Below are 55,260 nucleotides of genomic sequence, written 5' to 3'. Positions count from 1 at the left end.
ACGCCGGACCCCACGCCCGCGCCCACCGCGGTGGTTCTGGTGGCGCCTGAGCTGACCGAGCAGCGGTTCAGCCAGGAATTTACCGCCGAGGACGGCACGGTGGTGCTGACGGTGGACTACGCGCTCCCCCATGTGGTAAACTATCCGGACTCCGCGGCCCTGCTGGCCATTGACGACCGGTATACCCAGATGGGCGCCGCTCTCCTGGACAACGCCGCCTCCACCGCCCAGGACGCCGTCAGCGACTATGAGGTGTCGCTTCAGGCGGGACTGCCCTTCCAGCCCACCATCGAGGAGATGTCCTATGAGGTCACCTTTTTGAGTGAACGGGTGCTGTCGGTCTCCCGGACCTTCTACGCCGCGGCGGCGGGGGCGGCCCATCCCACGGTGCTGCTCCTGGGGGACAGCTTTGACCTGCGTGACGGCCGGCGGCTCACCTTCGGGGACCTCTGTACCGACGTGGAGAGCGCCACCCAGGCGGCGCTGGAGGCGGTCTGTCAGTCGGAGGCGCTGGCCGGTCTGGAGCGCCAGGCGGAGGAGGCCTTTCAGCCGGATCAGTTTTACCTGACGGACACCGGGTTTACCTTCTGGTTTCAGCCCGGGGAACTGGGGGCGTCCAACAGCCCCATTGAAGTGGAAGTGCCCTATGAGGCACTGGAAGGCTATCTTGTGGAGTGGTTGCGATGAAAAAGAAACAGCAGGAGCGGGGCCCGCTGGTGACCCTGACGATAGACGGATACAGCAGCGACGGCGCGGGCGTGGCCCGGCTGGACGGCCAGGTGGTTTTTGTGACCGGCGGCATCCGGGGGGAGACCTGTAAAGTCCGGCTGGACAAGATTGGCCGCAGCGCGATTTGGGGCCATGCAGAGCAAGTGACGGACCCCTCTTCCCAGCGGCTGACGCCGGATTGTCCCTACTATCAGCAGTGCGGCGGCTGCCGGTTCCGCCACATGGCCTACGCCGAGGAGCTGGCGGCCAAGCGCAGCCGGGTAGAGGAGAATATTAGGCGGATCGGCGGTCTGGACCTGCCGGTGGAGGAGATTTTGGGCGCGGCCCAGCCGGAGCGCTATCGCAATAAGGCCCAGTTTCCGGTGTCGACCGGTCCGAAGATCGGCTTTTACCGGGCACGGAGCCACCAGGTGATCGACGTGGCCGACTGCCTGCTGCAAAGCGAGGCGGCGGCCCGGCTGCGCACGGCGGCCAAGGCGTGGATGGCGGCCCATCAGATTACGGCCTATGACGAGCGGACGGGGACGGGCCTGGTGCGCCACGTCTACGTCCGCACCAACCGGCAGGGGGAATCCCTGTTCTGTCTGCTGGTCAACGGCAAGGGGGTCCCGCAGGAGGCGGCGCTGGTGGACTGCCTGCGCCGGGCGGAGCCCGGTCTGGTGGGTGTGGTGCTGGGGGTCAACGAGAAGAAAAACAACGTCATTCTGGGCGACCGCTACCGCACCCTCTGGGGGCAGGGCTTTTTGATGGACACCCTGTGCGGGCTCTCCTTCCGGCTGTCGGTGCCGTCCTTTTATCAGATCAACCCCGACCAAACCGAGATTCTCTACCGCAAGGCGGCGGAATACGCGGAGCTCACCGGCGGGGAGACGGTGCTGGATCTGTACTGCGGCATCGGCACCATCGGGCTGACCATGGCCCGGCAGGCCGGCGCGGTAATCGGGGCGGAGGTGGTCCCGGAGGCGGTGGAGGACGCGAAAGAGAATGCAAAACGAAACGGCATTCTCAATGCTCGGTTTTTCTGCGGCGACGCGGGAGAGGCGGCGCGGCGTCTGGCGGCGGAGGGGCTGCGGCCCGACGTGATCTGTGTGGACCCGCCCCGCAAGGGTCTGGCGCCCGACGTGGTGGAGACGGTGGCGGCCATGGGACCCAAGCGCATTGTGTACGTCTCCTGCGACCCAGCCACCCTGGCCCGGGATCTGGTGCGGTTTGACGCTCTGGGCTATCACCCCCAACAGGCCACGGCGGTAGACCTCTTCCCGAGAACTGCGCACGTGGAGACGGTTGTCTTGCTTTCCAAGGGGGAAATCGACTCCAAAAAGGTTCGGGTAGAGTTCTCACTGGAGGATATGGATATGTCCGGATTCCAGAAAGATGCCACATACGGTCAAATTAAAGAACGTGTGTTGCAGCAGACCGGGTTGAAAGTTTCTTCCCTCTATATTGCCCAAGTCAAGCAGAAATATGGCATTATTGAGCGTGAGAACTATAACAAACCAAAGTCTGAAAATGCCAGACAACCGAAATGCCCGCCGGAAAAGGAAGCAGCAATTACAGAAGCATTGAAGTTCTTTGGGATGATTTAACGCACAATATAAGTCATCCCATATTGTGCTAACATAAAATAGGTATTTAAAGAATTCGAAATTGCTAATATATCTGAACGAAGCAACATCGCCCACCGATCCTCAGTGATTGGTGGGCGATGTTTTACTTTACTTATTTGGCTTGAGAATACTCTGCTGTTTCTACCATCCTAATTTCATCTGCCGTTAATCCAACCAGATTATAAATATAGGCATCAAACTCGTTATCACTCATAGATTGAAAATCTGTTTGCTCTGATGGTAAGAGAATTGGCATAGTTTTTAAGAAAGCGTTTTTGTATATTGAATAGCCATTTGCTTTAGGAACCGATATTTTTTTATATACATACGTGGCGAGCTTGCTATTTAGATAACGATATATAAAAGTTTCATATTGCTTGTACTCATCTTTGAGTTCGGCTCCACAGCAACTATCGGTATAGAAGCACTCATCTGCTAATACAAAATCGTTTATCAAACCAATTTCAGAAAACACAAATTTTCTTCGGTAAAAATGCTGCATTTTTCGGGGATTCCATAATTCAAACCACGCTTTACTACTTTTCACAAAATAATCGCGACTGAGTAGTATTTCCTTCTTACTCAGCAAATAATCATAAATATTCGGTGCATTAGTTTGCAGTTCATCTTCCGGAATACATACAGTTTTACCCTTTTCATTAACTCGGTATGGGTAAAAAACCTTATATCCGCCATTATGCAACTTTCTGTTTCCTACATCTTTCCCCTTATATGCGCGATGCAAATACGTTTCTTCAAGCTGCAGTTTTTCAATCACCTCATCATCAATCAAATAGACATCATTGTTACCTGTCACAATACCTTGAGAAATAGACTCTGTAATCTGTCCAAAAGTATGAGACGATTTAGACTGAACTTTTTCAAAGATAATATTCGTGTCTGCTTTTTCGAGAATCCAAGTGGGCTCACCCAGCGAACTTTGAGCAATTTCGTATGCATTACTGATACTTAACGTTTTATTCAGAACACGAATTTTATTATCAGGATTTACAATCTTACTTGCACCAAAGATACAGGTATATGTTAAAGCTGTATCAAAGATCTGGTAATCTGAAAAGTCTGCAATATATCGGATAGAGGTACTCTGCAATAAAAGCTCCCTTGTACGTTTCCCGTAGTTTCTTTTATAGAAGTATGATGGGCAAATATAGGACGCGAAACCACGAGGTGAAGCAAGTTGTATTGCTCGTTCGATAAAGAGAACATAAAAATCATATTTACCATCAGCGGTTTTGAAATGACTCTTATTATATTCTTTGTTTGGAACTTTATGAAATCCGATATAAGGTGGATTTCCAATAACAATATCAAACCCTCCTTTTTCACGGAAAACACGAGCAAAATCAAGTTGCCAAAGAACATATGGTTTTGATGCCATATGGGTGGTGGCATGGAACCTTTCAATCTTATCAGCAGGACATCCTTCAAGCTGAGAAAGGATGATCATATTCCGCAAGTCTTCGATTTCCTGTTTCAGCTGCTGCTTCTTTTCAGTATCATCACATCGGAAGAGCTCGTCCTGTTTTTCAATGAGTTTGCGGATTATTGCATCGAATCGCCCAGAACCAAGATCCATTTGGTAAATAGTGTTGCCGAGCAAATCACTTTCTTTAATAAGGCGGGTTCCTTCAAACTCATCTATCAAACTATTACCGCAAAGAATATTACTTTCCAGGTTGGGAAGCGGCAGGGGATTTTTATGCCCATCCAAAGGTGTTTGAGCATTGGGGTTTATCTCATCATCAATCACCAGTGCAAGCCAAAGACGCAACTGGGCAATATCAACGGCGGAAGGCTCAATGTCTGCTGCAAAAATACAATTTCTAATTGTTTCATACTTCAAAGTATGGGGTGAACGTTCCAACTGATACATCATGCGGATGTCATAGGGTTTCATGGTGATTGCAAAGTAGGCAGAGATGTTTTGACGTGCCCTAACAATCTCATTCAACATTCCCAGAGGGAAAGCACCGGAACCAACAGCAGGATCAGCCACCCGAACATTTTTAAGTGCTTCATCAATATCAATCAGTTTGTTTACAACAACTTTTCCGTCGCTATCAATCTTGTAGAGCTTTTCGGAGATATACATTTCTCCATTACCTTGGCGCTTTTCCTTTGTTGTATCTTCATCCTTCATGAAGTCACCATAAAGGATAAAATCACGGATGTCGGTTTCTTCAACATCGGTTACAGCACTTGCAAGATAGTTAATCAAGCTCTCTTGGCACATATAATGTACAATTTCACGTGGGGTATAGAATGCGCCCTTTGATTTACGGTCGTTCACTTCCAGGAGATTCTCGAATACTTTACCCAGCATTTCGGGATCGATGGCTACCTCCCGCTCCATCGGCTCATCTTCGCACATGGTAAAGTTATAACGGTCAAAAACATCGAGAATACCATCCGCTTCTCTTCCCTTAATATCAACATTGGAGAATACTTCATTGGGGATAGAAAAATCATTATGCTCCCAGTCATAACCGTCAATCGGCTCAAACAGTCCACCGGATAAAAAAGGAATACGACAATGAAGCGCAGGACAGTAACCTTGTTCTCCCCGATTGCGATTCAGTGCATCATAAAACAGCGGCTCTAATACATCATTGTAGAAGTTACTATTTTTTGTACAGCAAAGTTAAACAGCCTACGCATAAAATCATGCGGACCGCTACCCCAAGGTTTTCCTTTTACACACTGTGCCAGGATAGCTTCATCTTCATCACTGATTTGCTTCAGACCAGCACTGGAAACATGATATGTCCCATCACCAACAGGACGGTATACAACAGGAATCAATTCTCTGGACTTTGCACCACGAGCGTAAAAGGCATTCTTGTATTCCTTTTCATTCAGAGTATTGGGCCAAGCACCGACACCAAGCCAGCCTTTCTTTTGGAGAAAATAAAGGAATACAATCTGTCCCATCAGTTTCTTTGCAAACTGTGCAGAAGTGAAGTTATGCTGTTCAGCTTCAATACAGAAGTCCTCAATAGATTCAAGTTGTTCACGCAACTGGTGGAATTTCTCACAATACAAATTGAAAAACTCATCTGTTACTTTTTCCACACTAAATGCTTCTTCCAGATCATCCAGCGTCGGATGCTCAGGATTTGCAGTGCTGTCAGTGATTAAACGCTGAAAACGGCTGATTGCCGTATGGCAAGGCTCATTTTGACCAACAAGATAGGAATATCGTTTTGCTGGAGTAATATTCTCAGCAGTTTTCAATCGTCCATTCTCGATTTTCATTTCATAATCGAGACGAACCAGAGAAAGCCTCCATTTGGGCTCACCTTCGGTATAAAAGGCAATAAAAGCAGCATCGGCATTACCATTCTCGATCAGCTTTTTGGCATAGCTTCGTTGGGTACTTCTGGAGTTCTCTACATATCCAGCTTTCTTCAATTGTACCGCCATAATGATGATTTTTTTGTTGTCTGGTGTCTGAAAGTTCCCAATGTGAATTGAACCTTCAATATGAGAAGAGAAGTTTGTGTATTCCCTATTAAACTTATCTGGGGAGACAAGATGAACATTAGGGAATATTTCTCTCACAAGATCAACAAATTTTACGGTGTTATATTCACTATGTAAAATGGATTCTATTTTACTTACAACAGCATTCATTTCGATTTTCCTCCTTTTTCCAGATAACAGGAGAGGATAATTTGTTTCTCGCCATCAACTTGTTCGTGCCCACTTTTCTTTTCCTCAAAATAGGTTGGAGGAATAAGTTTTAAAATTTCATAGTAGAGTTCCACAATGTCAGTGACAATAGTACTCTTCTTAATAATATCTTTTGAAACCTTTGCGGGAATTTCGCCGTTTTCCCAAAACTTAATCATTTTATCTATGGTTTCTTCCTGATCATCCGTGAGACGAGGCTCTCTCTTTATAGCTTTCAACAAACGGATAATTTTGGCGTCGTTGCCAGTAACCATCACTTTCTCTGTGGTAACTTCTTCTTCGGCAACCAGCATTTCATCAAAGGCAATATTGTTTTGAGAAAAATGGTTGTAGTATTCACTGGAAACACTTACCTTTTTATCGTCCGGCTCAGCATGAATCAACTCAATCGCTTGCATAAAAGTGAGCTGTTGCGCTTTATCTCCACTGCTCAAGAAGAATGTCTTTAATGCCCCCTTGCGTATGAAGGTGACCGTCGAACTGTCTTCGACCTTGCAGGACATTTTACCTGCTTTCGCTTTTTTCGGAAGACGTTTGATTGTTGCAAAAAGCTTCGGATCGTTATCTCTAATTTGGCGAATAATGCCGAGGTATGCAAGTTCAGGATTGGTGCTTTGCTCCTCACCATCCAAATCTGAAGTTAGGTCAGAGAACAATTTCTTTGAAGATACTTCTTCTTCGTCAGACAAATATTTAAAATCCTCGCCAAGAGTGTCATGGAAGGATTGCAGTTTTTCCAAAATGCGTTCTTCCAAAGGCATTTGCTTTTTGCTTTGCGCAGTCGGAAAGAAGTTAAAAACATAGATTCTATCATGCTCTGTGCCAACACGATTAATACGACCAACGCGCTGCATAATACGGGTTGGATTCCAAGGAAGATCATAGTTTACAAGGACATTTGCGCGATGGAGATTGATTCCTTCAGCAAGAACATCTGTTGTGATGAGCAGATCATACTTATCATTATTTTTACTCTTGAATTTTGGATTGAAGCTGTCTTCAATCTCAACTTTTAATGCAGGACTGCTTTGACCACTATAATAGATAATTCTATCACCGTAAATACTACTGAGCTGAGCAAAAAGATACTCCGCTGTTTCCATCGATTCTGTAAAGACAATCACTTTCTTTCCCTTCATAAGTGGATTGGTTGTAATATTGTGTTTAAACTCTTCCAGCTTTGGATCGTCCTTAATTAGTGACCAAATAAACTGCAATGACTTGAGTTGTGCGAGATCAGCTTCAAGATCACGAATGAACTGAGATGAAAACTCTTTTGTCTCAAACTCCATAACATCCTGTTGTTCTAAAAGATACATCAGCTTTTGTGTATCCCCGCTATCTAATAGGTCATAAACATTGACCTTTTTGCTAATGTAAACTTTACCGCTCTTTGCCATAGCGATGAATTTAGTGTAAGATTCGGCAAAGCGGTCAAGTGTTTTGGAGAAAGCATAGAAACTACTCTCAAGGCGTTTAACAAGAATGCCCTTCATGAAGCCGCCCATGTTGCGCTGCGCAGTGAGCATTTGGGCATATTTCTTTTTATCCTTCAAGTAGAGCAAAGGAGTATATCGAGCATATTTGAAATCTTTAATTATACTGATAGTCTGATTAAACGCATCATCTGTTTCTTCATCAAATTCATAGACAATTTTTTCAGGACTTCCCGCTTTTGGAAAAACCAACCCCTGTTTTGCAAGATCATCCGCATAGTATTCTTGAATTTCACTTCTTGTCCGGCGAATCATTACTTCTCGTATCAAACGATCACGAATAACTTCGGAGTTCTCTCTAAGCTGCGCCATGTATGCATTAGAGCCTTTGGGAAGTTTTGCAAGTTTGGAATTAAGACCGCGGAAGAACCCCTCAATGTTTTTTATGCCGTTAATCGTGCCACTTTGCTTCGCTTGAAAAAGGTAGAGCTGGTTTTCAATATCACTTGTGTAATTGTTAATAGGCGTTGCAGAAATTAGTATCACTTTCTTGCCACGACAAATTTGATGAAGGTCAGTAAATGCTTCTGTCCCACTATTACGAAAACGATGCGCTTCATCCACAAAAACATAGGAATACTTGTCGGCGCCTTTTGCAATGATTTTGTCTAGTTTACCAAGGGATTCGACATCGCAGCGTGAAACATCAAACTCCTGCAAAACACTTCTCCAATAGTCCACCAAAACGGGGGGACAGATAAAAAGCTTATACGTGTTTCGATTAAAGCTATTTGCCAACATAGCGCAAATGTAAGTTTTACCAAGACCTACAACATCAGAGATAAACACACCATTATAGGCATCGAGTTTTTGTCTTGCCTGAGTAACCGCGTCAATTTGATATTGAAGCCGCATATAGCCATCAGGAAGTAATGTTTCAAAATTCTCTTTATCTGCATTAATTTCTTCTTTAAAAAATTCATACAAAGTTTTGAGATAAAGCTGATATGGGGTAATATCACTTCGCATCCAAGTGTTCTGCTCAACCGCTTCAATGTAAGTTTCTTTGATATCAACGCCTTGATTCCAAAGCTCTTCAAACTTATCGAGTGCGAATTTGACATCAGCGTAATCTTTCAGTTCCACATTAAATTCAAGGTTGTTTATAAGTCCTGCCTCAGAAAAATTACTTGAGCCTGTAATAACACTGCCAAAAGTATCTGGTACTTTTTCTTGATCCTTGCGCATAATATACACTTTAGCGTGAATAGGTGCTTGGGTATACATTCTCATTTCGAGTTTTCCAGATTTGAGCCAATCCATAAAAACACGAACGCCCTTTTCTACTACGGCAGAGCTGACAGCTGTTTCAAATTCCTTTTCAATTTCATCGGCAATTATTTCTTTTCCATCCGCAGCAGATAAGGAAGAAACATTTACTTCATTGGTAACTCGGTCGATGATTTTTACAGTAAACTTGTCGACATTCAATCCAATCAAAATTCTTATCTTTTCAACACTCTCCAAGGCCTCATACATTTTAAAGAAACCACTTGCTCTAAAATAGCCAACCAGAATATCAAAGAATTGAGTGTTGCTTTTCAATATTGCAGCGAAACGGCTATAAAGATCTCGTTCCGGCTCATTTGTGAAAAATTTTAAATCTGTATGGGACATCGTCTAACCTCCATAGTCAGTATATAACACAAGGATGTTCATGCATTTGATCGTTTGTAAATCCAAATATTCTCGGAAGCATTGAGAAGAGAATATTTGGATTTTATATTTTTGACAGGAATAAACCAAATCACTTTAGTGGCTTGGTACTATTCCTATCAAAAATAATAGGGTATCCAAAGGGGAATATCCCCTTGGCTCTGGGTTTCCAATAGGGGCGAGCAGCATCCCTGTTGGCACACGATTTTCCGTAGGAAAGTCTAGTGTGTTATACCTTTGCTTCCGGCTAACGCTGGAAAGGGGCTGGACTCGCCATCTGCTGGGTGGGCAGATAGCGGGTGACAGTCACTTTTCGGCGGCAGTAGGACAAGCGGATTTTGTACGGACAAGGACGAAATCAAGATTTGCACAGCGGGCAGAATCCGACTGACCGGAAAAGGAAGTAAAGGTATATCATCCCTCGTCTCGCCGCAGCGACAACGCACTAATACCACCACGGCAGTTCCAGCCAGAGATTGTCCAGCGCCAATGCTTCAGTTGACCTTGCACGGCTCTCACTAAGATGGAAATGCAGAGCTGTTCCTACAAGAGGATGCTCCATATCGTCCTCAAAGCCAAAACGGTACAGCAGATAAACCCGCTCCCGTTCTGATATGCGCCGCAGCCCTTCATATAGTTCTTTCCGGTTTTCCGCTTCCTCCATAATCTTTTCCGGCTCTGACGCATAGGGGTCAGCAACCAGGTTGGAACGCTGCATAGAATCTTCGCCGGGAAGCAAATCATCCAAGCAGATTCTCTCCACGGGGATACCATCTTTGTCAGATTGCATCCGCTGTTCAAAGGTCGCAAAAGCAGCCGAGATTAAATCCATCATGGCGTTACGGATGGCAGGCCCCGCATAGGTCAAAAACTTTATTTTTTTGCCGGGATCATACAGGGCGATTGCCCGAAGCAAGGCGATACTCCCCTCCTGAATCAGGTCATCGTGGTCAATACCCAGTTCACTGTTCCCAAGGCCAACGCTGATGTACAATTCATTTGCAGTTTTTCGGATATACCCCAGATTGTTCTGCACCAGTTGCTCCTGCGCCCGTGTATCCCCTCGCTGTGCCAGAGTACAAAGCCGCTCATTAGTCATCGTTCTCATCGCTTTGCTTAGGCTGCATACTTTCCATCATGTGAAGCAGCGCCTGCTGTAATTCCGCCAGTGATTCATCTTCTGCCAGTCCCATCTGGGATATGGGCTGCACGACCATGGCTGCAAGCTGCTCTGGGGAAACTGATGGATGATGAAGATCCTGCCCTTTGGTCAGTTCTGAGAACATCTGCTCGGTAAGCTCTTTTGTCATGTTCTGGGAAATCCCCTCCCCAGAAGTCATTTCCTTTTTGATCTCTCGAAGAACGGCCATGAATTGATTCTGAATATTGCTCAGATCGGCTTGAAAAACCGGAACCTTGTTAAGAGAGACTGCCTGTGCCGCTTGTTGCGATGCTTTCCGAACGTCTGGCTGTTCTTTGCCAGTCATTAACAACATGGAACTTAACGATTGCAGGATTTGGTTCTGTGCGGCAAATCCGGAAGCCATCGTTTCATCAAAATACAGGGCAATCATACTGGTCAGCTGGGCAAAGCGGCGGTTTTCCAGCAGGCGGCTCACCACTTCCGGATTCACTCGCCCCGTATAGAGATTGCGTGCTGCTTCGGCAGAAAGGCCAAGCTCAGAGATGTCATAATTTTTCTTATCCGGCACATTGGTCAGACAAAGCAGAAAATCCGAGGATACATTAAAAATTCGGGCAATACTGATGATCTGCTCAATAGTCAGTTTGTTCTTTGTTCCATTTAGGAAACGGCTGATGGAACTTTCCGCGACGCCAATTTTGGAAGCAAGCTCTGCCTGCGTAATTTTATACTCCTTCATCAAATCTTGTAATCTCTGCTGTGGAGTATCACCAGGGAGATATTCCTGTTCCATAGGCAGATCACCTCGTTTCTTTTCTGTATTTCCCGCTTTTAATGCGGGCATCGGTTGGCTTTTCTGCATCCTCCGGAATGATCCAGCGGCTTCCTGCTCTTTGTGCGCCGGGAATCCGGTCTTGGTTGCAGAGGATGCCGACCCGCCGGGGAGAAATCCCCCATTTCTCTGCAATTTCAAACGTAGAAAGATATTTCATAACCAGCCCTCATTGTTTACAATTCTACTTTTTATTATATTCCATAACAGGAATAATCTCAATCCATATTTTAAGAATCCAGCCGCCTTCTATCTTGCAATTCTGCAAGTTTTGGAGGCGGTATTTTATTTTCTTGCAAGACTGACGGATTTTTTGAGCCATGCCCTTTTTCTCCGTACATTGAGGTGACAGGAGAAACCTGTACAAAGATGAAGGAGGAACATGAGATGGATATTTTTACGACTGTAAAGGCAGCAGTTACCGTGAGGCAAGCCGCTGAACACTATGGGCTGCAAGTCAGTCGAAACGGCATGACTTTCTGTCCCTTTCACGATGACCGGCACCCCAGCATGAAGCTGAACGAACGGTATTTTTATTGCTTCAGCTGCGGAGCAACCGGTGATGTGATCGACCTTGTGGCGAGGTTATTTGACCTTAGCAGTTACGAGGCAGCGCAGAAGCTGGCTTATGACTTCGGGATTGACCCGGACAAACCACCGGCAGCAATCGCTCTGCCCAAACCGGAACGTCCTCTGCTGAAAGCATACCGGCAGGAAGAAGTGCGCTGTCTGCGGGTATTGTGCGATTATCTGCATCTTCTGGAAAGCTGGAAGGTGCGGTACGCACCCAAGACACCGGAAGATGTTCTGGATGACCGGTTTGTGGAAGCCTGCCAGATGCTGGACTATGTGGAGTATCTGGCAGATTTGCTCATTGCCGCTGAGCTGGAACAGCGGGTGAAAATCGTGGAGATGCTGAACAAGAATGGCCTGATCGCCAGTTTGGAGGAACGGTTGGACAGGCTGAAAAAGGAGGATAACGCCCATGAAAAACAAAGCGCAGCCTGATGGGATGCCCGTCTGGTTCGATGGAAAAAGCATCAACGAAGCCCTGTTTTGTGATGAGTTCTTGCAGGCACACAAGATCATCTTCACAAACGGGGCTTTTTTTACGCCGAAGGTCGGGTGACTGACGAACTACCCCTGCGGGGAGAAATTTTTGAGGAGCTGAAATACTGTGCGGTCAGCAACATTCCCCGCAAAATCAGCAACATTGTGGAACTGATGAAACTGGCGGCGCTGGAGGAGGATTTTCCTCCGGAACCGGACCGGATTCATCTTTCCAACGGGACACTCTTTCTGGATGGGACCTTTGTGGAGGGAAAGCCGAAAATCGTCCGCAACCGTTTCCCCGTGGCCTACAACCCCAACGCTCCGAAACCTATCCTCTGGCTGAAATTTCTGGATAGCCTGCTCTACCCGGAGGACATTCCCACCTTGCAGGAATATATCGGTTACTGCCTGATTCCCAGTAATAAGGGACAGCGGATGATGGTGATTAAAGGCAACGGCGGCGAGGGCAAGAGCCAGATTGGTGCCGTGCTGGGGCATTTGTTCGGTGTGAATATGAAGGATGGCAGCATTGGGAAAATATCGGAGAACCGCTTTGCCCGTGCGGATTTGGAACATATCCTCCTGTGCGTGGATGACGATATGCGGATGGAAGCCCTGCGTCAGACCAACTATGTAAAGTCCATCGTCACTGCCCAGGGCAAGATGGATTTGGAGCGCAAGGGCAAGCAGAGCTATCAGGGATGGATGTGCGCCCGACTGCTGGCTTTTTCCAACGGGGATTTGCAGGCACTGTTTGACCGGAGCGACGGATTTTACCGCCGCCAGCTGGTGCTGACCACGAAAGAAAAACCGGCTGGCCGTGTGGATGATCCTGACCTTGCCGAGAAGATGAAAGCCGAGGTGGAGGGCATTCTACTGTGGGCTTTTGAGGGATTGCAGCGGCTGGCCACCAACAATTTCAAGTTTACCGAGAGCCAGCGCACAAAAGACAATCGGGAGGCTGTCAAACGAGATAACAACAATATCTTTGATTTTCTGGATTCAGACGGGTATATTCGCCGGAAAGCCGATATATCTGCCAGCTCCAAAGAGCTATATGAGGCATATCAGATTTACTGCACCGAAAATAATCTGCCCGCCCTAAAACCCCGCAGTTTCAGCGAAGCCCTGATTGCCTGCCAGAGCCGCTACAATCTGGAATACTGCAACAATGTGACCAATGCTGCCGGACGGCGAGTGCGTGGCTTTCTGGGAATCGAGGTACTGGTGAGAAACAATATGTCGGTGTTTTCCGGTGATTCGATGCGTACGTACGTACCGGAAGATGTGCCGGAAGAATGGCGGCGCTAACACTGGGAATCGGACGCTGTACGTACGTACACTTTGATTGACCGTTGTTCTCTCTTTTATAGCAATTCAGCGGTTGTATATCAAAAATCACTGGCAAAATCGGAGGTGCAAATCAAGGCTAGTGAGAATCGAAAAGTATTTGACAATTGGCAGAAATTATTTTACGAAACCGTGCTTCTCGAACCAGCGAACCGGGTGCATGGAATCATGGGAAAACGCACGGTTTCGAGCCAAGTCACACGGAACGGGAAAGTCGGAAGGTGCGGATGATGGACAGGACATCGCACCGGCAATTCTGAACGGATTTGGTAACAAGAGAAGTTTTCACGACACAGCGAAGCGGCTACGCCTGAGGGCGTACCAGCTTCGCTTTTTTATCAAGTAAATTTAGGAGGATTTTTGATTATGACGGTACGTAACGAGATTAAGGCGCAGATCATCCGGGCAGGATACACCATGCAAGAGGTAGTTGACCTGCTCCATGAGAAATACGACTGGTCGGACAGTGTTTCCAACCTGTCGGCCAAGCTCCAGCGGGAATCTATTCGCTACAAGGAGGTCGTGGAGCTGGCCGACGTGCTGGGCTATGACCTGATCTGGCAGAAAAGGAGGGACAGAGTATGAGCAAGCCGCAGTATGCCATTCTCCGCTTTGCCAAGTACAAAGGACCAGAGATCGGGAACATTGAAGCCCACAACGAGCGCACCAAAGAGAAATACGCCAGCAATCCCGATGTGGACATCAGCAGGAGCAAATATAATTTCCATCTTATCGAGCCGGAACGAAAATATCGTGTGGAGGCAGAGCGGCAAATCGAAGAAGCCGGTTGCCGTACCAGGTCAGATAGTGTTCGAGTCGTGGAAGCCCTGGTAACTGCCACACCGGAGTTCTTTCAGGGAAAGAAAAAATCTGAGATCAGAGCCTATTTTCAAGAGGCGCTGACCTTTCTCCAGCAAAACCAAGCCTCCAAAACAATCATATCTGCTGTGGTGCATATGGACGAGAAAACGCCCCATATGCACCTTTCTTTTGTCCCGCTGACTGCGGATGGCAGGCTCAGTGCCAAGGAGATCGTGGGAAACAAGAAAAAGCTGACCCAGTGGCAGGACAAGTTCTGGGAACATATGGTGCGGAAATATCCCGATCTGGAGCGTGGGGAAAGCGCCAGCCAGACCGGACGTGACCATATCCCGCCCAGAGTGTTCAAGGAGATGACCCGCCTGACCAAACAAAAAGCCAAGCTGGAGGAACTACTGGCCGGTATTGGAGCCTTTAACGCAAAAAGCAGAGCTGCCGAGATTGCGGCTCTGCTGGATAAGTATATGTCAATCCCCATGAAAAAAGCAAAAATCTTCTTCGTTTACGGGAAAGGAGGAACTTGTTATGGCTACCACCCGCATCATGCCGCTGCATACCGGCAAAGGCCGAACCGAGAGCAAAGCGGTCAGCGACATCATCGACTATGTGGAAAACCCGCAAAAGACGGACAACGGCAGGCTCATTACCGGCTATGGCTGCGACAGCCGGACCGCTGATGCAGAATTTCTGCTGGCAAAGCGCCAGTATATCGCTGCCACCGGGCGGATACGCGGCGCGGACGATGTAATCGCCTACCATGTGCGCCAGTCCTTCAAGCCCGGCGAGATCACCCCGGAGGAGGCCAATCGCCTGGGCGTGGAATTTGCCAAACGCTTCACCAAAGGCAGACACGCCTTTGTAGTCTGCACTCACATAGATAAATCGCACGTTCATAATCACATCATCTGGTCGGCGGTGAATCTGGACTGCGACCGGAAGTTTCGCAACTTCTGGGGCAGCACCAGGGCCGTCCGCCGTCTGAGCGACACCATCTGCATCGAGAATGGCCTGTCCATTGTGGAGAATCCGAAACCGCATGGGAAAAGCTACAACAAGTGGCTGGGAGACCAGGCCAAGCCCTCCCACCGGGAGCTGCTGCGGCTGGCCATCGACCAGGCGCTGGCGCAGAAACCCGCTGACTTGGACGTGCTGTTTCAGTTGCTCCGGGAGGACGGCTGCGAGGTATCAAAGCGCGGGAAATCGTACCGGCTGAAGTTGCCCGGCTGGGACAGAGCGGCCCGGCTGGACAGTCTGGGCGCGGGCTACACGCTGGACGATCTTCTGGCGGTCCTCTCCGGCCAGAAAGAGCACACGCCCCGCAAGAAAACCACCGCACAGGCCGAGCCGCCGAAAGTCAATCTGCTGGTGGACATTCAGGCAAAATTACAGGCCGGAAAGGGCGCGGGGTACGTCCGCTGGGCGAAGGTATTTAACCTGAAGCAGATGGCCCGGACTATGAATTTCCTCACCGAGCACAACCTGCTGGAGTACGCCGAACTGGCGGACAAAGCGGCGGCGGCCACCGCCCATCACAACGAGCTGTCGGCGCAGATCAAGGCAGCGGAGAAGCGCATGGCGGAGATCGCCGTACTGCGCACCCACATTGTCAATTATGCTAAGACCCGCGAGGTCTATGTTGCCTACCGGAAGGCCGGTTACTCCGCAAAATTCCGGCAGGAGCACGAGTCGGAAATCCTGCTTCACCGGGCCGCCAAGGATTCCTTTGACAATCTGGGCGTGAAGAAGCTGCCCAAGATGAAGGAGTTGCAGGCGGAGTACGCCAAGCTGCTGGAGGAAAAGAAGAAAAACTACGCCGAGTACCGCCATTCCCGCGAGGAAATGCGGGAGCTTTTGGCGGCCAAAGCCAACGTGGATCGCATCCTGAACATGGAGGCAGAGCACGACGCCGAAAAAGAAAAAGACCACGGCCAGCGGTGAGCTGGCTATGGTCAAAAGCGTTCGCAGAACGCGCAGCCGCAGATTGAAAATCTGCGTTCAAGGGGGCTTGGGGGCGATGCCCTCAACAAGCATAGCGGGACGGAAATCCCTGGGGGGATTTTCCGTCCCGCGGCCTGTGTGTATTAACACAGGCATTGCTTGCTGCTCGCTGCTCGCTGCTCGTGTGCTTACATTATTATATATAGCTTCTCAAAGTGCGTATTTGTAATTTCCCGGCGCAGAATGCCCATCCTATACAATAAATATGAAAAAAGTATAGGAGGCAGGAATCTAAAAACAATACATGGAATCACAGCACAGGCTGCTGCGCCGTAATCTGTACCAGCAGTAAAATTTTTCATAATTTTATGGTATTCTTATCTATATACCCGGATATGTAGAAATAGAAAATCCGTAGTTTGTGATCTCAGACTCTAAAGCGGCGCCGCAGTTTGTCGATATTGGCATGGAGAATGAGGGAAGCAGCGTGACATATACAGACGTCGAAGGCAGAGTATATGAATATGAGATCACGGCAGTAGTGACCGGATACTAGTCAGAAGAAGGCGGTGGAGCACTCGTACTAATCATGGAAGAACAGTTGTCAGGACAGAGAGTGGAGATACATTGCGCACAGATACCCTGACTGCCTGGGGTGTTGCCGTTCTTAGCAGATCTGAGATGAAAAAATCTATAAAAACGGTAACTTTTACAGCTTGAATATGGTATTATTATCAGCATAGAAATGTGTTTTCAGAGGAGTGAGAGGATGGACAAGCTATATAAAACAGTGCTCGCAGCGGTAACAGCTGCTTCGGTACTCGTCTGCAGCGCCTGTGCGGGCGCTCCGGCAGCAGATCAGGTCCAGGACCCGGATGCCGGAAAAACATTGCCGGAGATGACAGAGAAGATTACCATACCTGCCTCGATATTTAAGTTTGCCAATACAGATATCGAGGACAACATGGAGGCTTTTGAAGATTACTGTACCGATGTAAGGCGTGACGGGGATGATCTAATTCTGGAAGTGACGCCGACGCAGAAAGAAGAACTTATAGAGATGTACGCCGGGTCCATTGACGATGTGCTGGAAGATATGGAGAAAGACGAACAGGGCTATTATGTAGAGGCGGATACCGATCACAGCCGTTTCATATATCATATCGACGAGAATATCGACGGTATTCTACAGGCAAAGATGCTGTTGACGATCACGACATCGGATGTCCTGACCGGAATCATGGAAACAGGGGATCCAAACTGGAGTGTCAGCGCAAAGATCGTGAACTGCCATACGGGGCTGACTGTCGGTGAAGGCACATTTCCGGACGGGAGCATCACCTTCGGGCCCGGCGAATGGAAGGCCAGCTATGACGGCGGCGCATGGCTTGGTGCCAGACAGGAAGAGGTTATGGACATGACAGGCCTTACCGGGCCTTATGAGGGACTGACCGATACACAGAAAGGGGTCGTTACATCTGTCGTGCAGATGCTGGACTGGATCGAAGGGAAATATGAGCAGCAGTTTCATTATATATCCTACGCGCCGGGAGACGCCGTCGAGCAGGAACACCTAAAGGTGTATCCGGAACAGGGCGGTGAATCGGATGTCGTGACAGTGTACCGTACCTATGAAAACGGCCTGTACCGGTATGAAGATGATTACGGAGAAATTCTGAAGCGCCCTTCCTACGAAGAGCAGGTCCGCATATTTGCGGAGCAGTATCTGCCTTCCGAAGGGATAAAGATATACACGGAAATTAAGGATGGAGGAAACGGTGCGGCGGATGGAGAATCGTTTTTAAAGGAGGTTTCCGCTGTGACGTATATTTTTATGGATGAGGCCCTATGTTCAGGCCAGTACGAGACATTTTTGGAAGCCGTACCGGACTGGCTGACGGAGAACTGTCAGGGCGTGCCGGCTGGGATCTATCTGCGCATGGCAGAGTCTGAAGCGTGGAAACAGATTGGCAGATCTGATTATGAGGATAAGCTCCGGGAAGATATCTATACCGAAGAGGCGGAGTGCGCGATATCCGGGAGCGGGAAAGTGACCGTATATTAGCTGAAAGGAAGAGAATTTATGAGGAAGGTATTACTGCTTATCGTATGCTGCGCCCTTGTATGCAGTTTGAGCGGATGCATCGTTTTCAAGCGGGGATCATCCAATGCATATCGTTCTGATGAAGAATTGGCGGATGAAATGATAGAAAACATTATCGGGTGCGCAGAGAAGGAAGATGCAAAAGCGCTGACGGGATTATTTTCGCAGTATGCCGGGGAAAGTACGTTAAACTTAACGGAACAGGCGGAAGAATTCATAGAGTTTTTTCAGGGCGAATGCAAAAGCTGGAAAGGAAATGCAAGTTCCCATGAAAAAAGTGAACACGGAAAAATAACATGGCGGGAATTGAGAGGGCACTATTCGGTTATTACAGATGAAGCACAATATGAAATCGCATATATTTATATTCCTTTTTACAGAGAAGAACCGGATAAAGAAGGGCTTACTGCGATAGAGATCACTACGGAAGAAACTTTTAACAAGGATGAATTTCTCTGGAGTCTGGATCAGAAACCGGGTATCTATGTGACAGAAACCGGGGAAGAGACGTATTCGGAACAGAGGCTGATCACTCCGGAAGAACTGATCCGGGCGGCAGGACTTACAAAAGAACAGTACAGCAAAGTTGATCTGGAACAGTTTATTGAGGATTTTGACATCACGACAGAAGATGTGGATACGCTCAACATACCTTTGCTCCTGGAAGAATACGAACCGGAACGCAAATTCGGCATGTATGATGTAAGTTATCTCCTTGAAGACGGCATAGAAGAACGCACATCTGACTTTACGGAAAATGTATATGCTGTCGCTTTTATGGAAAATAAGAACACAAGTACAGAATGTGTATACTATGATCTGTTGGACAGTAAAAGATATCGAACGTCGGATGCGTATCTTTTTGATGATCTCCACCAGGTACAGGGCGGATATTATGCGGATGGACAGCAGATTGTTGAGGCGTTAGACAAGTATGGTGTTTTTGACTGGGAATCCGGAACGGGTGAAGAGGAAATCACAGATCCCCAGCATATGGTGCTGGCTGTATTATATGATGACGGAACGGTCTTCCGTGTAGAAGCGTCCGGCTTGTTGTCGCAGGCGCTGCCGGACGAGTACGATGAAGTGAGGGATATGCTCCTGTCAGGAGAATACAGCGGAAGTTAGGGGAAAATAAGTATTGTTTCAAAGGAGGAGGCTATGGACAGAGTATTTGAAGATGAATTTATGGAGGCCCAGTCGCGGATTGTTGCACTATGCGTCGAATTCGCGGGCAACAGGGCAGATAAGGTTTATGCTTATGGCTCCATCGAAGAAAGCAGTATTTCTTTCAATGCATTTTTCAACATTGACGGTCAGATTAAAACAACAAATAATATAGCTGCCGATCCGGACGCGATATGGGATTTTCTGGATCTTGGAGAATCAGATCTGGAGAAGATAAGACAAATATGCATACATTACGGAAAACCTGTCCCCACAGAATTAAAAATAATCTATGACTGTAAAAGCGGTAAAATAGACACGGAATATAAGTATGAAAGTATCTGTTCCGCAAAGACGGGGATAGATTCAAGCGAGATTTTTATGAAGTGGTTAGATGAGGTTCGCCAAAGCACATGGAAGAGATAAAACAGCATTGTGAAAAAGTCATACAGATACTCTGTTCCGATTATAGTATGCAGTTACAGTATTCGGGAATAATCAAAAAAATATACGACGTTATGCAGCAGATCATATCCTGCGATAATGTTAATGAACTCCCGGATATCCACTGGAACAGCATAGCGCGGTGCTTTGCTGACGAAACGACGGATTATCAAAGTCCTGTACTTTTTGAGATAGATAAAATCGCGAAGCTGACAGAGGAAAAATAATGAAACAGTTGAGAAAAACAGAATGGCGGAGAGGATACCCCATTAAGAAAAACCTTGCCCTGTGTGTATGGGGAATGCTGGCGCTCGCAGGCTTCGCCGGGATACTGGCGCGCCCGGAGAATATTCCGTCGCTGGCAGCGTGTGTTCTTGCATTGGCGGGCGCAGTCCTGACGCTGCCGCGCCTGCTCCGATATTATAGAACAACATACCAGAGTCTGCCCGCTCTGAACAGGCGGTTTACAAAAGAAGAGCAGGAGGAGCTGATCGAACAAGAAAATTTTGAGACGATCACTGAGTTGAAGACAGAATCAATGCGGTGGACAGACTTTGCTGAAAGTGTGCACTGGCTCCGGATTAATGGAAGATATGTTCCGAAAGAACTTGTGATCTTAGGAGGGGCTGACGTAACTTACAGTGTAATGAATCGGGACACAACACCGTTGATATTCCTTTATGCGACCGGTGATATGGTAAAAATTGACCTTGGAGTTCAGGTCAGTGTTCAGAAGATCCGGGAACTTAACGCATATCTCTGGTCCTGTTATCATATTTTCCCGGGACGCACAGACAGGAAAAAGGCAGATGAACTCAGCAGTATATTCAGGGTAATTTACACAGAATATCTGAAAGAAAAAGAACCCAGGAAAGAGAGCAGAGTTCTTGCAGACCTTATAGAAGATGCAGGAGAATTGCGGAAGAAATGTATCGAGAGAATGCCGTCATATTTGAAAAAGGTTGACGAAAAAGCATGGTGGAATGAGAAAACGAGAAAGAAGATGCAACAGTGGAAAAAAGACCGGGAGAATACATCATGAGTGAAATAAAGTTTAAAGTTATTAAAGATGGGAATGAAAAGAAATATATTCCCTTGATCAGAAAAATGCTGAATCGTTCCCTTATGGAAATAAAAGAATGCTTAAGTAATAATGGCTATATTGATATATGCAGTCTGGATAACATAGACGGACTGCAGCATATGAATGAACTGATTGATGAGTTACAGAAAAAAGGAGCGGAAATTGTACTGTATGAGAATGACAGAGTTGTAGAAACTGAATTCTTGAAAAACATTCTTGAATCACATTTCGATACAGAAAGATATTTGCAGGAAACGGACGATAAAGTTATTGAGCAAGATTGAGTGATTTTAGGAGTGAGATTTATGAGGATTACAGACATTTTTGATGCGGTAAGAGACGCAACTTATTCGGACTTCCGGAAGTTTTATACAGGTGATCCGAATCTATTCCATAAGTATACAGGATTAAGTTTGTTTCAGTTACTGTTTGTCAATGACCACAACACAGACGAAAAAATAAAGATGATTCGATTTTTAATATCTGAGGGGGCGGATGTTAACTTTAAAAGTCCAAAAGATCAAAGAAATGCACTGCATATATTTTACTTTTCGGTTATGAGGCCCGATCCACAGTACATATTAAAAGTAACTCAGCTGCTGGTTGAGGCTGGGGTGGACATAAACGCCAAAGACAAATATGGGGCAATTCCACTTAATTATGCGATTACTGTTGTAAAGCTGCCGACAGAGACGGCTATGCCGGTATATCAATATTTAATAGATCACGGTTCAAATATCTATGAAAAAGACAATTTTGGGAAAGCATGCATTGATTATGCAAAGGAATTTTCATGGAGAAATGATCTTGTAAGTCTAATGGAAGGAACCGAATCATGAGCAAAGTGAGAAGAAAAATAACAAAATATGAGATCATTCTCTGTGTTCTTGTACTGGCGGTCATAGTTGCCGGTCTGCTTCTGCCTAAGACAGGAGAGCTGGTGTTACTGGATGAATTCTGCAATATATCCGTCATATGGATCGTGTGCATCTATGTGGTCGTGCGGGTCATACATAACTGGAAAACAGGGGAAAAAAGTAACAAAACAGCAGGAGTGATCATCGCGGTTTTCTGTGCGGCAGTCTGCATGTGGTTTACGAAGGATTTTGCCGCTGATCTGGCGTCGGGTACGAAGACGGTCACGCTGACAGATATAGAAGTAAGTGAAACACAAGCGCATACCAGCATTTTTTCGCATCATTATTATCTGATGGGGACGGATTCTCAGGGATTAAGGACCCGTGTGGAAATATCAGCAGATGACTATACGATGATGAGCCAGACAGGAAATGGAACTGCGGTTCTTGTGTATTATGAGCATACCGGACGGGCTGTGTCGGCACGCTGAGAGGAAGTTATTGCTACGACAGCATAAGGGAAGTGGTACGCAGGGTTAATCGAAACACCGGGATAGGGATCTTGAACAAAACGACCATATATACAAAGTCCAGACATGTCTCGGTGGAAACCCTTGCAACGGTGTACAAAGGGAACATAATAAAAAACTTAATAATGGACTGCCAATCTTACAAAAAGTACCGCCCAAACGAGACTACGGGCGGTATTTTTGTATCTTGGCGGAGAAAGGAGGAACTTCCCACGGGGGCTTGACTGAAAAGTTGAGCCCCTTTTTTTACGCCCAAAAACAGGAGGTAAATGCTAAGGGTGTCACTTGCGAAAATGGAGGAATATTTTATGAAGTCAAGTATCCGAAACGAAATCAAAGCGCAGATCATCCGCGCCGGTTACACCATGCAGGAAGTCGTTGACCAACTACACGATGAATATGGGTGGAGCGACAGCGTATCCAATTTTTCCGGGAAATTGCAGCGGGAATCCCTGCGGTATCGGGAGGCCGTAGAACTGGCTGAGGTGCTGGGTTATAACATTGCCTGGCAGAAACGGAGGGATTGAGCATGGAAAAAGCACAATATGCGATTATGCGATTTGCAAAATACAAGGGGCCTGAAATCGGCAATATCGAGGCCCATAACGAGCGCACAAAGGAGAAATACGCCAGCAATCCCGATGTGGACACCAGTCGTAGCAAGTACAACTTCCATCTGGTCAAACCGCCCGGCAAGTATCGGGCAGAGTCAGAGCGACAGATTGCCGCTGCCGGATGCCGTACCCGGAAAGACAGTATCCGTATGATCGAGACGTTATTCACTGCCAGCCCGGAGCTCTTCAAGGGGAAGAAACGGGCAGAGATTCGCGTGTTTTTCGAGGAAGCCCTGCACTTTCTGGAACAGCATCAATCCAAAGAGACAATCATATCTGCTGTGGTGCATATGGACGAGAAAACGCCTCATATGCACCTTTGTTTTGTCCCCCTGACTGAGGACGGCAGGCTTAGCGCCAAAGACATTATGGGCAACAAAAAGAAGCTGACATGGTGGCAGGATGAGTTTTGGAAACACGTGGTCAAGAAGTTCCCGGATTTAGAGCGCGGCGAAAGCGCCAGCCTGACCGGGCGCGACCATATCCCGCCCCGCGTATTTAAGGAGATGACCAGATTGACCAAACAGAAAAGCAAACTGGAGGATCTGCTCACTGGAATCAATCCCTTTAACGCCAAAAGCCGGGCGGAGGAAATCTGCAAGATTCTGGATACCTATATTCCCAGCGTGGAGAAGATGGACACGCTGCTGCGGAAATATGGCGTAGCCTTCACGAAAACAGCATCCGAAAACAAAAAGCTGAAAACGAAAAATGCCGAACTGGAAGAATCTCTTGCATCGGCGCAGAAGGTCAGCACCCTAAAGCAGATCGAAGACCTCAAGCTACGGCGCGACTATGACAGTGCCGTGTCGATTTTGGAGCAGATACCGCCGGAAGTATTGGATTTTTACAAACAGCCTCATAAAAAAGAAAGGGAAAATGCCTATGATCGATGAGTGGAGCGGTTTTGCAGACCTGCTGGCCAACCTGATTGAAAAGTATGTTTCGGAATTGGATGTTGAGAACTTGCCCGCACCGGCAGTATCGTTTGATAATCAGGATAGCGCAGCAAATAAAAAAGACTCTGAGTTCAATGCGGAAGCAGTTGAAAGCAAAATTGCTGCATGATATAATAAACGTGATATAAGTGTCCAAACAAGAGGATGGGTCTACTCCCTGTCCTCTTGGAACATAAAAACGGAATCAGATGGGAGCGTGAACAAATGGCGGAAGATAAAATGAGACCAAATCAGGGCCAGGGTGAGATTGTAATTTATCAGGCGGAAGATGGACTTACAAAGGTAGAATGCCGGTTTGTGGACGAAACCGTTTGGCTGACACAGCAGCAGATGGCGGAACTGTTCCATACGTCCAGAAGCAACATTGTGGAGCATATCGGCCACATCTATGAAGAAGGCGAACTGGATGAGACTTCAACCTGTCGGAAATTCCGACAGGTTCGAATGGAGGGCAACCGGCAAGTAACCAGAGAGCTGCCTTTCTATAATCTGGACATGATCATTTCTTTGGGGTACAGAGTAAAATCTTTGATTGCCACCCAGTTTCGCCGGTGGGCCACTGAGCGCCTAAAAGAATATATGATCAAGGGCTTCACGATGGACGATGAGCGCCTAAAAAATTTGGGCGGTGGCAACTATTGGCGCGAACTGCTGGAACGGATTCGGGACATTCGTTCTTCGGAAAAAGTCATGTATCGTCAAGTGTTGGACTTGTACGCCACCAGCGTGGACTATAACCCCAGAAGTGCGGAATCTGTTGCGTTTTTCAAAATGGTGCAGAACAAGCTTCATTATGCAGCGCATGGACATACGGCTGCGGAAGTGATCTATGAGCGGGCCGATGCGGATAAGCCATTTATGGGGCTTACCACCTTTTCCGGGGATTTTCCCACGGCAAAAGATATTGGGATTGCCAAGAATTATCTGACGGAGGAAGAACTGCGGGTTCTGAATCAAATGGTATCCGGTTATTTCGACTTTGCCGAGGTGCAGGCCATTCGTCACCGGCCCATGTATATGAGTGATTATGTGGAGCAGCTGGATAACATTCTTCGGGCGACTGGGGAAGAAGTATTGACCCATGCAGGGAAAATCAGTCATGCACAGGCGATGGAAAAAGCGAAAGCAGAATATAAACGCTATCAGGCACAAACTCTTTCCCCTGTGGAGGAAGAATATCTAAAGACCATTAAGCAACTGGGAAAAACGGCCAAGTCGGAAGCGGAAAAGCAGGATGATACTTCTAATCCAAGTTAAAATAGCCAATCCAATTTTTCGATTGGCACCACATGAGGAAGATTAAGATGCAGAAAGAGAAGATAAAAGTTTACACCTATACCAGAGTCTCCACCGCTATGCAGGTGGATGGCTATTCGCTGGATGCACAGAAAGCCAAAATGAAAGCCTACGCAGACTATAACGATTATGAGATCGTCGGTGAATATGAGGACGCGGGAAAGTCTGGAAAATCCATTGAAGGCCGGGCGCAATTCAGCCAGATGATGGAGGACATCAAATCCGGAAAAGACGGCGTGTCCTATGTTCTGGTATTCAAATTGTCCCGCTTCGGCAGAAATGCGGCGGACGTGCTTTCTTCCCTTCAGGTCATGCAGGATTTTGGCGTCAATCTGGTATGTGTGGAGGACGGCATTGATTCTTCCAAAGACGCGGGCAAATTGATGATCTCCGTCCTGTCTGCTGTGGCGGAGATTGAGCGCGAAAATATCCGTGTCCAAACCATGGAGGGCCGTATCCAAAAAGCAAGGGAGGGCCGCTGGAACGGTGGCTTTGCCCCCTATGGGTATCAGCTGGTGGATGGGAAACTGATTATCAACGAGGAAGAAGCGGAGGCGATCCGCGTCATCTATGACCAGTATGTACATACGGATATTGGTGCAAACGGAATCGCTAAATATCTGGAGAACCATGGCATCCGCAAAATCCCCCGGCAGAATGGGAAGAATCCTCTGTTTGACGCACATTTGATTCGCTTGATTTTGAAAAATCCGGTGTACTGCGGGAAAATCGCCTATGGCCGACGCAAGACGGAAAAAGTTCGTGGCACAAGAAACGAATATAAACTGGTGGAGCAGGACAACTATTTGCTTGCAGACGGGCAGCATGAAGCGATTGTTTCAGAAGAAGTCTGGCAAGCGGCGCAGGTGAAGCTGCTGGCACAAGCAAAAAAGTATGAACACGTCAACCGCGGGAAGGACGAGCATGTACATCTTCTTTCCGGCATTGTAAAGTGCCCTGTCTGCGGAGCAGGAATGTATGGGAACAAAAGCATCAAGCACAAAGCGGACGGCACCAAGTATAAGGATTTTTACTACTACGGCTGCAAGCACCGTACCATGATACGCGGGCATAAATGTGACTATAAAAAACAGATTCGGGAAGAACTGCTGGACGATGCTGTAGCAGAAGTCATTGTAAAGCTAGTGAGCAATCCGAAGTTTGCTGCCATGATGCAGGAAAAAATCAACATGAAGGTGGATACTGCTGCCATTGACCAGGAGATTGCCAATTACGAGAAGCAGCTGCGCCAGCATTATTCCGTCAAAGCAAAGCTGGCGGAGGAGATTGATTCTCTCGACCCGGATGACCGGCACTATGTGCGGCGCAAGGCTGATCTTGATGACCGCCTTTACAGGATGTATGATAAGATTGAAGATACAGAATCGTCGCTGATTGCTGCCAGAGCTAAAAAGCAGGCCATTGAAGCAGAAAAGCTGACCGGCGACAATATCTATAAAGTGCTGATTTACTTTGAGAAGCTGTATGGCGTGATGAACGATGTGGAGCGGCGTCAGTTGATGGAGATGCTGATCTCTGAGATTCAGATTTACCCGGAGCGTCAGCCCAATGGGCAGTGGTTGAAATCCATTAAATTTAAGCTGCCTATCATTGAGGAAGATATGAGTGTCAGTTTGGACAACGAAGAACAAATCGAGACGGTAGTCCAGCTTTCCAAGTAAGAAATCGACGCGAAGAAAGCGAGGCGGCAGAATGAGCCTTGTCATTGGTCTTGTCCTGATTGCAATTGGCCTTGTCATGATTTTCAAGCCGCATCTTTTTTATGATATCACAGAGGGCTGGAAGCATGCTACTGGCGGGGCGCCATCCGATTTCTATATACTTCACACAAGGATTGGCGGGGTCGTGTTTGTGTTGGCCGGAGCCATCAGCCCTGCCGTTTCATTTGTGACCGTGCTTTGAGACCGAGAGAAGCGGGGGTTTTTATACGGCCGTTTGCCCGTGAAGTTCCCCATGGAAAACCTTGCTTGCGCAGCCGAAAGGGCTTGCCGTCTGTGTATTGCGGACGGCAAGCCCTTTGACTTTTACTGCAGGGCGGATCGTTCTGCTATTTTCCTGCTTCGGCAAGATATCCTTCCAGGTAAAGTCCCTGTCGCCGCAGGAAATGGCAGCACATGGGACAGCAGCTGCACAAGTATGAAAATCTCCTGAACGGGAAGGTTCACGCAGACAGGATGAACAGCAAAAAAGAGGAATTTCTTTTCCATCCTCAAAACGAAGTGCATTTACCGCCGCAAACCTGCTGCCTTCTTGGAAGCAAACGAGATGATAGACCACTATCTTCACTTTTACAATTACGAGCGCATCCAGCTAAATGCTGGAGAGGCGCCGCTTGTGCGACGTCTCTCCGCTCATAGGGCTTGTCTATTGTCCGGTTTTACTGGTTCGGTTCAAGTCCACTGTGCTTTTTTCGCTACATCTTTGCCCGCCAAAATTGGGCCTTTTCGCTGTTTTGCGCCACGTCCGCGGTGCCGGCGGCGCACCAGTCGGCCAGATATCCCATATAGGTCCGGAATTTCGCGGCGCTGAGGCTGCGGTGGTAGGCGTTCAAAATACCGTCCCGGTCGGTTTCTGCCGCCTCCACGCCCCGGTCCGCCGCCAGATCATAGACGGTATCGCACAGCCGCTGCTTCGTGGCCCGCGCCGGATCAGTCTGCCGGAGAAATTCGTCCAGCGCCTCATAAATTTCCCTGGTCGTCCTTCTCTCCAGGTCCTGGTGGGCAAAATCCAGCAGGCATTTTTTCTTCCGCTTGCCCGCCTCAAGATCCCCTCTTTCCTCCGCCTTTCCATAGCAGCAGGCGGCCTGTATAAAGTCCTGAGGAACCCCCCGTCCCTGGGCGTAAAGGGTCCCCAGATTGTAAACGGCGGTCAGGTCTCCCCAGCGCGCCCACGCCTCCCGGTAAAGGCCGGCGGCCTCCGCCTCCCGTCCTGCCGCCAGCAGCCGTTGGGCGTCGGCCAGCATACGGCCCGCCGTTTCCCTCTTGCGCTGCCAAAACATAATGCTCCCTCCTGACGTTCCAATCCTTTCCGACGCTGTAAATCCCGCCGGCGCCGGTCCTCAGACGAATCGCGCCCGCCCCTCCGGCGGTCTGCGGGAAACGGGGTCCTGGGACAGCACATGTCGGGTAGCCGCCAGCAACTCCAGCCGCAGCTCCTCCACCGATTGATAACGCTTGCGGGGCAGAGTATGAAGCCCCTTGCGCAGAATGCGCGCCATGTGATCCATGGTTTTGGAGGGAATATGGTAAAAGGCCGCCAGCTCCGGGGAAAAGGCCCGGCGCAATCCGCTGCCCAGCAGCTCCTCCTCCCCCAGGGGTCTGCCCACCAGCAGCCGGAAGAGCACGGCGCATACGGCGTACAGATCGGAGGTCTGATCAATCTGGCTGTAATTTCTGAGCTGCACCTCCGGCGGAGCATAACCCGGGGTACCGGCCAGCGGAAAAGCCCCCGGCATCTGGGAAAGCCACAAGCCATATCCACGGTGTTCCAGCAGTACGCCGCAGCCCTCCAGAAGCCGTACGGTCTGGGGGCAAATATCCAGGTGAAGGAGCCCACGCTGGTGGTAATGCTCCAGTCCGTCCAGCAGACCCGCCGCGATCCCCATGAGCGCTTCAAAGGAAAGGGGACTCCCGCTCAGTCGGCGGCTCAGCGGCGTTCCTCTGGGCGACACACGCAGGATATAATGGCCGCCGTGGGTCGAGACATAACCGATCCCTCCCTCCCGGCTGGAAAGCATCCCGGCCAGCGCGTCCGCCTGGGCCTGAAATCCCTTCCAAAAGGGCAAAACGTACGCCTGCATTTCCATTTTTCCCACATCGTCGCAAAAGAGCGCGCCGTCCGCGCCCCGGCGGATGTGCTCCCCCATTCCCTTGGGATAGAGCTCATATACCACGCTCTCCCATTGGGGCTTGAGCTGTGGAAAGGATACGCGATAGTTCATATACATTCCGTCAGAATCCACGACTTCTTCCACTTTGTATGTCCTGCCGCACAGGGCCATTGTCTCGCCTGGTTGGCGTGCCCGCTGCTGCTCCAACATCATCCACCTCCAACATTCCGTATTCGTTTTGGTGTCCTTATTGTAGCAGGGAAGCGGGCGGCGACCCGCAGACTATTTCCGCCCCTGCGCCGTCCCTTGGACACAGAAAAGCCCGATGTGGAATACTCCCATTCCGCATCGGGCTTTTTTGCCGCGCTTTATTCGATCTTTTCGCCGGTCAGCGCCTCGTATTCCGCCACCAGCCGGTAAAACTCCACTTCCAACTCGGCCAGGCGCTCACCATCGTTGGTTTGGGCAATCTCTTCGCTCAGCTCTTCCAGCCGCTGGCTGATCTCCAGAAGCCGCTCCAACAGCGCCTCATCGTCCAGCACCTGCTGATAGTCCTGCTCCATCTCATAGAGGTCGGCCTGGGCCTGGCCCACATGCTGGGCCATTTGGAGCCCAATGTCCAGCAGCTGGTCCAGATAATCCGCGACTCTGTCCTCCACCGCCTCTCTGTCGTCGTACCACAGGTCGTTTTCTATGATATAGGAGCGGAAGTTGGGGATTATCTCCGTCTGAAGGTAATCCAGCTCCTCCTCCCGGGCACCGGCAAACCAGTAGTTGAGGGAGCCGTAATAGTAATAGCCCCGCATACACTCCTGTTCCGCCGTGTCGAGTTCGTACAGAAAGGCCAGGTCCGTACTCGCCTCGGGGTCCACGTCCATAATCTGAATGAGATAGAGCAGCGTAATGAGACTGGTTTGATTGGAGTCGATGTTTTGCGCCCGGCTGTTGACGAACATCTCATACTCCTCCACGGAAATGCCGCAGGCCTGGAGGCTCCGTGTCAGCGCCTCATCGGCGGAAAAGGGCTGGATCTGGTCTATAGACTGCTGATAGGCGTCTATGGTATCCTGCAGCGCGGTCTCCGCCGTCTGCCGGTCGCCCGTACCCTCCAGATAATCTCCCACGGCCGCCAGCGCCTGGTCGTACCGGAACCCATCCTCATCATACGAGCCGTAGTGCCGGCTGAAATCCTGGGTCACCCGTTCAAAATCCTCCGAGATGTTCCAGCGTTTTCCGGACTCCGTCTGGTTCCCGGTCGCGGGCTGATCGGCGGCACAGCCCGCCAAAAACAGGAGCAGCAGCAACGCCGCCGTACCTCTCATGGTGTTTTTTTTCATATTCATCTTCCTTTTCCTTTTCCGGCCGTCATTCCTCCGGCCATTGGATGGGATAGCCCTGGCTGGCCATTTCCAGCCGGGCGGTTTTCAGGGTCTCATAGGCCTGCTTGGCGCCGTCCGGGAGCCGCGCCGGGTCCACACTGCCCGGTCCGTCGTAGAAGTCCCCAAATGCCTCCAGGTAGGTGAGGGTCTGGGTCACCTGCTCCTGCTGCTCCTGGGTCATCTGGGCCAGCAGCTCCGCCAACAGGTAGGACACATAGCGGACCTCCGCCTCCAGATAGGTCTGGTAGGCATAAACAAGGCGTTCCCGCTTGTCCCGGCTGTCATAGATGCTGTCCGGCTCACACAGGCTCTGCCGCAGCCAGTCCAGGGCGGCGTCGGATACCGTCTCCATCTCCGTCGGGCAGCGGCACAGGCGCTCCAGATCCGCAATGGAGAAAAGGTCCTTTTTCTCTTCCAGCGGTTCCAGCGCCTGCCGCAGCCCGTCATCCAGCGGCGCGGCGTAAAAGGCGTCCAGCTGCTGCCGCTTATGGTCGATGAAGCCGGCCAGGTCCGCTCTGGCCCGGCTGTCCTGATTGTCCAGAACGTCGCTGATGGCGGCCTGCTCCAGAATGGCCTGTTGGGCGGAAACCTGGCTGCTCCACTTGCCCAGATTGCCGTTTAGGCAGGTGAGGGCGTCATAAATAAGGGCCGCTTCCTCCTGGTTGTAGGAGACCTGGCCAGTCAGCGCGCCGGGGACCAGACGCCCCGCCAGCGCCGCGCCGCCGCCCACTGTCAGCGCCGCCGCCGCCAGGATCGCCGCGCCTCTCACCCGCCAGGCGCGCCACAGACCCAGGCGGAACCGCCGGCGGTTGTCTCTGGCCTCCCTGGCCAGCACCTCCTGGAAATTATCGTGCCGCAGGCCGTAATGGCCCCCGGCGGTCTCGGTGAGGAGGGCAAAGCGGTCGATAAGCTGCTCCCGGACGGCCAGATCATACCACTCCGCCGGACCGTGGATGCCGGCCAGCATGAGGCGGGATTTGCCCCGGTAGGCGGGGAAGGCGGCGCCGAAGGAGGCGCTGCGCAGGTTGCGGTAGCTCTTGTCGGCGATGGCGCACAGACGCCCAAAGGTGAGGAGGGTCTTTTTTTGCCGGGCCATTTCGGCGGCGATGTCCGGCAGGAGGTGGTGGAGGATGTAGCGGCTGCAAAGCTGCTTTTCCCGGCTGCCGGCGTCGGCTCTGGCGGCCCGCTGGCCCAGCTGTTCCAGATAGCGGGCCACCAGCTCCTCCATGGAGGTTGGGGGCTTGCTCTCCGGCTGGTCCGGACCGGCGCTCTGGGCCTCCAGATAGAGAAAGAGCATCATGGGATTGGTCAGGAGGGTACGTAAAGCCTCGTCCTCCGGGGCGGTTTGTCCCGCATCCTCCAGCTGGCGGTCCACCTGCTCCCGGCGCAGGGGAAGGAGGGTAAGGGGCCGGAAGCCGGACAGGCCGTAATCCCGCACGCCGTCCGAGCGGTGGGTGACTACCACCCCCACGCCGGGTCGTTTGCTCAGGCCCTCGATCTCCTGCAAAAGGGGCTCCTGCCGGGGACCGGCCTCGTTGAGTCCGTCCAACAGCACCACCACCGACACCTGCCCCCCCGGTCCCACCCGGTCAAAGAGCTCCTCCAGCTGATGGAGGGCGTCCTGATAGGTGGGCTGCTGGGGGGAGAAGCGCAGGCCGTTGAGGATGGACTGACGGAGAAAGCCGGAAGCGCCGCCGCTCTCCTGGTAGTCCTTGAGGGCCAGATACCAGAAAACCGGCCGGTCGGGGCGGTAAACCGCCGTCCCGGACCGCCAAAGCTCCTCCAGCAGCCGGCTCTTGCCCATGCCGCCCGGACCGGTCAGCAGGCAGCAGTCCCCCCGGCTCAGGGCCGCGGCCAGGGCCGGCCGGTCCATGTCTCCCTCCGGTCCCCGGACCATCTGGTCCAGATAGGGGGACTCCTTTCCCTTGCGGCGCATCCACGCCCCCCGGCTGCTCTCCCACAGGGCGCTGTGGGTGATCCCTTTTCCGTCGATACGCCGCACCAGCTCCTCCAGGTCCTCCCGCATGGCCCGGACGGAGGGATAGCGCTTGCGGCTCAGGGTGTGGAGCCCCCGGCACAAAAGCTGTATGCTCTTTGCGGCGGCCGTGGCGGGGACCTCTTTCAGGGGCTTTGCCAGCGCGGCGGAGAGACGCTGGGGCATTCCGCTCCCCACCGTCTCCTCCTCTTTCAGCCGCCGGCCGGCCAGCAGGTGGAAAAACACCGCGCAGCAGGAGTAGAGGTCGGTGGCATAGCCGATCTCCGCCGTGTTTTGAAGGCGCACCTCCGGCGCGGTATAGCCCTCCTTCTGGCTGAAGGAAAAGTCGCTGAAATCGGTACAGCGGGTATCCCACACGCTGTTATAATCGATGAGCAGGGCCTGCTGCGGGAGCAGAAGGATATTGTCCGGGCTGATGTCCAGATGGAGCAGGTCGTTTTGGTGAAAGAGCTCCAGGGCGTCCAGCACCTTTTCCAGGATGACCGCCGCCTCCCGCAGGGAAAAGGTCCCCTTGTGGTCCAGAAGGTCCTTGAGGTTTTTCCCGCCGTGGACGGCCAGCACCGAATAATAGGTACCGTACGCCTCATAGGAATTCAGGTTGCCCGAAGCGCCCTGGGGCGCCCGGCTGAGCAGGTCCAGATTGGCCTGATTGCCCTGAAAAAACCGCTGGCGGTAGAGCTCCATCCGGTCGGCCTCCTCCGGGTCGCAGCGGATGTTCCCCTCCCGGTCCCGGTAAATGCCCCCCTTGCCCAGGGGAAAGAGCTCCTTGATGAATACATGGTGGCGGGCCTGGGCGTTAAGGCTGTCGGGGTAGGACGCCTGGTAGACGATGGCGCTGCTGCCCCAGCCCTCCACGGCGTCCAGCCGGTAGGGAATGCCGCCCAGAGTCAGGATACTGCCGGCGGCGCGGGCTTGTCGATGTGCGGTCATAGTTCCTCCCAATCCAATATCAGTCGGCGGATGCCTCCTCTCCTGTGGGGAAGAGTGCCTTCAGCGCCGCGCTGAAGGCGTCGCTCAAAAAGGCATCGTCGTAGGCCGCCGCCAAGGCGTACAGGAAGAGACAATCAAAGGGGTTGCCCGGGTCCAGCTGGTTCATACCATAGATCTCCAAAAAGAGGTTGATCTTGCTGAGCACCACCTCCAGCCGGTCTCTGGGGGACTCGTCCTCCTCCGGGATGTACCAGGCGGCGTCCTCGGAGTCTTTGTCGCTGTATTGGAGGTCCTCCGAAAAGAGGAAATCCTCGGTGATGAGGAAGAGGAGCAGCAGCGCCTTGCGGCTCACGTCGATTTTCCGGTTTTTCATCTTGTTGAGCTCGGTGGCGCCGGGCCAGTTTTTCTTCATGGTCTTTTGGAGATAGCCGTACTGCTTGGTGGCCCGGCCCTGGGGGACGTTCATGCGAAAATATTCCTCGGCGATGCGGTCCAGGGAGTAGCTCTCCCCGCCTCCGCTCTGGGAGAGGACCATATCCTCCGGCTCCTGAAGGACGGAAAGGAGCTTGCGGAATTTTTCATAGGCGCTTTCGTGGATGGTCCCCAGGTCGGCGCTGTGCTCGGCGAAAAAGAGGCGCAGCTCCTCCGCGGTGGTCACCGTCTCAAAGCGGCGGAGCACCTGCTGGGTAAAGAAATGGGGCTCCTCGTCCCCCGTCTCCCCCGCGCCGGACTCCTGGCCGGCCCGGCTTTGCTTTCCCTTCCACTGCTCCGCCCGCCGGGCCTCCGCCTGCTCCACCGCCGGGCCGTAGACTGCCGACAGCTCCCGGTCCAGCGCCGCCGCCGCCTGATAGGTCATCCCCGTCCGCAGGGCGAAGGCGTAGACCAGCTCCCTGGGATTGCGGTAATGGATGCCGGTCTCCGCGGCGCTGGACAGCACCTTGTTGGCGGCGGCCTCGCTCAGGCCCAGAGCAAAGCAAATCTTAAACAGCTGCTCCCGGTTTTGGGGCATACTGTTCCCCTTGAGCCAGTTGGACACGTTTTTGCGCAGTGCGTCCGCCTCTTTTTTCTCGCAGTCGCCGGCGATGTCCATGAGGCCGGCCAGCAGCCGGTCGGCCAGGTCGCTTTGGGGGTATACCGCCCGCAGCACGTCGAGAAAGGAGCGGTAAACGGCGCCTTTCTCCAAAAACTGAATCATTTCCGCCGGCGTCATATTCCGGTGAAGGATCTGGCTCAAATTCCCCTTTGATATCCTTGTCTCATACTGTCCCAACATAACCGCAGACCTCCATGAAAGAAAGGGACATCCCGCTTATTCCATCGCATAAGCATGATGTCCCTCATTGCTGAATGTTCCGCAAGCCGGCGCACACTACGCCCCCGGAGTTCAGAGTATTGCCCCTGGCGCGCTATATCTGTACCATTCCGACCGTCTCTCCGCATCTGCTTGCAGGAAATATCTTACACGATTCTTTCCCCCATTGCAAGACAGAACCCCCGCATATTCGGCGTAATTGTGTAAAAATTTCAGTTTTTCCCCTGGCATACCGCCATAGCCTCGATCTTATCCAGCATGACGCTCATGCTGCGGTTCATGCTGTCGATGCCGCTTTTCAGGATGCCGAAGGCGTTGGCGTAGTCGGGATAGTATCTCTTGCAGTAAGAGGCCATGGGCAGGAGGAAGCGGGCGGTCTCCCGGAGGTACTTGCGCATCCGCTGGAAGGTGAAGGTGTAGAGGGTGCTGCTGTTGTGGAGGCGGTCGCTGAGCTTGATGAGAGCGGCCTTGGGGTTTGCCTGGATTCGCCCGAAGTAAACGGCCAGCTCATGGTCGTCCAGGCCGGACTCCTTGGTCAGCAGAGACAGCAAGTCCAAAATTTCCTGGTCCAGGTGGTACTGGAGCACCAGCTCCCTGCCCCCCAGGGGAAGGCGGTCCCCGCAGTCCTCCAGCACGTCGTGCAGGAGGGCGGCGGCCAGGGTGACGTCGTCGTCGATGCCGTAGCTGATGAGGGTGGAGCACACCTTCAGGGGGTGGGCGATATAGGGGGTGCCGTCCTTGCGGTGCTGCCCGTCGTGGAGCTGCCGGGCCAGGGAGAGGGCCACCATGGTCTGCTTGAGGGATTTCCCCACGGCAAAGCCCTTGATGAACATGTAGGACTTGATGTACTGGATGAGTTCGGCGTCGCCCGGGTCCTGCCGCACAGGAAGGGCTGTATTCTGTTTCATGGTGCTTCTCCTTTCTGTCCGGTTGTGGTTGGGATGGGTCTATTGTCCCACAGTGGTCCGGCGGGTTCGGCAACAAATTTCCGGCCGCGAGGACAGCACGCAAAAAGACCGATCCCCGCCGTCCGAAGGGACGGCGGGGATCGGCCTCACATAAGGTAACACAATATAACAGGAGAGGAATAACAAAATGATTAGCGCTGGATGCGGCCGGAACCGTCGCCGCCGGCCAGCTTCTCCACCTCGGATACGGTGACCATGTTGTAGTCGCCCTCGATGGAGTGCTTCAGGGCGGAAGCAGCCACGGCGAACTCCACGGCGTCCTGAGTGGACTTGCCGGAGAGCAGGGAGTAAATCAGGCCGCCGCCGAAGGAGTCGCCGCCGCCCACGCGGTCGATGATGTGCAGGTCATACTTCTTGGAGAAGCAGAACTCACCGGAAGCCACGTCGTACAGCATGGCGCTCCAGCCGTTGTCGAAGGCGGAGTGGGACTCGCGCAGGGTGATGGCCACCTTCTCAAAGCCGAACTTGTCGGCCAGCTGCTTGGCCACGGACTTGTAGCCCTCGCGGTTGATCTCGCCGGCGTAGATATCGGTGGCCTCGGCCTCGATGCCGAACACGTCCTTGGCGTCCTCCTCGTTGGAGATGCACACGTCCACGTAGTGGCAGAGATCGGTCATGGCCTCCCGGGCCTGCTCGCGGGTCCACAGCTTGCCGCGGTAGTTCAGGTCGCAGGAGATCTTCACGTTGTGCTTCTTGGCAGCCTGGCAGGCCTCGCGGCAGATGTCCACCACGTTGGGGCCCAGGGCGGGGGTGATGCCGGTGAAGTGGAACCAGTCGGCGCCCTCAAAGATGGCGTCCCAGTCGAAGTCGGAAGTGGAGGCCTCCTGGATGGCGGAGTGGGCCCGGTCATAGATGCACACGGAGCCGCGCTGAGAGGCACCCTTCTCGTTGAAGTAGATGCCCACGCGATCGCCGCCGCGGGTGATCTTGCTGGTATCCACGCCGAAGCGGCGCAGGGAGTTGACCGCCGCCTGGCCGATGGCGTGGGCGGGCAGCTTGGTGACGAAGGAGGCGTCCATGCCGTAGTTAGCCAGGGAGACGGCCACGTTGGCCTCGCCGCCGCCGAAGGAGAACTCCAGGTGATCGGCCTGGACGAAACGCTCGTAGTTGTAGGGCTGGAGCCGGATCATCAGCTCACCAAAGGTAACAATCTTAGCCATTGCCGCGGACCTCCTTCACGATTTCAACAGACTTCTTGCACAGGTCGGTGATCTCATCCCACTTCTGGCCGTCGATCAGGTCGGCGGTGACCATGTAGGAACCGCCGCAGGCGGCGATGACGGGCACTTTCAGGTAGTCGCCCAGGTTTTTCAGGGAGATGCCGCCGGTGGGCATGACCTTGAACATGGCGAAGGGGGCGCTCAGGGCCTTGATCTTGGCGATGCCGCCGGACTGCTCGGCGGGGAAGAACTTGATGAGCTCCAGGCCCAGCTTGTAGGCGGTGTGATAGTCGGTGGCGGTGGTGCAGCCGGGGTAGACGGCCACGCCCTTGGACTGGCAGTAGGTGACGATCTCGGGATCCAGGCCGGGGGTGACGATGAACTCAGCGCCCGCCTCCAGAGCCTCGTCCACCTGGGCGGTGGTGAGGACGGTACCGGCGCCCACCATCATCTCGGGGCAGGTATCCTTCATGATCTTCATGGCCTTGGCAGCGCCGGCGGCACGGAAGGTGACCTCCGCCACGGGCACGCCGCCCGCGCACAGAGCCTTGGCCAGATTGGCCGCGTCCCGCTCGGGGTTGTTGAGCTTAATGACCGGCACGACGCCGATCTGGGAGATGCGCTGGTTGAGATCCTGCATACCAATTACCTCCAAATTTATATTCGGCTCCGGCTGCTGTTTCATAATACGGAACCGTGTTTTATAAATTCTTGAACTGACTTTATTATATGCTTTTTGCAAAAAATTGCAAGGGATTTTTCTGCAATGCGCCGCCAAAAATTCCTTGCTATTTTTATGGATTTCGTATAAAATTAAAACATAGTTTTATATTATAAAACGCACGGAGGGATATGGCATGGAAGAAAAGGGACCCGTACAGGCGCTGGACCGGGCGTTTGACGTAATGGAGACCCTATGCGGGGCGCGGGACGGTCTGGCGCTCCACGAGCTGACAGCGGCCACCGGCCTGCACAAGAGCACGGTACACCGGATGCTCCAGGCGCTGGTCCACCGGGGCTACGCCGCCCAGGACGGGGATACCGGCCGCTATCGGATGACCACCCGGCTCTACGCCCTCACCGGGCAGGTGGTGGAGAATCTGGACCTGGTGCAGGTGGCCCGGCGTCCCATGGAGGAACTGAGCCGGCAGGTGGAGGAGACGGTCCATCTGCTGGTGCCCGAGGGGGCGGAGATCGTCTACGTCCACAAGGTGGAGGCCGACGCCCCGGGCATCCGGATGTTCTCCCGCATCGGGATGCACCGCCCCATGTACTGCACCGGCGGCGGCAAGGCCATTTTGGCCTGCATGTCCGACGAGGACGTCTCCCGCGTCTGGAACGAGAGCCAGATCCAGTCCTACACCCCCCGCACCATTCTGACCCTGCCGGCCCTGATGGGGGAGCTGGCCCAGGTGCGGGCCAGCGGCGTGGCGGTGGACGACGAGGAGAACGAGCTGGGGGTGCGGTGCATCGCGGCTGCCATCCGGGATTACAGCGGCCAGGTGTGCGCGGCCCTCTCCATCAGCGCCCCCCTCACCCGCATGAGCGACGAGCGTCTTTCGGCCCTGCGCCCGGTGCTGCTGGAGACCCGGGACGTGATCGCCCACGGCATGGGCTGGACGGGGGCGTAACGCCCCTTTGCGGGAACGCGGGGCGGGCATGTCCGCCCCCTACATCGTTTTCGATGCCGCACAGTAGGGGGCGCACACTGTGCGCCCCGCCTGTACTCTTCTCTTTGTTCTGACCGGAAGTCTGCTGTTGGTGGGGCTGTTCTCCCTTCCGCAGTATGACATTATGGGCTTTGCCCTGCCCGGTATGCTCATCTCCATGCTCTATAGCAGGCATACAAGAAAATGTGAAACACAGTGCAAGGACTGACCAGCGGGCGACCACAAGGGTCGCCCCTACCAGATGGTCCCTGCTGTACTGCAAGAAAAAGCGCGCTGCCGTCCGCAGCGCGCTTTTTCTTGTGTGAAGGGGAACAAGGAGGTTTATATGCTTATCGCCCGAAGGCGAGAAGCCCGAAATTACACGCCGGAGTAGGCGGAGAAGCCGCCGTCGATGGGAATGCACACGCCGGTGATGAAGCTGGCAGCCTCATTGTTGAGCAGGAAGAGCACAGCGCCGGCCAGCTCCTTCTCGGTGTCGCCGAAGCGGCCCATGGGAGTGGCGGCCAGGATCTTGCCGGTCCGGGCGGTGGGGGTGCCGTCCTCGTTGTAGAGGAGCTTGGCGTTCTGCTTGGTGGAGAAGAAGCCGGGGGCGATGGCGTTGACGCGGATGCCCACCTTGGAGAAGTGGACGGCCAGCCACTGGGTGAAGTTGGAGATGGCGGCCTTGGCCCCGGAGTAGGCGGGGATCTTGGTCAGGGGGGTGTAGGCGTTCATGGAGGAGATGTTCAGGATGTTGCAGCCCTCACGGCCCACCATCTGACGGGCAAAGGCCTGGGTGGGGAGCAGGGTGCCGATGAAGTTCAGGTTAAAGACGAACTCCACGCCCTTGGTCTCCAGGTCGAAGAAGCTCTTGGTGTCGCCGTCGATGTCACCCACCTCGAAGTACTCCTTGTCGGTGGTGGCGCGGGGGTTGTTGCCGCCGGCGCCGTTGATGAGGATGTCGCACTTGCCCAGGTCGGCCTCCACGGCGTCGGCCACGGCGTAGCAGTTGTCCTTGTCCAGCACGTTGCACTTATAGGCCTTGGCCACGCCGCCCTCGGCCACAATCTGGTCGGCGAAGCCCTGAGCGGCCTCCTCGTTCAGGTCCAGCAGAGCCACCTTGGCGCCGGCACGGGCCAGCACCTTGGCGAAGGCGGAGCACAGCACGCCGCCGGCGCCGGTGACCACGGCGACCTTACCGGTCAGGTCGGTATTGATGACGTTCTTTTCCATAAGAAATACACCCTTTCTTCATAAAGTTGCGAATCAAACAAACATCAGCGGGCCTTGTTGGCCTTCTCGCAGGCTTCAAAGAGGCCGTTGAGGTAGGTGGCGCCCAGGGCGCGGTCGTAGAGGCCGTAGCCGGGCTTGGCGTTGGAGCCGATCTCGTCCCAGATCATGCGGCCGTGGTCGGGGCGGACGTAGCCGTCGAAGCCGGTCTCCACCAGAGCGCGGACGATCTCGTACATATCCAGGGAGCCGCAGGAGGTCAGGTGGGCCCGCTCCTCGAAGGAGCCGTCCTCCATGATCTTCACGTTGCGGATGTGCATAAAGCCGATGCGGCCCATAGCGGAGTACTTGCGGACCATGGCGGGGATGTCGTTGAACTTGGCGCAGCCCAGAGAGCCGGTGCACAGGCACAGGGAGTTGGCGGGGCTGTCGTAGAGCTTGAGGAAGCGGTCCAGATGGGCCTCATTGGTGATGATGCGGGGCAGGCCGAAGATGGGGTACGGGGGATCGTCGGGATGGATGGCCATGACCACGCCGCACTCCTCGGCCACGGGGATGACCTTCTTGAGGAAGCGCTCCAGGTTGGCCCACAGGCCCTCCTCGCCCAGTTCGCCGTAGGCGGCGATGAGCTCGCGGACCTCGTCCTGGGTGTAGCTGGAGTCCCAGCCGGGCAGGTGGATGTCGTCCTTCAGGGGGTCCAGGCCCTTCATCTGATCCCAGTACATGACCAGGCTGGTGGAGCCGTCGGCGGCCACCTTGTCCAGCTGGGTGCGGGTCCAGTCAAAGACGGGCATGAAGTTGTAGGTCACGCACTTGACGCCGTACTTGGCACAGCGGCGGATGTTCTCGCAGTACACGTCCAGCAGCTCTTCCACGTTGTTGCGGCCCAGCTTGATGTCCTCGTGGACGGGGATGGACTCCACCACGTCGAAGATCAGGCCGTTGTCCTCACACTGCTGTTTCATCTTGGCCAGGCTCTCCTCGGGCCAGACCTCTCCGGGCTTCACGTCGTAGACCGCGGACACGATGGAGCGCATCCCGGGGATCTGGGAGATATAGGCCAGGGAAATGGGGTCGGACTCGCCGTACCAGCGGAAGGAAAGTTTCATGGTTCAGTCTCCTTTTTTTGATGGATTCAGGTGATAGAAAGGGGGTTTAACCCTCGATGCCGATATAACGGGCCACGTTGTTGTAGCAGATGTCCTCCACCATCTTACCCAGCAGGGCGTAATCGGCGGGGGCCATGCCGTCAGCCACCCAGCCGCCGATGACCCGGCAGAGGATGCGGCGGAAGTACTCGTGGCGGGGGTAGGAGAGGAAGGAGCGGGAGTCGGTGAGCATACCCACGAAGCGGCTGAGGACGCCGATGTTGGCCAGGGAGTGGATCTGACCCACCATGCCGTCAAAGTGGTCGTTGAACCACCAGGCGGAGCCGAACTGGACCTTGCCGGCGGTGGAGGCGTCCTGGAAGCAGCCGGCGGCGGCCACCAGCTTGTCGCTGTCGGAGGCGTTGAGGGTGTAGAGAATGGTCTTGGGGAGGGCGTCGCGGACGGCCATGCGGTCCAGCAGGGCGGCCAGGGAGTCGGCGGGGATACCGTCGCCGATGGAGTCGCAGCCCACGTCGGCGCCCAGGGCCTGGAAGCGGCGGGTGTTCAGGTTGCGGACGGCGCCCAGGTGGAGCTGCATGACGTAACCCCGGCGGGCGTACTCGCCGCCCAGGAAGTCCATGACGTAGGCCTGATAGGCGGCGATCTCATGGCCGGAGAGGGCCTCGCCGGCCATGGCCTTGGTGAGGGCGGACTGAGCGGCGGCCTCGTCCCACTGGGTGAAGTCGGGGGAGCCGAAGGACTGGTCGGCCAGGCGGCAGCCCACGGCGGTGAAGTAGTCCAGGCGCTGGGAGAGGGCGTTCTTCACGTCGTCCAGGGTGGCGATGGTCATGCCGCACACCTGGCCCAGCTTCTGGAGGTAGCCGGCAAACTCGGCGTTCTCCACGTGGAGGGCCTTGTCCGGCCGGAAGGTGGGCAGGACCTGGACGGGGAACACGTCCCGCTGAGCGGCCAGGGCCTTATGCCACTGGAGGTCGTCGGCGGGGTCGTCGGTGGTGCAGAGGGCCTTGACGTTGCTGGCCCGGATGAGGGCGCGGGAGGAGCCGGCGGGGCTCTGGAGGACGGCGTTGGCCTTATCCCAGATGGCGTCGGCGGTGGTGGGGTCCAGCAGGTCGTCCACGCCGAAGAAGTTCTTCAGCTCCAGGTGGGACCAGTGGTAGATGGGGTTGCCGATGAGCTGGGGCATGACCTGGGCGAAGGCGTTGAACTTCTCCCGGCCGGGGGCGGAGCCGGTGATCTTCTCCTCGGGGATGCCGCAGGCCCGCATGACGCGCCACTTGTAGTGGTCCCCGCCCAGCCAGGCGTAGGCGATGTCATCCATGCGGATGTCATCATAGATCTCCTTGGGATTCAGGTGGCAGTGGTAGTCGAAGATGGGCATCTTCTCGGCGTGCTCGTGGTAGAGGCGGCGGGCCGCCTCGGTGTTGAGGAGAAAATCCTCGGTGATAAAGGTTTTCATAGCGCTTGTCCTCCTTCTGCCTGATGTAATTGTGTTCCCTGTGCCTTTGTTGGTTTTTATTATACCATCGGTTCTGCTATTTTGCACGGTATATCCTGCTTGAAACCTGGTGAAAATTGCTGTATAATGAAACATCTATAAAAATTGCGAGGTGTTTTTTAGTGAAATCGCACATAGATGTGTTCACCCAGCGCCAGACCATGAACACCCGCTTCTTTGAATTTCACCACTATGTGGACCTGGAGCCGCCGGAGGTGGCCTTCCACGAGCACGAGTTTTACGAGGTCTTTTTCTTCCTCTCGGGCAACGTGGACTACGTGGTGGAGGGCCGTACCTACCAGCTCCGGCCGGGGGATATCCTGCTGACCAACAACCGGGACATCCACCGCCCGGAGGTCCGGCCGGGCAAGCCCTACGAGCGCTATGTGCTCTGGCTGGACGGGGATTTTTTCCAGAGCGTGCAGGATTTCGGGGACGATCTCAGCGCCTGCTTTACCGACGCGGCCCGGAAAAAATACAAGCTCATCCGGCCCGGCGGGGACAGCCTCACCCATCTCCGGCGGCTGTGCGCCTACATGACCCAGATCCAGGAGGAAGGGCTGTTCGGCAGCCATGTGCTCATGTACGCCTGTTTGGTGGAGTTTCTGGTCTATCTCAACCGGGCCTACTTCGAGACCCCCGACGAGATCCGCCTGGACGTGACCGAAAACCCGAAAATCAACCAGATCCTGCTCTACATCGAGGACCACCTCTCCGACGAGCTGTCCCTGGACGGCCTGGCCCAGCAATTCCACCTGAGCAAGTTCTATCTGAGCAACAAGTTCAAACAGTATGCCGGTTTGACCCTCTATCAATACATCATGAAAAAACGCCTCACCATCGCCCGCAATATGCTCCGCTCCGGCACGCCGGTGATGGAGGCCTGTATGCGCTGCGGGTTCAGCGACTACTCCAACTTCCTCAAAGCCTTTAAGCGGGAATTCGGCCACATGCCCCGGGAATACATGCCCCAGGGGCGATAAGAGATAAAAGATAAGAGATAAGAGATAGGGAAAGCTTCCCGTATCTCTTATCTCTTCTTTTTTTAGGAAAGTCTGGTTTTGAAGTCCTTGTAGCCGAAGGAACGGACCACGGTATCGCTGCCGTCCCGGTCCCGCCAGACGATGGCGGGGAGGGGCATCCCGTTAAAGGTGTTGGTCTTGACCATGGTATAGAGGGCCATATCCTCAAAAATCAGCCGGTCGCCCTCTCGGAGGGGGGTATCGAAGGAGTAGTCCCCGATGACATCCCCCGCCAGACAGGTGGGACCGCCCAGGCGGTAAGTATACTCCTTTTCGCCGGGCTGGCCGCTGCCGCGCAGAGGCGGACGGTAGGGCATCTCCAGCACGTCGGGCATATGGCAGGCGGCGGAGGTGTCCAAAATGGCGATGTCCATGCCGTTATGGATGGTCTCCAGCACCGAGGTCACCAGCACGCCGGCGTTTAAGACCACCGCCTCGCCGGGCTCCAGGTAGACCTCCACGCCGTAGGTCTCCTTGAGGCGGCGCACCAGGGCGATGAGCCTGCCGGTCTGATAGCCGGGGCGGGTGATGTGGTGTCCGCCCCCCAGATTGAGCCACTTCATCTCCTTGAGATAGGGGCCGAACTGGGCTTCCAGGGCTTCCACGGTGGTCTCCAGGTCGTCGGCGTCCTGCTCGCAGAGGGTGTGGAAGTGGAGGCCGTCCAGCAGGGGCAGCTGGTCGGGGCGGAAGTTTTCCAGGGTGGTGCCCAGCCGGGAGCCGGGGGCGCAGGGGTCATAGATGGCGTGGCCCTCCTGGGTGGAGCACTGGGGGTTGAGCCGCAGGCCCACCTGCTTGCCGGTGGCCTTTGCCTTGGCGGCGTACTTGTCCAGCTGGGCGGGGGAGTTAAAGACGAAGTGGTCGGCGTAGGCCAGCAGCTCCTCAAACTCGTCGGCCCGGTAGGCGGGGGAAAAGACGTGGGTCTCCCCGCCGAAGTGCTCCTTGCCCAGCCGGGCCTCATAGAGTCCGCTGGCGGCGCTTCCGGCCAGATACCGCCGCAGGAGGGGATAGCAGGCGAACATGGAGAAGGCTTTTTGGGCCAATAAGATCTTGCAGCCCGCCTCCTCCTGCACCTTTTTCAAAATTTCCAGGTTATGAAGGAGCTTTGCCTCCTCCACCCGGAAGTAGGGGGTACGGAGCTCCGCCATTTCAGTCCACCAGCACCGGGCTGTCGCTGATCTGCCAGGGCAGGCCCCACTGGTTCAGGGCCTCCATGTAGGGATCGGGATCGAACTCCTCCACGGTGAACACGCCGGGCTTGTTCCACTTGCCGGTGAGGAGCATCATGGCGCCGATCATGGCGGGCACGCCGGTGGTGTAGCTGATGGCCTGGGAGCCCACCTCCTTGTAGCACTCCTGATGGTCGCAGACGTTGTAGATGTAGGCGGTTTTTTCCTTGCCGTCCTTGACGCCGGTGAAGATGCAGCCGATGTTGGTCTTGCCCACGGTGCGGGGGCCCAGGGAGGCCGGGTCGGGCAGCAGGGCCTTCAGGAACTGGATGGGCACAATCTGGTGGCCCTCAAACTCGATGGGAGTGGTGGACAGCATCCCCACGTTCTCCAGGCACTTCATGTGGGTGAGATAGCTCTGGCCGAAGGTCATGAAGAAGCGGATGCGCTCCACGCCGGGGATGTTCTTGGCCAGGGACTCGATTTCCTCGTGGTGGAGGAGGTACATATCCTTGTGACCCACCTGGTCGAAGTCATATTCCCGCTTGATGCTCATGGCGGGGATCTCCACCCAGCGGCCGTTCTCCCAGTAGGAGCCGGGGGCGGACACCTCCCGGAGGTTGATCTCGGGGTTGAAGTTGGTGGCGAAGGGGTAGCCGTGGTCGCCGCCGTTGCAGTCCAGGATGTCAATGGTGCGGATCTGGTCGAAGAGATGCTTCTGGGCGTAGGCGCAGTATGCCTGGGTCACGCCCGGGTCAAAGCCGGTGCCCAGCAGGGCGGTGAGGCCGGCCTTTTCAAACTTCTCTTTGTAGGCCCACTGCCAGGAGTAGTCAAAGTAGGCGGAAAAGCCCTCTTCCTTGCAGCGCTTTTCATAGACGGCCCGCCATTCGGGGTCGTCGATGTCCTCCGGCTCATAGTTGGCGGTGTCCAGGTAGTTGACGCCGCAGGCAAGGCACGCGTCCATGATGGTCAGGTCCTGGTAGGGGAGGGCGATGTTCATGACCAGGTCGGGCTGCACCTTCTTGATGAGGGCGATGACCTGGTTGACGTCGTCGGCGTCCACCTGCTCGGTGGTGATGACGGTCTTGGTCTTGCCCTCCAGCTCGGCCTTGAGGGCGTCGCACTTGGACTTGGTGCGGCTGGCGATGCAGATCTCGGTGAAAACGTCGCTGTTCTGGCAGCACTTGTGGATGGCCACGCCGGCCACGCCGCCGCAGCCGATGATGAGTACCTTGCTCATGGTTTACATACCTCCAGTATTGTCGTCATCCCCCTTGCCGTGGGGGCGCATGGATTGCAGGGCAAGCAGCATCTCCCGGACGATCTTGCAGGCCGCCATGGTGGAAGCGCCGCTCTGGTCGTAGGGCGGGGAGAGCTCGTTCACGTCGCAGCCCACCACCCGGGCGCGGCTGCAAACCATCGTCACCGCCTGGCGCAGGGCGTCGAAGGTGACGCCGCCCGGCTCAGGGGTGCCGGTGCCGGGAAAGACCGAGGGGTCCATCACGTCCAGGTCTACCGTGAAGTAGACCGGCTTTCCCTTCAAACGGTCCAGGGTCTCCTCCAGGCCGTCGAAGTCAAAAAGGCGGGTCTCCACATGGGACGCGCCCCAGGTAAACTCCTCCCGGGTGCCGGAGCGGATGCCGAACTGATAGATGCGGCCGTCCCCCACCAGCTCCCAGCACCGGCGGAGCACGCAGGCGTGGGACAGCTCGGCGCCCAGATACTCCTCCCGCAGGTCGGCGTGGGCATCGAAGTGGATGATGTGTACGTTGGGGTAGCGCTCGGCCACCGCCCGGAAGGCCCCCAACGTCACCAGATGTTCGCCCCCCAGCAGGAAGGGGCGCTTGGCGGCCTGCAAGATCTCCCGGGTGCGGTCCTCGATCTGCTCCAACGCCTTGCGGGTGTCCCCCAAACACAGCTCCAGGTCTCCCAGGTCCAGCACGGAGCCGTCCTCCAAGTCCTCGTTCAGGTAGGGGCTGTAGCTCTCCAGCCCGTAGGACTCCCGGCGGATGGCGGCGGGACCGAAGCGGGTGCCGGGCCGGTAGGAGGTGGTGGAATCAAAGGGGGCTCCGAAGAGCAGGGTGGTGGCGTAATGGGGGTTTTTGTCGCATTCCAAAAAGGTCTCTACGTTTTTACTCCACATCTTTCAACAGCTCCTCCACATAGGCGGGAATATAGAACGCGCCCTTGTGCAGGGTCGTCGTGTAGTATTTGCAGTGCAGGCCCCGCAGGTTCCAGCGGGTGTCGTCCAGGTCCCGGAGGGGATGGTATTTCTTACTTGCAAAGCCGAAGAGCCAGTGTCCCGAGGGGTAGGTGGGGATATGGGCCTGATACACCTTGCTGATGGGGAAAGACTCCACAATGCGCTTGTGGGCCCGCTGGCAGGCCACGGCGTCCTCGGCGTAGAAGGGGCTCTCATGCTGGTTGACCATGATCCCGTCCGCCCGGAGGGCCTTGTAGCAGTTGCCGTAAAACTCCCGGGTAAAAAGTCCCTCCCCCGGCCCGAAGGGGTCGGTGGAGTCCACGATAATGAGGTCGTAGCGCTCCTGGGGGGAGCGGACAAACTTGAGGCCGTCCGCATAGTGGATGGAGAGCCGGGGGTCGTCCAGGCAGCAGGCGGTTTTGGGCAGGTACTTTTTGCACACCTCCACCACCAGGGGGTCGATCTCCACCATGTCGATGTGCTCAATCTCGGGATAGCGCACCAGCTCCCGGATGACGCCGCCGTCTCCCGCGCCGATGACCAGCACGTCCCGCACCCGGGGATGGACCGCCATGGGCACATGGACGATCATCTCGTGGTAGATGAACTCGTCCTTTTCGGTGAGCATCATATAGCCGTCCAGGGTGAGGAAGCGGCCGAACTCGGGGGACTCAAACACGTCGATGCGCTGGAACTCGCTCTTGCCGCTGTACAGCTGCCGGTCCACCCGGATGGAAAAGCGGACGTTGGGGGTCTGCTCCTCGCTAAACCAGAATTCCATGGGGTTCCTCCTTCCAGGCTTGCAGCACGTTGAGGCGGGTGATGTCCGGGTCCTCCGGCCCGGTCATGGAGCAGCCCTTGGCCTTGGCGTACTGGATATAGTCGATGATCTCGCGGGTGACCCGCTCGCCGGGGGTGAGGATGGGGATGCCCGGCGGGTAGCACATGACGAACTCGCTGCACACCATCCCCTCGGTCTCCTCCAGGGGGAGGGAGCGGTGGGGGGCGTAGAAAGCCCGCTGGGGGGAGGCGGCCACCTGGGGCTCGATGTACTCCTGCTTCATGAGGGCGGCGCCCTTCTTGCCGAACCGGCGGCGCACCTCGCTCAGCGCCCCCACCAGCCGCTCGATCTCCCGGGGCCGGTCGCCGATGGAGAGGTAGGCCAGAATATTGCCCAGGTCGCCGAACTCGATCTGGATGTCGTACTCGTCCCGCAGCAGGTCGTAGACCTCGATGCCGGCCAGGCCGATGTCCAGGGTGTTCACCGACAGCTTGGTCACGTCGAAGTCGTACACGCTGTCCCCGTTGACCAGCTCCTTGGAGAAGGCGTAATAGCCGCCGATGTCGTTGATTTCCTGGCGGGCGTACTGGGCCATCTGGATGACCCGCTGGAATTCCTCCCGCCCCCGGAGGGCCAGGTTGCGCCGGGCGATGTCCAGGCTGCTCAGCAGGAGGTAGGAGCCGCTGGTGGTCTGGGTCAGGTTAATGATCTGGCGCACATGGCCGCCGGAGATGTTGGGGCCGGCCAGCAGGAGGCTGCTCTGGGTGAGGCTGCCCCCCGACTTGTGCATGGACACGGCGGCCAGGTCGGCCCCCGCCGCCATGGCGGAGACGGGCAGGTTTTCATGGAAATAGAAGTGGGTGCCGTGGGCCTCGTCGGCCAGGCAGACCATGCCGTTTTTGTGGGCCAGGTCCACAATGGATTTCAGGTCGGAGCAGATACCGTAATAGGTGGGGTTGTTGACCAGCACGGCCTTGGCGTCGGGGTTTGCCCGGATGGCCCGCTCCACCTCGGACACCTTCATGCCCAGGGGGATGCCCAGCCGCTCGTCGCACTCGGGGTTGACGTACACCGGCACCGCGCCGCACAGCACCAGCGCCCCCATGACGCTCCGGTGGACGTTGCGGGGGAGGATGATCTTCTCCCCCCGCTTGACCACCGAGAGGACCATGCTCTGCACGGCGGAGGTGGTGCCGCCTACCATCAAAAAGGCGTGAGCGGCGCCGAAGGCGCCGGCGGCCAGCTCCTCAGCCTCCCGGATGACCGACACCGGGTGGCACAGGTTGTCCAGCGGCTTCATGGAGTTCACGTCCATCCCCACGCAGGTCTCGCCCAGCAGCTTGGTCAGCTCCGGGTTGCCCCGGCCCCGCTTATGGCCGGGCACGTCGAAGGGCACCACCCGCATTTTGCGGAATTGTTCCAACGCCTCATAGATCGGGGCTCTGGTCTGGTCCAGGGGGTTCATGGCCCCGCCTCCTTTTTTCAGTAAATATTGCGGCCGCTGAAGATCTCGATCATCTCGCGGCGCAGGTTGTTCATAATCTCCAGCCGGGTCTTGGGGGGCAGCTCATAGACGTCGGTCTTGAAGAGGTAGTTCTGCAAATCCACTTCCTTGAGCATCATCCTGGTGTGGTAGAGGCTCACCCCGTACATATTCACATCCACCGCGTCGTAGCGCCGCAGGATGTCGGGGGAGATATAATCCTGGATGGAGGTGACCTTGTGGTCCATAAAGAGCTTTTTGCCGTTCACGTCCCGGGTAAAGCCCCGGACCCGGTAGTCCATGGTGATGATGTCCGAGTCAAAGGAGCCGATGAGGTAATCCAGGGTGGAGAGGGGGGTGATCTCCCCACAGGTGGCCACGTCGATGTCCACCCGGAAGGTGGCCAGGCTGGTCTCGGGGTGGTACTCCGGGTAGGTGTGGACGGTGACATGGCTCTTGTCCAGGTGGGCCAGCTGGGTTTCTCCCGCCGGGATCATGGAGCCCTCGGCGATGAGGATGGTCACCGACGCGCCCTGGGGCTCATAGTCCTGCTTGGCGATGTTCAGCACCCGCGCGCCGATCATGTCGGTGAGGGTGGTGAGGATGCTGGTCAGGCGCTCGGAGTTGTACTGCTCGTCGATATAGGCGATATAATCCCGCTGTTCCCGGGGGGTTTTGGCGTAGCACACATCGTAGATGTTGAAGCTCAGCGCCTTGGTCAGGTTGTTGAACCCGTAAAGTCTCAGCTTTTCTGACATGATACCCGTTCCTCCATCCGCGCCCGCAGCCGGCGGACGCTCCATCCATTCCGACAAAAAAACAGGTAATGCGTACGGTACGCATTACCTGTAAAACCGTCAATGCCGGGCTGCCTCCACGGCGTGCGCCAAAGCTCCGCCTGGGCCTGTGCCGGAGGATATTTCCCGCTTATACAGAGTCTATATAGCAAATACTTACTTTTACTACTCTTTATTGACCGTTTTACAAGTTGTTTTGCACGGTTCAGTGCTTGAGAGAACCAACTCATAAAATTGAGCTTTTAACTCAATCAATAACGGCAACATCTCAGTTGCCATCGGCAGTTGACCCGGCTGTCCGTATGGCCTTAACCTGGAAAAACCAGGTGGTCGAAGAAATATTTGCATGGATACTCTGTACAAGACGCATATCACATGACGGCTATAAGTATAAAGTGTTCAAAAAAGCTTGTCAATGCTTTTTTCGCTTTTTTCGCCCCGTAGGTCCAGATTCCGCCGGAGGGGGGCGGGGCCCCGCCAGGCAAAGGCTCGCCGTCCGTATTGTTCGCGAAACTGCCGGTTGGTGAGCCCCGCCAGGTCGGCGGAGGTAAGGCTATCCACCAGTTCCTCCCGGAACTCGGGCAGGGGGGACGGAAGGGGATGGGCGTTATAGGGACAGACGGTCTGGCACCGGTCGCACCCCCAGATGAGGGGATGGGCGCGGACCAATTTTTCTTCTTCGGGCGGCAGTTCCCCCTTTTTCTGGGTCAGGTGGGAAAGGCACCGGTCCACACGAAAGCCGCCGGGGGAGAGGGCCCCCCCGGGGCAGGCGGACACACATTTGCCGCACCGGAGGCAGGGGGACGACGGGGCGCGCTCCCCGTTTGAAACGGTCCGGTCGGTCAAAATGGTCCCCAAAAAGACCCACGACCCGTAGGGCGGCAAAATCACCAGCCCGTTTTCCCCCTGTAAACCCAGGCCGGCCCGCCAGGCGGCCTCCCGCTCGGGCAGGGGGGAGTTATCCGCCCCTGGCACGAAACGCCCCGCCGGGTCCTCCTGCCGCAGCCGGGCCGCGGCCTCCTCCAGCCGTTGGAGGAGCGCCAGGTGGTAGTCCAGCCCCCGGGCGTAGAGGGACAGGTTCCCCGGCCGGTCTCCGGCGTAGTAGGGGAAGGCCGCCACCAGCACCGTGGCCGGATGGGGACAGAGGGCTTCGGCCTTCTCCCGAGCCCCCTGGTCCATGTGGGGCAGGAGGGCCCCGTAGTCCGCCGCCCCCCAGCCCGCCGCGCCGATGCTTGCAAAAAGGGCGTCCAGATTCATGGCTCGTCCCTGCGCCGCAGGGCCTGCTGGGCCAGTAGCCCGTCGGGGATGGAGGGCTCCGGGCCGTGCTTGCGCTTTTGAGCGGTCTCGCAGCCCTTCCCGGCCAGCACCACCACCGCCGGCGTCTGACAGTCCAGAATGGCCCGATCGATGGCTTCCTCCCGGTCCTCGATCACCTGGCCCGTCTTGCCGTAGAGGTCTAGAAAGCGCTGAATGTGGGCGCAGATGTCCGCCACCTCCTCGGGGCCCGGGTCGTCCTCGGTGAGGATCACCCGGTCGGCGTATTGACCGGCGGCCTTGCCCATGCCCTCCCGGCGGTCAATGCCTTTGCCGCCGGTGCAGCCGAAGAGCACCGTCAGCTCCCGGCCCGGGTACTCCGCCCGGGCGGAGCGGAGCAGCGCCTCCAGGCTCATACCGTTGTGGGCGTAGTCCACGATGACCGACACCTGCCCGTCGGCGCTCTCGTAGTGCTCCATCCGGCCGGGCACCGCCGCCTCCCGCAGGGCATCCCGCACCACTTCCTCCGGCACGCCGTACACCTCCGCCGCCGCGATGGCCGCCAGGGCGTTTTCCACGTTGAACAGGCCCGGCATCCCCAGCTCCATGGTCCCCGTGTAGCGGGGGGTGCGCACCTGAAAGCGGAGGTGTTCCCCCACTTTTTCCACATCCCAGGCAAAAATGTGGGCGTTTTCATCTTTTTGAGAAAAGGTCACCACCTGGGGACAGCGGGACGCCGCCTCCAGCACCCGCCCGGCGTGGTCGCAGTCCAGATTGACGACAGCGGTGTTTGCCTGCCGGAAAATCCGCAGTTTGGAGGTGAAATAGTCCTCAAAATCCGGGTGTTCCACCGGGGAGATGTGGTCCTCCCCGATGTTGAGAAAGACCGCGCAGGCCAGCTCCACCCCGATGACCCGGCCGTATTTCAGCGCCTGGCTGGAGATCTCCATGGTCACATAGCCGCATCCGGCGGTGACCGCGTTGGAGAGGTGGTGCTGGAGGTCCAGGGGCTCGGGGGTGGTCAGCTTGGCGGGACGGCGCTCCAGGCCGTCGTCGGTGACGATGGTGGAGAGGAGGGCGGTGGTATGCTCCCCCGCCTCCTGCCGCCACCGGTCCAGGATGCCCCGGATATAGTAGGCGGCGGTGGTCTTGCCCTTGGTGCCGGTGAGGCCGGTGATATTCAGCTTGCCCGACGGGTGGCCGTAGGCCAGGTCGGCCAGCAGCCCCATGGCCGTCCGGATGTCGGTGACCTGGATGCAGGGGGCGCTCCCCCCCTCCGGATAGGGCTTTTCGCTCACATAGGCAAAGGCCCCCCGCTTCACCGCGTCGGCCAGATAGGCGGGTTTGAAGGCCGCCCCCTTGCACAAAAAGAGGGTACCCGGCACCACCACCTGGGAGTCGCAGGACACCAGGGACACCGGCCGGGCAAAGTCGGCGGGCAGGGGCCGCAGGTCGGCCAACAGATTATGTTTGAGCAGCAGCTGATAATAGTCGCCCAGAGCGCGGCTGATTGTTTCCATATGAAACACCGTCCTAACTATCTCTTATCTGAGTCTTTGTCTCCGCTATCATACCACATTTCCACGCCCTTGAATACAAAAAAGGGCCCCAGGCCGAAACGGCCTGGGGCGCCTCCCTGTCACTGGTTGCGGAAGCGGGACAAAAATTCCCGGGTACGCTGGTTCTGGGGGTCGGCAAAGAGGGCTTTGGGCTCCCCCTCCTCGCAGATGACCCCGTCGGCCATGAACACCACATGGTTGCTCACGTCCCGGGCAAAGGCCATCTCGTGGGTGACCACCAGCATGGTCATGCCGTTCTGGGCCAGGTCCCGCATGACGGAAAGCACCTCGCCCACCATCTCCGGGTCCAGGGCGGAGGTGGGCTCGTCGAAGAGGAGCACCTCCGGCTCCATGGCCAGGGCCCGGGCGATGGCCACCCGCTGCTTCTGGCCGCCGGAGATCTGCCGGGGCTTGGCCTTGATATAGGGCTCCATGCCCACCTGACGGAGGTACTTCATGGCGTTTTCTTTGGCCTCCTGGGGGCTCTTTTTCAGCACCTTGGTCTGGCCTACCATGCAGTTTTGCAGCACCGTCATATTGTTGAAGAGGTTGAAGGACTGGAACACCATGCCCACCTTGGAGCGGTAGGTGTTGGCGTTGAGCTTGCCGCCGGTGATGCTCTCCCCGTGGAAGAGAATCTCCCCGCTGGTGGGAGTCTCCAGGAGGTTGATGCACCGCAGGAGGGTGGACTTGCCGGAGCCGGAGGCGCCGATGATGCTCGTCACGTCGCCGGGCCGGACGGAGAAGTCGATGTCCCGCAGCACCTCATGTCTGCCGAAGGACTTGGAGAGGTGCCTGATTTCCAGAATGGTGTCGTTCATCTCAGCGGTCCCCCCTGTTGCGTCCGAATTTCAGCTGCTGTTTGATGCGCTCCCGCTCTTCCTTGCTCCGCTCGTCGAAGGGCGTGCCCCGGTCGGGGTGGCTGTACGTCCCGGCGGCCATGGTGAGCTGGTCGCTCTGCACCAGCTCGTAGTTGTCCGCGCCGTCCAGCACCTTCTCCAGCAGCCGCAGCAGGAAGGAGGCGGCCAGGGTCATGATGAGGTAGCCGATCATCTCAATGGCGGCGGAGGGGAAATACATGTTGTTCACGCCGGTGATGTACCGGTGGAAGGCGAAGAACTCGGTAAAGCTGATGATGAACATCACCGAGGTGTCCTTGATGTTGATGATAAAGTTGTTGCCGATCTGGGGCAGGATGTTGCGGAAGGCCTGTGGCAGGATGACGCTGGTCATGGTCTGGAAGTGGTTCATGCCGATGGCCTTGGCGCCCTCGGTCTGGCCGGGGTCGATGGAGACGATGCCGCCCCGGACGCTCTCGGCCATATAGGCGCCGGTGTTGATGGAGACGATCAGGATGGCGGCCACCCAGATGTTGTCAAAGCGCATGGTGTTGTTGGAGAAGTAGGGCAGGCCGTAGTAGATGAACACGGCCTGGAGCACCATGGGGGTGCCGCGGAACACTTCCACATAGATACGCACCAGGATGCGCACCAGCTTGAGCACAAACCGCTTGGGCGCGGGGTCGTAGCTGGTATAGGGGATGGTATTGAGGATGCCGCAGGCCAGGCCGATGACACAGCCGATGACGGTGGCGACCACCGCCAGCAGGATGGTGCTGCCCATGCCCCCCAGGTAAGAGGGCCAATACTTTCCCCACAGAAGGGCCATATCCTGGCCCAGGGCAAGGAATCGGTCCATGCTTAAACCTCAGGCTGGACGGCGATGGCCTGGTCCATCATGGTGTTGAAGTCCTCCTCGGTCATCTCGGCCAGGACGGCGTTCATGGCGTCCAGCAGCTCGCTGTTGCCCTTGACCACGGACATGCCGATGTTGACGTTCTCGGCCCGCTCCTCCTCGGTGGCGAACTGGAAGTCGCCGTCGGTGCCGGAGAAGTTGAGGACCACCAGGCTGTGGTCCTTGGCGGCGGCGGCGGTGGCGGTGGGCAGGTCGGTGCACACAAAGTCCACGGTGCCGGTCTGGAGCTGCATAATCATGGCGGGCGCGGTCTCGGAGGCGGTGAGGATCTGGGCGTCTGGGATCTGGGGCAGGCAGGTGTCATACCAAATGGTGCCGGTCTGGGCGGTACACTTGCCGCCGGCCAGGTCGTTGATGCCGGTGGCGGTGGCGTAGGGGCTGTCCTTGGTGGTCAGGCAGACGATCTGGGCGTAGTAGTAGGGACCGGCCATATCCACCTCGGCCATACGGTCGGCGGTCATAGACTGGCCGGCGATGGCCACGTCAATGGTGCCGCTCTGGAGGGAGGGGGTCAGGGAGTCCCAGGCGGTGGAGACCACTTCCAGCTCCCAGCCGTTCTCGTCGCAGATTTTTTGGGCGATCATCACGTCGTAGCCGTTGGCGTAAGCGCCGGGCACGTTCTTGATGGGCACGGCGCCGTTGGAGTCGTCCATCTGGGTCCAGTTGTAGGGGGCGTAGGCGCACTCCATGCCCACGGTGAGGACGCCGTCCTCCACACCGGAGCCGGTGGCGGTGTCACCGGCGGGGGCGGTGGAGTTCTCGGTGGGGG

At 54.9% G+C, this 55,260-nt stretch carries 51 protein-coding genes and 1 pseudogene; 23 read left to right on the top strand and 29 right to left on the bottom strand.

The genetic code is table 11. From position 1 onward, the window contains the following. Both H7U37_RS16025 and rlmD read left to right on the top strand, forming a co-directional pair. The coding region (locus tag H7U37_RS16025; RefSeq protein WP_204874024.1) for a DUF3298 and DUF4163 domain-containing protein at positions 1-687 on the top strand (687 nt) is incomplete at its 5' end. Continuing rightward, positions 684-2,315, top strand: coding sequence for a 23S rRNA (uracil(1939)-C(5))-methyltransferase RlmD (gene rlmD / locus H7U37_RS04760; protein ID WP_204874022.1), 1,632 nt, complete (start codon positions 684-686; stop codon positions 2,313-2,315). The genes H7U37_RS16025 and rlmD, both read left to right, overlap by 4 nt. A 133-nt stretch (positions 2,316-2,448) precedes the next feature. Here rlmD and H7U37_RS04755 read toward each other — a convergent pair whose 3' ends face one another. The 6 genes from H7U37_RS04755 to H7U37_RS04730 all read right to left on the bottom strand — a co-directional run bounded on the left by H7U37_RS04755 (position 2,449) and on the right by H7U37_RS04730 (position 11,338). After that, entirely contained in the window at positions 2,449-4,728 is a 2,280-nt protein-coding gene (locus H7U37_RS04755; protein ID WP_204874021.1) for an Eco57I restriction-modification methylase domain-containing protein, read from the bottom strand. 227 nt (positions 4,729-4,955) lie between these two features. Next, positions 4,956-5,990: a hypothetical protein gene (locus H7U37_RS04750; protein WP_204874019.1), complete on the bottom strand. Its 1,035-nt coding sequence runs from the start codon at positions 5,988-5,990 to the stop codon at positions 4,956-4,958. Beyond that, entirely contained in the window at positions 5,987-9,163 is a 3,177-nt protein-coding gene (locus H7U37_RS04745) for a helicase-related protein (RefSeq protein ID WP_204874017.1), read from the bottom strand. The genes H7U37_RS04750 and H7U37_RS04745 overlap by 4 nt, the downstream gene beginning before the upstream one ends. Positions 9,164-9,647: 484 nt before the next feature. Next, positions 9,648-10,301 (bottom strand): sigma-70 family RNA polymerase sigma factor, encoded by a 654-nt coding sequence (locus H7U37_RS04740; protein WP_243414236.1) that lies wholly within the window; start codon positions 10,299-10,301, stop codon positions 9,648-9,650. Next, positions 10,294-11,139, bottom strand: coding sequence for a helix-turn-helix domain-containing protein (locus H7U37_RS04735; protein ID WP_204874013.1), 846 nt, complete (start codon positions 11,137-11,139; stop codon positions 10,294-10,296). Before H7U37_RS04735 ends, H7U37_RS04740 begins: the two co-directional genes overlap by 8 nt. 7 nt (positions 11,140-11,146) lie before the next feature. Continuing rightward, a complete protein-coding gene (locus H7U37_RS04730; protein ID WP_071433712.1) occupies positions 11,147-11,338 on the bottom strand; it encodes a MerR family transcriptional regulator in 192 nt (63 codons plus the stop codon). A 227-nt stretch (positions 11,339-11,565) separates the two neighbouring features. Between H7U37_RS04730 and H7U37_RS04725 the strand changes: the two genes are divergently transcribed. The 18 genes and pseudogenes from H7U37_RS04725 (at position 11,566) to H7U37_RS04640 (ending at position 27,316) form a co-directional block, all read left to right on the top strand. Further along, positions 11,566-12,186 (top strand): CHC2 zinc finger domain-containing protein, encoded by a 621-nt coding sequence (locus H7U37_RS04725; RefSeq protein WP_204874011.1) that lies wholly within the window; start codon positions 11,566-11,568, stop codon positions 12,184-12,186. Further along, positions 12,164-13,542: pseudogene (locus tag H7U37_RS04720) on the top strand (DNA primase family protein). The gene H7U37_RS04725 and the pseudogene H7U37_RS04720 overlap by 23 nt, the downstream one beginning before the upstream one ends. 405 nt (positions 13,543-13,947) lie before the next feature. After that, positions 13,948-14,166 (top strand): LLM class flavin-dependent oxidoreductase, encoded by a 219-nt coding sequence (locus H7U37_RS04715; protein WP_204874009.1) that lies wholly within the window; start codon positions 13,948-13,950, stop codon positions 14,164-14,166. Beyond that, entirely contained in the window at positions 14,163-15,077 is a 915-nt protein-coding gene (gene mobV, locus H7U37_RS04710) for a MobV family relaxase (protein ID WP_338049780.1), read from the top strand. Before H7U37_RS04715 ends, mobV (H7U37_RS04710) begins: the two co-directional genes overlap by 4 nt. After that, positions 14,995-16,338 (top strand): relaxase/mobilization nuclease domain-containing protein, encoded by a 1,344-nt coding sequence (locus H7U37_RS04705; protein WP_330625507.1) that lies wholly within the window; start codon positions 14,995-14,997, stop codon positions 16,336-16,338. Before mobV (H7U37_RS04710) ends, H7U37_RS04705 begins: the two co-directional genes overlap by 83 nt. A 769-nt stretch (positions 16,339-17,107) precedes the next feature. Continuing rightward, positions 17,108-18,403, top strand: a complete 1,296-nt coding sequence (locus H7U37_RS04700; RefSeq protein ID WP_204874005.1) for a hypothetical protein — start codon at positions 17,108-17,110, stop codon at positions 18,401-18,403. 18 nt (positions 18,404-18,421) lie between these two features. Beyond that, a complete protein-coding gene (locus tag H7U37_RS04695) occupies positions 18,422-19,570 on the top strand; it encodes a DUF5104 domain-containing protein (protein WP_204874004.1) in 1,149 nt (382 codons plus the stop codon). A 33-nt stretch (positions 19,571-19,603) separates the two neighbouring features. Beyond that, on the top strand, positions 19,604-20,035 hold the full coding sequence (locus H7U37_RS04690) for a hypothetical protein (RefSeq protein ID WP_087169882.1): 432 nt from the start codon (positions 19,604-19,606) through the stop codon (positions 20,033-20,035). 244 nt (positions 20,036-20,279) lie between these two features. Next, on the top strand, positions 20,280-21,095 hold the full coding sequence (locus H7U37_RS04685) for a hypothetical protein (RefSeq protein ID WP_204874002.1): 816 nt from the start codon (positions 20,280-20,282) through the stop codon (positions 21,093-21,095). Continuing rightward, on the top strand, positions 21,092-21,421 hold the full coding sequence (locus H7U37_RS04680) for a hypothetical protein (protein ID WP_087169879.1): 330 nt from the start codon (positions 21,092-21,094) through the stop codon (positions 21,419-21,421). The genes H7U37_RS04685 and H7U37_RS04680 overlap by 4 nt, the downstream gene beginning before the upstream one ends. A gap of 21 nt (positions 21,422-21,442) precedes the next feature. Next, positions 21,443-21,976, top strand: a complete 534-nt coding sequence (locus tag H7U37_RS04675) for a hypothetical protein (RefSeq protein WP_087169878.1) — start codon at positions 21,443-21,445, stop codon at positions 21,974-21,976. Next, positions 21,973-22,485 carry a hypothetical protein gene (locus H7U37_RS04670; protein ID WP_070087484.1) on the top strand — a complete coding sequence of 171 codons (513 nt, stop codon included), beginning with the start codon at positions 21,973-21,975 and terminating at the stop codon, positions 22,483-22,485. Before H7U37_RS04675 ends, H7U37_RS04670 begins: the two co-directional genes overlap by 4 nt. A gap of 347 nt (positions 22,486-22,832) precedes the next feature. Then, positions 22,833-23,051: an LLM class flavin-dependent oxidoreductase gene (locus tag H7U37_RS04665; RefSeq protein WP_204874000.1), complete on the top strand. Its 219-nt coding sequence runs from the start codon at positions 22,833-22,835 to the stop codon at positions 23,049-23,051. 2 nt (positions 23,052-23,053) lie between these two features. After that, complete coding sequence (mobV, locus tag H7U37_RS04660; protein WP_204873999.1) at positions 23,054-24,034, top strand: MobV family relaxase; 981 nt, start codon at positions 23,054-23,056, stop codon at positions 24,032-24,034. Continuing rightward, positions 24,024-24,206: a hypothetical protein gene (locus H7U37_RS04655; protein WP_204873998.1), complete on the top strand. Its 183-nt coding sequence runs from the start codon at positions 24,024-24,026 to the stop codon at positions 24,204-24,206. The genes mobV (H7U37_RS04660) and H7U37_RS04655 overlap by 11 nt, the downstream gene beginning before the upstream one ends. Positions 24,207-24,301: 95 nt before the next feature. Continuing rightward, on the top strand, positions 24,302-25,354 hold the full coding sequence (locus tag H7U37_RS04650; RefSeq protein ID WP_243414235.1) for a virulence RhuM family protein: 1,053 nt from the start codon (positions 24,302-24,304) through the stop codon (positions 25,352-25,354). Positions 25,355-25,401: 47 nt separating this feature from the next. Beyond that, positions 25,402-27,075 carry a recombinase family protein gene (locus H7U37_RS04645; protein ID WP_204873997.1) on the top strand — a complete coding sequence of 558 codons (1,674 nt, stop codon included), beginning with the start codon at positions 25,402-25,404 and terminating at the stop codon, positions 27,073-27,075. A 31-nt stretch (positions 27,076-27,106) separates the two neighbouring features. Continuing rightward, entirely contained in the window at positions 27,107-27,316 is a 210-nt protein-coding gene (locus tag H7U37_RS04640) for a DUF6199 family natural product biosynthesis protein (RefSeq protein ID WP_204873996.1), read from the top strand. A 21-nt stretch (positions 27,317-27,337) separates the two neighbouring features. Here the strand turns inward: H7U37_RS04640 and H7U37_RS04635 are convergent, their stop codons facing one another. Continuing rightward, the gene (locus H7U37_RS04635; RefSeq protein WP_204873995.1) at positions 27,338-27,691 is read right to left on the bottom strand and encodes a hypothetical protein; all 354 of its coding nucleotides are present in this window, start codon (positions 27,689-27,691) and stop codon (positions 27,338-27,340) included. Here H7U37_RS04635 and H7U37_RS16430 point away from each other — a divergent pair. Beyond that, a complete protein-coding gene (locus H7U37_RS16430) occupies positions 27,665-27,943 on the top strand; it encodes a hypothetical protein (RefSeq protein ID WP_420875790.1) in 279 nt (92 codons plus the stop codon). The two genes, H7U37_RS04635 and H7U37_RS16430, sit on opposite strands and share 27 nt — an antisense overlap. Here the strand turns inward: H7U37_RS16430 and H7U37_RS04625 are convergent. The 8 genes from H7U37_RS04625 to eda all read right to left on the bottom strand — a co-directional run bounded on the left by H7U37_RS04625 (position 27,828) and on the right by eda (position 37,628). Further along, entirely contained in the window at positions 27,828-28,412 is a 585-nt protein-coding gene (locus H7U37_RS04625; protein WP_204873994.1) for an SEL1-like repeat protein, read from the bottom strand. The genes H7U37_RS16430 and H7U37_RS04625 overlap by 116 nt on opposite strands. Positions 28,413-28,472: 60 nt before the next feature. Continuing rightward, positions 28,473-29,354 (bottom strand): protein kinase domain-containing protein, encoded by an 882-nt coding sequence (locus H7U37_RS04620; RefSeq protein ID WP_204873992.1) that lies wholly within the window; start codon positions 29,352-29,354, stop codon positions 28,473-28,475. 257 nt (positions 29,355-29,611) lie between these two features. Then, positions 29,612-30,580, bottom strand: coding sequence for a hypothetical protein (locus H7U37_RS04615; protein WP_204873990.1), 969 nt, complete (start codon positions 30,578-30,580; stop codon positions 29,612-29,614). 28 nt (positions 30,581-30,608) lie between these two features. Continuing rightward, on the bottom strand, positions 30,609-33,548 hold the full coding sequence (locus H7U37_RS04610) for a serine/threonine protein kinase (RefSeq protein ID WP_204873988.1): 2,940 nt from the start codon (positions 33,546-33,548) through the stop codon (positions 30,609-30,611). Positions 33,549-33,567: 19 nt separating this feature from the next. Then, positions 33,568-34,743: a hypothetical protein gene (locus H7U37_RS04605; protein ID WP_204873986.1), complete on the bottom strand. Its 1,176-nt coding sequence runs from the start codon at positions 34,741-34,743 to the stop codon at positions 33,568-33,570. Positions 34,744-35,072: 329 nt separating this feature from the next. Continuing rightward, positions 35,073-35,768: an HD domain-containing protein gene (locus H7U37_RS04600; protein ID WP_204873984.1), complete on the bottom strand. Its 696-nt coding sequence runs from the start codon at positions 35,766-35,768 to the stop codon at positions 35,073-35,075. A 191-nt stretch (positions 35,769-35,959) separates the two neighbouring features. Further along, the gene (locus H7U37_RS04595; protein WP_204873983.1) at positions 35,960-36,988 is read right to left on the bottom strand and encodes a sugar kinase; all 1,029 of its coding nucleotides are present in this window, start codon (positions 36,986-36,988) and stop codon (positions 35,960-35,962) included. Beyond that, complete coding sequence (eda, locus tag H7U37_RS04590; protein ID WP_204873981.1) at positions 36,981-37,628, bottom strand: bifunctional 4-hydroxy-2-oxoglutarate aldolase/2-dehydro-3-deoxy-phosphogluconate aldolase; 648 nt, start codon at positions 37,626-37,628, stop codon at positions 36,981-36,983. Before eda ends, H7U37_RS04595 begins: the two co-directional genes overlap by 8 nt. A 217-nt stretch (positions 37,629-37,845) precedes the next feature. Here eda and H7U37_RS04585 point away from each other — a divergent pair, with 217 nt between their 5' ends. After that, a complete protein-coding gene (locus H7U37_RS04585) occupies positions 37,846-38,619 on the top strand; it encodes an IclR family transcriptional regulator (RefSeq protein ID WP_204873979.1) in 774 nt (257 codons plus the stop codon). 396 nt (positions 38,620-39,015) lie between these two features. Here H7U37_RS04585 and H7U37_RS04580 read toward each other — a convergent pair whose 3' ends face one another. Genes H7U37_RS04580 through uxaC form a run of 3 tightly spaced genes read right to left on the bottom strand, consistent with a single transcriptional unit; the run spans position 39,016 to position 42,432 of the window. Further along, complete coding sequence (locus H7U37_RS04580) at positions 39,016-39,870, bottom strand: SDR family oxidoreductase (protein WP_204873977.1); 855 nt, start codon at positions 39,868-39,870, stop codon at positions 39,016-39,018. A 44-nt stretch (positions 39,871-39,914) separates the two neighbouring features. Further along, entirely contained in the window at positions 39,915-40,976 is a 1,062-nt protein-coding gene (uxuA, locus tag H7U37_RS04575) for a mannonate dehydratase (protein WP_204873975.1), read from the bottom strand. 46 nt (positions 40,977-41,022) lie between these two features. Next, positions 41,023-42,432 (bottom strand): glucuronate isomerase, encoded by a 1,410-nt coding sequence (uxaC, locus tag H7U37_RS04570; protein WP_204873973.1) that lies wholly within the window; start codon positions 42,430-42,432, stop codon positions 41,023-41,025. Between the two features lie 161 nt (positions 42,433-42,593). Between uxaC and H7U37_RS04565 the strand changes: the two genes are divergently transcribed. After that, the gene (locus H7U37_RS04565; protein ID WP_338049776.1) at positions 42,594-43,454 is read left to right on the top strand and encodes a helix-turn-helix transcriptional regulator; all 861 of its coding nucleotides are present in this window, start codon (positions 42,594-42,596) and stop codon (positions 43,452-43,454) included. 62 nt (positions 43,455-43,516) lie between these two features. On the opposite strand, the gene nspC is transcribed toward H7U37_RS04565, so the two are convergent. The 11 genes from nspC to H7U37_RS04510 form a co-directional block, all read right to left on the bottom strand. After that, positions 43,517-44,638 (bottom strand): carboxynorspermidine decarboxylase, encoded by a 1,122-nt coding sequence (gene nspC / locus H7U37_RS04560; RefSeq protein ID WP_204873971.1) that lies wholly within the window; start codon positions 44,636-44,638, stop codon positions 43,517-43,519. 1 nt (position 44,639) lies between these two features. Beyond that, complete coding sequence (locus H7U37_RS04555) at positions 44,640-45,899, bottom strand: saccharopine dehydrogenase family protein (protein ID WP_204873969.1); 1,260 nt, start codon at positions 45,897-45,899, stop codon at positions 44,640-44,642. 3 nt (positions 45,900-45,902) lie between these two features. After that, positions 45,903-46,802, bottom strand: a complete 900-nt coding sequence (speB, locus tag H7U37_RS04550; RefSeq protein ID WP_204873967.1) for an agmatinase — start codon at positions 46,800-46,802, stop codon at positions 45,903-45,905. Next, on the bottom strand, positions 46,792-47,643 hold the full coding sequence (speE, locus tag H7U37_RS04545; protein ID WP_204873966.1) for a polyamine aminopropyltransferase: 852 nt from the start codon (positions 47,641-47,643) through the stop codon (positions 46,792-46,794). Before speE ends, speB begins: the two co-directional genes overlap by 11 nt. Next, a complete protein-coding gene (locus H7U37_RS04540) occupies positions 47,627-49,108 on the bottom strand; it encodes an aminotransferase class I/II-fold pyridoxal phosphate-dependent enzyme (protein WP_204873965.1) in 1,482 nt (493 codons plus the stop codon). Before H7U37_RS04540 ends, speE begins: the two co-directional genes overlap by 17 nt. Positions 49,109-49,125: 17 nt before the next feature. Continuing rightward, positions 49,126-49,884: an adenosylmethionine decarboxylase gene (gene speD, locus H7U37_RS04535; RefSeq protein ID WP_204873964.1), complete on the bottom strand. Its 759-nt coding sequence runs from the start codon at positions 49,882-49,884 to the stop codon at positions 49,126-49,128. A gap of 438 nt (positions 49,885-50,322) precedes the next feature. Further along, positions 50,323-51,180, bottom strand: coding sequence for an epoxyqueuosine reductase (locus tag H7U37_RS04530; protein ID WP_204873963.1), 858 nt, complete (start codon positions 51,178-51,180; stop codon positions 50,323-50,325). Next, entirely contained in the window at positions 51,177-52,697 is a 1,521-nt protein-coding gene (locus H7U37_RS04525) for a Mur ligase family protein (RefSeq protein ID WP_204873962.1), read from the bottom strand. The genes H7U37_RS04530 and H7U37_RS04525 overlap by 4 nt, the downstream gene beginning before the upstream one ends. A gap of 119 nt (positions 52,698-52,816) precedes the next feature. Further along, positions 52,817-53,557 (bottom strand): amino acid ABC transporter ATP-binding protein, encoded by a 741-nt coding sequence (locus H7U37_RS04520; RefSeq protein ID WP_207751943.1) that lies wholly within the window; start codon positions 53,555-53,557, stop codon positions 52,817-52,819. 1 nt (position 53,558) lies between these two features. Continuing rightward, on the bottom strand, positions 53,559-54,434 hold the full coding sequence (locus H7U37_RS04515) for an amino acid ABC transporter permease (RefSeq protein ID WP_204873961.1): 876 nt from the start codon (positions 54,432-54,434) through the stop codon (positions 53,559-53,561). Positions 54,435-54,436: 2 nt separating this feature from the next. Next, positions 54,437-55,260 (bottom strand): transporter substrate-binding domain-containing protein (locus tag H7U37_RS04510; protein ID WP_204873960.1); only part of this gene is annotated, 824 nt, incomplete at its 5' end.

It is taken from the genome of Pseudoflavonifractor phocaeensis, from assembly GCF_016901735.1.
Classification (GTDB): domain Bacteria; phylum Bacillota; class Clostridia; order Oscillospirales; family Oscillospiraceae; genus Pseudoflavonifractor_A.
Note: the sequence above shows the minus strand (reverse complement) of the source record. Positions and strands in the feature narration are given on the sequence as shown.

Bases quoted from the DNA above. Each gene is read 5' to 3' on its own strand.
- H7U37_RS04745 (WP_204874017.1), bottom strand. From the start codon at position 9,163: ATGTCCCATACAGATTTAAAATTTTTCACAAATGAGCCGGAACGAGAT.
- H7U37_RS04665 (WP_204874000.1), top strand. From the start codon at position 22,833: ATGAAGTCAAGTATCCGAAACGAAATCAAAGCGCAGATCATCCGCGCC.
- H7U37_RS04540 (WP_204873965.1), bottom strand. From the start codon at position 49,108: ATGAACCCCCTGGACCAGACCAGAGCCCCGATCTATGAGGCGTTGGAA.
- H7U37_RS04615 (WP_204873990.1), bottom strand. From the start codon at position 30,580: ATGAAAAAAAACACCATGAGAGGTACGGCGGCGTTGCTGCTGCTCCTG.
- H7U37_RS04730 (WP_071433712.1), bottom strand. From the start codon at position 11,338: ATGAAATATCTTTCTACGTTTGAAATTGCAGAGAAATGGGGGATTTCT.
- H7U37_RS04555 (WP_204873969.1), bottom strand. From the start codon at position 45,899: ATGAGCAAGGTACTCATCATCGGCTGCGGCGGCGTGGCCGGCGTGGCC.
- nspC (WP_204873971.1), bottom strand. From the start codon at position 44,638: ATGGCGGAGCTCCGTACCCCCTACTTCCGGGTGGAGGAGGCAAAGCTC.
- H7U37_RS04695 (WP_204874004.1), top strand. From the start codon at position 18,422: ATGAGGAAGGTATTACTGCTTATCGTATGCTGCGCCCTTGTATGCAGT.
- H7U37_RS04725 (WP_204874011.1), top strand. From the start codon at position 11,566: ATGGATATTTTTACGACTGTAAAGGCAGCAGTTACCGTGAGGCAAGCC.
- H7U37_RS04585 (WP_204873979.1), top strand. From the start codon at position 37,846: ATGGAAGAAAAGGGACCCGTACAGGCGCTGGACCGGGCGTTTGACGTA.
- H7U37_RS04740 (WP_243414236.1), bottom strand. From the start codon at position 10,301: ATGACTAATGAGCGGCTTTGTACTCTGGCACAGCGAGGGGATACACGG.
- H7U37_RS04700 (WP_204874005.1), top strand. From the start codon at position 17,108: ATGGACAAGCTATATAAAACAGTGCTCGCAGCGGTAACAGCTGCTTCG.
- H7U37_RS04610 (WP_204873988.1), bottom strand. From the start codon at position 33,548: ATGACCGCACATCGACAAGCCCGCGCCGCCGGCAGTATCCTGACTCTG.
- H7U37_RS04595 (WP_204873983.1), bottom strand. From the start codon at position 36,988: ATGGCTAAGATTGTTACCTTTGGTGAGCTGATGATCCGGCTCCAGCCC.
- H7U37_RS04680 (WP_087169879.1), top strand. From the start codon at position 21,092: ATGAGTGAAATAAAGTTTAAAGTTATTAAAGATGGGAATGAAAAGAAA.
- eda (WP_204873981.1), bottom strand. From the start codon at position 37,628: ATGCAGGATCTCAACCAGCGCATCTCCCAGATCGGCGTCGTGCCGGTC.
- H7U37_RS04580 (WP_204873977.1), bottom strand. From the start codon at position 39,870: ATGGAAAAGAACGTCATCAATACCGACCTGACCGGTAAGGTCGCCGTG.
- H7U37_RS04685 (WP_204874002.1), top strand. From the start codon at position 20,280: ATGAAACAGTTGAGAAAAACAGAATGGCGGAGAGGATACCCCATTAAG.
- H7U37_RS04645 (WP_204873997.1), top strand. From the start codon at position 25,402: ATGCAGAAAGAGAAGATAAAAGTTTACACCTATACCAGAGTCTCCACC.
- speB (WP_204873967.1), bottom strand. From the start codon at position 46,802: ATGTGGAGTAAAAACGTAGAGACCTTTTTGGAATGCGACAAAAACCCC.
- H7U37_RS04515 (WP_204873961.1), bottom strand. From the start codon at position 54,434: ATGGACCGATTCCTTGCCCTGGGCCAGGATATGGCCCTTCTGTGGGGA.
- speD (WP_204873964.1), bottom strand. From the start codon at position 49,884: ATGTCAGAAAAGCTGAGACTTTACGGGTTCAACAACCTGACCAAGGCG.
- rlmD (WP_204874022.1), top strand. From the start codon at position 684: ATGAAAAAGAAACAGCAGGAGCGGGGCCCGCTGGTGACCCTGACGATA.
- H7U37_RS04675 (WP_087169878.1), top strand. From the start codon at position 21,443: ATGAGGATTACAGACATTTTTGATGCGGTAAGAGACGCAACTTATTCG.
- H7U37_RS04755 (WP_204874021.1), bottom strand. From the start codon at position 4,728: ATGTGCGAAGATGAGCCGATGGAGCGGGAGGTAGCCATCGATCCCGAA.
- H7U37_RS04670 (WP_070087484.1), top strand. From the start codon at position 21,973: ATGAGCAAAGTGAGAAGAAAAATAACAAAATATGAGATCATTCTCTGT.
- H7U37_RS04530 (WP_204873963.1), bottom strand. From the start codon at position 51,180: ATGAATCTGGACGCCCTTTTTGCAAGCATCGGCGCGGCGGGCTGGGGG.
- H7U37_RS04640 (WP_204873996.1), top strand. From the start codon at position 27,107: ATGAGCCTTGTCATTGGTCTTGTCCTGATTGCAATTGGCCTTGTCATG.
- uxuA (WP_204873975.1), bottom strand. From the start codon at position 40,976: ATGAAACTTTCCTTCCGCTGGTACGGCGAGTCCGACCCCATTTCCCTG.
- H7U37_RS04735 (WP_204874013.1), bottom strand. From the start codon at position 11,139: ATGGAACAGGAATATCTCCCTGGTGATACTCCACAGCAGAGATTACAA.
- H7U37_RS04600 (WP_204873984.1), bottom strand. From the start codon at position 35,768: ATGAAACAGAATACAGCCCTTCCTGTGCGGCAGGACCCGGGCGACGCC.
- H7U37_RS04625 (WP_204873994.1), bottom strand. From the start codon at position 28,412: ATGTTTTGGCAGCGCAAGAGGGAAACGGCGGGCCGTATGCTGGCCGAC.
- H7U37_RS04525 (WP_204873962.1), bottom strand. From the start codon at position 52,697: ATGGAAACAATCAGCCGCGCTCTGGGCGACTATTATCAGCTGCTGCTC.
- uxaC (WP_204873973.1), bottom strand. From the start codon at position 42,432: ATGAAAACCTTTATCACCGAGGATTTTCTCCTCAACACCGAGGCGGCC.
- H7U37_RS04520 (WP_207751943.1), bottom strand. From the start codon at position 53,557: ATGAACGACACCATTCTGGAAATCAGGCACCTCTCCAAGTCCTTCGGC.
- H7U37_RS04715 (WP_204874009.1), top strand. From the start codon at position 13,948: ATGACGGTACGTAACGAGATTAAGGCGCAGATCATCCGGGCAGGATAC.
- H7U37_RS04650 (WP_243414235.1), top strand. From the start codon at position 24,302: ATGGCGGAAGATAAAATGAGACCAAATCAGGGCCAGGGTGAGATTGTA.
- H7U37_RS04620 (WP_204873992.1), bottom strand. From the start codon at position 29,354: ATGAACTATCGCGTATCCTTTCCACAGCTCAAGCCCCAATGGGAGAGC.
- H7U37_RS04690 (WP_087169882.1), top strand. From the start codon at position 19,604: ATGGACAGAGTATTTGAAGATGAATTTATGGAGGCCCAGTCGCGGATT.
- speE (WP_204873966.1), bottom strand. From the start codon at position 47,643: ATGGAATTCTGGTTTAGCGAGGAGCAGACCCCCAACGTCCGCTTTTCC.
- mobV (WP_338049780.1), top strand. From the start codon at position 14,163: ATGAGCAAGCCGCAGTATGCCATTCTCCGCTTTGCCAAGTACAAAGGA.
- H7U37_RS04605 (WP_204873986.1), bottom strand. From the start codon at position 34,743: ATGATTCAGTTTTTGGAGAAAGGCGCCGTTTACCGCTCCTTTCTCGAC.
- mobV (WP_204873999.1), top strand. From the start codon at position 23,054: ATGGAAAAAGCACAATATGCGATTATGCGATTTGCAAAATACAAGGGG.
- H7U37_RS04750 (WP_204874019.1), bottom strand. From the start codon at position 5,990: ATGAATGCTGTTGTAAGTAAAATAGAATCCATTTTACATAGTGAATAT.
- H7U37_RS04655 (WP_204873998.1), top strand. From the start codon at position 24,024: ATGATCGATGAGTGGAGCGGTTTTGCAGACCTGCTGGCCAACCTGATT.